Genomic DNA, 57,042 nt, shown 5'->3' on the forward strand with positions numbered 1-57,042 from the left:
CACCAGGAAGAGCGGCAGGTAAGCCTCGAAGGGAATGTTGCGCGCGGTGAGGTAATCCACCGCCACCGCGAAGGTCACCACGCTCACCGAGCCGTAGTGCCCGGCGATGGCCGCCGCGTTGGCGCGATCCAGGCGGCCGAGTTTGTACAGGATCGGGAAGGCCACCAGCGGAATCACCACGCCCAGCACGAGCACGGCGGCGGCTTGCGGGAGCACCTGCAGGGCATCCTGGCGGGCCAGTTCCATGCCGCCCTTGAGGCCGATGGCGAGCAGCAGATAGATGGACAGGGCCTCGTAGAGCTGCCCCGGCAGCTTGAGGTCGGAGCGCGCCAGACGGGCGGCGAAGCCGAGCAGGAAGAAGAGCGGGATGGCATCCATGGCGTGTGCCCGGTCAATCCTCGGCGACCGGCGTGCGCGCCGGGCGCAGCAGGAAGCGCGCGGGGTCGAGCGCTTCCCACAGATCCTGTTCCACGGGCAGGGGCTCGCCGGCCAGGTGGCTAGCCAGGGTTTCGCCCATCAGCGCGGCGAATACCAGGCCGCGCGAGCCGAAGCCGGAGATCGCCCACAGGTTCTCGTGGCGCGGGATGTCCTGCAGCCTGCGCGGCGCGTCGGCGCGGCCGATGGCGGGCGGGGCGCCGACCATGGGCAGGCGGTCGGGCGAGGCGGGGCGGAAGCCGGTGCGTCCGCCGAGTATCGCGGGGTCGAGATCGGCGGTGTAGCCGGGCAGGATGTTTTCCAGCTTGCGCAGGTTCTGCACGTGGTCGGCCAGGCGGACCGTGGGGTCGTCGTCGCCCACGCCGAAGCTGGCACCCGCGCAGCGCAGGCCATCCACCGCCGGGCTCACGTAGCCCTGGCGGCACACCATGACGCGCGGCGGCGAGGCGTCCTGCGCGGGCAGCAGGGAGACCTGGCCGCGCGCGCTGATCACCGGCAGTTCAGCCGCCTGCGCGAAGGCGCGGATGCCAGTGCCGTTGGCGAGGATGGCATGCGGCGCGCGCGCGACGGTGCGGCCCTCGGCATCCAGCGCCAGCCATTCGCCGTTCTGGCGTTCCAGGCGGGCGACGGTCTGCTCGAAGTGGCAGCGGATGCGTTCCGGATGGGCGGCGAGGTTGGCGCGGCACAGGCTGGGCGGCTGCACCCAGCCGCTGCTCGGGAACCACCAGCCGCCGGCGGGCAGCGGCCAGCCGGCGATGCGGCTGGCTTCCTCGCGGTCGACATGGCGCAGCAGATCGGTGGGCCACTGCAGGCGCTCGACCACCGTGCGCTGCTTGGCTTCCTGTTCGGTGTCGCGCCCCAGGTGGAGCACGCCGCAGGTGTCGGCGCGCACGGGCTGGCCGAGCGTGGCGAGGTGGGCGATGTGTTGCAGGGCGTACAGCGTGCCGGCGCGGGTGAGGCGGCTGAGGCGATTGTCGTCCAGGCTGGGCAGCGGGCGCAGCACGCCGGCGTGGTTGCCGGAGGCACCCGCGCCGGGGCGGTCGGCGGCGTCGAGGATGTCCACGTCCCAGCCGCGCGCGGCCAGGCGTTCGGCCACGCAGGTGCCGGCGGCGCCGGCGCCCAGCACCAGGGCGTGACGTTGCGCGGGGGCGGGGCTGGAGCGTCCGGGGCCGCGATAGCGCCCGCGCAGCATCTCGCGCTTGCCGCCGAAGCCGGGGGCCTTTTCGGTATCGAAGCCGGCGCGGCGCAGCCCTTCGCGCACGTCGCCGGCCACCGACCAGGTGGCCAGCGTGGCGCCGGGGGCGGCGAGGCGGGAGAGCAGATGGAATACGCGGGCCGACCAGAGGTCCGGGTTGCGCGCTGGGGAGAAGCCGTCCAGGTAGAACGCATCCGCGCTGGCGTGCAGGTTCGCCAGCCCTTCCGCCGCGTCGCCGAGGAAGAGCGTGAGCACGACCCGGCCGTGGTCCAGATGGATGCGATGCACGCCGGCGGCCAGGGTTGGCCACTTGGCCTGCAGTTCGGCGGCCAGCGCGGCGAATTCGGGGTGCCGGGCGACGAGCGGGGCGTGTAGCGCGGCGAGGCTTTCAGGCTTGAAGGGATGCAGTTCGCAGGACACGAAATGCAGCCGCGTGCAGCGTTGCGGGTCGGCGCGCCACGCGGCCCAGGTCGATAGCAGGTTGAGGCCGAGGCCGAAGCCGGTTTCGAGGATGACGAACTGCTCGCGGCCTTGCCAGCGTTCGGGCAGGCCGTTGCCGCTCAGGAAGACGTGGCGGGCTTGTCCGGGGCCGCCGTCGGTGGAGTAGTAGATGTCGTCGTAGGCGCTGCTGCGCGGGGTGCCGTCTGCGGCGAATTCGAGCGGTGCGGGAAGGATCGGCATGGTCGGGCGGCGGAGAAGAGGGGTGCCGGTGATCGGCGTCCGCTAGCGAGGCGTGCGCACGGCGCGGACGAGGCGGCCGGCCAGGCCGACCAGAACCAGCACGAGCGCGCCGGCCACGATGCCGGCCACGCCGTCCAGCAGGCTGGGCAGCAGCGCGCCGGCCAGGCCGGGAAGGCCGGCGGTGAGTGTTTCGATGAGATGGTGCAGGGGCGGAATGCCGTGCACGAGGATGCCGCCGCCGACCAGGAACATGGCGATCGTCCCGACCACCGACAGGCTGCGCATCAGCCAGGGGGCGAAGCCCAGGATGGCATGCCCCAGGCCGCGCACGCCACGGGCGAACAGGCTTTCGCCGGGCTGGCGGCTGAGCAGCAGCCCGGCGTCGTCCAGCTTGACGATGCCGGCGACCAGCCCGTAGACGCCGATGGTCATCAGTATCGCCACGGTGCACAGCGCCAGCAGGCGGGTGGTGAATTCCATGCCGCCGACCACGGCCAGGGCGATGACGATGATTTCGGCGGAGAGGATGAAATCGGTGCGGATCGCCCCGCGGATCTTGTCGCGTTCCAGCGCCGCCAGATCGGCGTGCGGATCGGCCAGCGCCTGCACGGTTTCCGCCCGGCGGGTCTGTGCGCTCTGCGCGTCGGCCTTGTGCAGGAAGCGGTGCGCGAGCTTCTCGAAACCCTCGTAGCACAGGAAGGCGCCGCCCAGCATCAGCAGCGGCGGGATGGCCCACGGCGCGACGGCGCTGATCAGCAGGGCGGCCGGCACCAGGATGGCCTTGTTGAGCAGCGAGCCCTTGGCCACCGCCCAGACCACCGGCAACTCGCGCTCGGCGCGCACGCCGCTGACCTGCTGAGCGTTCAGGGCGAGGTCGTCGCCCAGCACGCCGGCGGTCTTGCGCGCCGCCACCTTGGTCATCGTGGCCACGTCGTCCAGCACGCTGGCGATGTCGTCCAGCAGGGTCAGCAGGCTCGCTCCAGCCATGATGCCTTGCTCAGTGGCGGTTGCGTTGGCCGATCACTCGGGACGCATCTGCGGGAACAGGATGACGTCGCGGATCGACGGGCTGTCGGTGAGCAGCATGACCAGGCGGTCGATGCCGATGCCGCAGCCGCCGGTGGGCGGCAGGCCGTATTCCAGCGCGCGGATGTAGTCGGCGTCGAAGTACATGGCTTCCTCGTCGCCGGCATCCTTGGCCTTGGCCTGTTCGAGGAAGCGCGCGGCCTGGTCCTCGGGGTCGTTCAGCTCGGAGAAGCCGTTGGCGATCTCGCGGCCGACGATGAACAGTTCGAAGCGCTCGGTGATCTCCGGGTTGGTGTCGGAGGCGCGCGCCAGCGGGGAGACTTCCACCGGGTAGTCGATGATGAAGGTGGGCTCCCACAGCTCGGCCTCGGTGCAGGCCTCGAAGAGCTGCAGTTGCAGGCTGCCCAGGCCGCCCGGCTTCACCTTCTCGCCGAAATCGCGGATCTTCTGCGCCACCCAGGCGGCGTCGGCCAGTTGCTCCAGCGTGAAGCCGGGGTGGTACTTGCGGATGGCGTCGACGATGGTCAGGCGGTGGAAGGGCTTGGACAGATCCAGCTCGCGGCCCTGGTAGACGAAGGTTTCGGTGCCCAGCGCCTCGCGCGCGGAGTGGCGGATCAGCCCCTCGGTGAAGTCCATCAGCATCTGGTAGTTCGCGTACGCCTCGTAGAACTCCATCATGGTGAACTCGGGGTTGTGGCGCGGGCTGAGGCCTTCGTTGCGGAAGTTGCGGTTGACCTCGAAGACCTTCTCGAAGCCGCCCACCACCAGGCGCTTCAGGTAGAGCTCCGGCGCGATGCGCAGGTACAGATCCATGTCCAGCGCGTTGTGGTGGGTGACGAAGGGCTTGGCTGCCGCGCCGCCGGGGATGGGGTGCATCATCGGCGTTTCGACTTCGAGGAAGTTGTGGTTGACCATGTAGTTGCGGATGGACTGCACCATGCGGCTGCGCGCCACGAAGGCGAAGCGCGTTTCCTCGCTCATGATCAGGTCGACGTAGCGCTGGCGGTACTTCTGCTCGACGTCGGTGAGGCCGTGGAACTTGTCCGGCAGCGGGCGCAGGCTCTTGGTGAGCAGGCGGATCTCGCTGGCCTGCACGGTGAGTTCGCCGGTCTTGGTCTTGAACAACGTGCCCACGCAACCGACGATGTCGCCGATGTCCCAGTGCTTGAAGTCGGCGTACACTTCCTCGCCCACTTCATCGCGCTTCACGTAGGCCTGGATGCGCCCGGAAACGTCCTGCAGGGTGATGAAGCTGGCCTTGCCCATCACGCGCTTGAGCATGATGCGGCCGGCCACGCGTACCTGCACGGGCATCGCCTCAAGTTCCGCGCCATCCTTGTCGCCATACAGTTCGTCGAGCTTGCCGGCGGTGTTCTCGCGGGAGAAGTCGTTGGGGTAGGCTTTGCCGCTGGCGCGCCATTGGGCCAGTTTTTCGCGCCGTTCGGCGATGATGTGGTTTTCGTCCTGGGGAAGGGCGGTATTGTTCTGCTCGGGCATGATCGGGGGCTTGGGGAACTCGGGAAGCGGGTTGAATGGTGGCGGCAGCGGCAATCGGCGTGCGAACTTGGCCGTGGTCAAGGACAATATTGTCGCAGGCAGGCATGATCCGGGCAAATCGGTGTGGCGCGCGCACCGCGGGTTCCCCGTTCCGGGCGGAGGGGTGATTGGAAAACGGCGCGCATGCGCTAAAGTCCGCGGTCGCGGTTCCGTTACATCGGGAAATACAAGACAGAGAGGAGATCTTCGATGAGCACCTTCTGGCGGCTCTACGAAGCGATTGAAAAAGCCTTCTGGAATTCGTTGACGAAGAAGCTGTGCAGCTTTCTGCTGCTGTTCTTCATCGACCTGTTCTATCTGGCCATCTACCTGCGGCAGAAGAACGAGGTGACCGGCCTGCTGGCGGCCGGCCAGGTGGCGCCGGAAACGGTGGAGCGCATCACCGCGTCGCTGGATTTCGGCCTGTACGCCATTCTCACGCTGAATGGCGTGGCGCTGCTGGTGAACGTCTGCCAGATCCTCTATCTGCGCTATCTGATCGTGCGCCCGGTGAAGGTCATCACCCGCATCTTCAACGAGATCGCGCGTGGCGAGGGCGACTTCTCGCGCGACCTGCCCAAGACCACCCATGACGAACTGCGCGACCTGGCCGAGAGCTACAACCGCTTCGCCCAGAAGATGCGCCAGATCATCAGCGAGGTGCGCACGATGAGCGTGCGCATCGCCTGCGAGGCGGTGCAGGTGAAGAGCAAGGTGGAAAGCTCGGCGCGCGACGCGAGCGAGCAGGGCCGCATGACCGAGGTGGTGTTCACCGCCAGCAGCGAATCCACGCGCGCCATCGAAGAGGTTTCCACCAGCACGCAGAACATCTCGGCCTCCACCAACGCCAACCTCGACATCGCGCGCGAATCCCTGCACGAGATGAAGGACATCGCCGGCAAGATCAACGCGGTGAGCGACAAGGTGGTGCAGTTCAACCACACCGTGGATGAGCTTTCGCAGCGCTCCGAGAGCGTCAAGCAGATCGCCTCGCTGATCCGCGAGATCGCCGACCAGACCAACCTGCTGGCGCTCAACGCGGCCATCGAGGCGGCGCGCGCGGGCGAGGCCGGGCGCGGCTTCGCCGTGGTGGCCGACGAGGTACGCAAGCTGGCCGAGCGGGTCAACAAGGCCACCGAGGAAATCCACGGCAACATCGGCGGGATGATCTCGCTGGTGTCGAGCACGCGCACCGAGAACGAGGTGATCAACGCCGACGTGCTGCAGACCCGCGAGGTGGTCGCACGCTCGGCCGAGCAGTTCGAGCACATGGTCGGCGAGTTCGAGGAAACCGGCGAGCGCTTGCTGCAGATCGCCGCCGCCATGGAAGAACTCACCGCCACCAACGGGCAGGTGCATGAAAACGTCAACGTGATCCATGAGCTGTCGGTTTCGGTGTCGCGCGACATGGAGGAATCCGAGGCGCGCACGCGCGATCTGGCACAGGCCACCGAGGCCGTGCAGGAACTGGTGGCGCGCTTCAAGATCGGCCAGGGTGCCTTCGATCTGGTGGTCGATCAGGCGCGTGTCTTCCGCGACGCCGTGCAACACGAGCTGGAAGACATGGCCGCCAGCCACATCGACGTGTTCGACCGCCAGTACCGGCCGATTCCTGGCACCAACCCGCAGAAGTACGAGGTGTCCTGGGGCACCGAGTACGGCCGGCGCTGCCAGCGTCTGCTGGACGACACCGTGGGCGGCATCGCCAAGGCAGCCTACGCGGTGGCGCTCAACGTGGACGGCTACCTCTCCGCGCACAACACCCGCTACTCCAAGCCGCTCACCGGCGACTACGAAACCGACCTGGTCGGCAATCGCACCTGCCGCAAGTTCGAAGCGCCGGCCGAGCGCCGCGCCGCGCAGAACGCCGAACCGATGCTGCTGCAGACCTTCCTGCGCGACACCGGCGAAGTGCTGTGCGACATTGCCATGCCCATCCACATCGGCGGGCGCCATTGGGGCAACGTGCGTGTGGGCGTGCCGGTGGATGCGCTCATCGGCAGTTGACCGCAGCGGCCGGCAAGGCGGACCTTGCCGGGTCCGCTTGCCGTGGTGTTCAGCCGTCCAGCTGGCGGGCGGCGAGTTTTCCAAGGGTGACCAGCGCGTGGATGTGGCGGTCGCTGAACGGGTAGCAGCCCGACAGGCGGATGTGCCGCGTATAGCGCCCCGAGGGTGAGAACAGCGTGCCCGGCGTGATGCTGATGCCGTGCGCCAGCGCCTCGTCGAACAGACGGTCGGCATCGCAGCCCTGCGGCAGTTCCACCCATACCAGAAAGCCCCCGGTGGGTTCCGTAGCCAGCGTGCCGGCGGGGAACACCTCGTCGATCAGGCCGCGCAGGCGGTCGATCTGCCCCGCATAGGTGCGCCGCAGCCGGCGCATGTGCTGAGCGTAGCCGCCATCTTCCAGAAACACCCCGATGGTTTCGCACACCACCGCCGGCTGGGAAACCGAAGAGCAGAACTTGAGATCCTCGATCTCGCGCTTGAAGCGCCCCGCATCCATCCAGCCCACGCGGAAGCCCGGTGCCAGCGTCTTGGTATAGGACGCGCACAGCAGTACCCAGCCGTCGCGGTCGAAGGCCTTGGCCGCCGGTTGCAGTGGCGCGGCGTATTGCAGCTCGGCGTACAGCGCGTCCTCGATCACCGGCACGCGGTACTCGTTGGCCAGCGCCGCCAGCCGGCGCTTGGATTCCAGCGGCATGCTGGTGCCCAACGGGTTGTGCACGTTGGGCAGGGCCACCACGGCGGCCACGCGCTTTTCCGACAGCAACAGCTCCAGCGCATCCATCGACATGCCATTCACCGGATGCGTGGGCACCTCGATGATGCGCAGACCCAGGCGCTTGGCGAGCGGAATCAGGTTGAAATAGGTGGGCGATTCCAGCGCGATGGAGTCCCCCGGACGGGTCACCGTGCGCAGGGCGAACTGCAGCGCTTCCATGCAGCCGTTGGTGAGGATGACGTCCTCCGCCTCCATGCTCATGCCCAGCGCCAGCGCATGGCGGGCGATCTCGCGGCGCAGGCGGATGGAGCCCGGCGGCATGGCGTAATCGCCGATCAGGCGCGGCTGGCGGCGGGCGGTATCGGCGAGCAGGCGGGCCAGCCGTTCGGCCGGGTAGAAATCGCTGCCCTTGGGGCAGGCGAGTGACAGGTCGACGTAATCCGCGTCGGTCTGCGCGGCCACCACCGCGGCAATGCGGTCCAGCACGGCGGTTTCCACCGGGCGCGCCTTCACCGGCCGGGCGCCGAAGCGCGGCGCCGGCGGCGCGGCCAGCCGCGAACGCACGAAGTAGCCGGACTGCGGCCGCGCCTCCACCAGCCCGCGTGCCTCCAACTGGCGGTAGGCCGCCAGCACGGTATTGATGCTTAGCCCACGGCTGCGCGCGGCTTCGCGCACCGAGGGCAGGCGCGCGCCGGCAGGCAGCCGGCCATCATTCATGGCGCCGCGCAGTTCATCGGCGAGGGTTTGATACAGCGGAGTCTGGATGGCTTCCATGGTTGGATACAGAGCGTGTGTGGAGGTTTGGATACAGTGTGGGTAGCTGCAAATTGTGACCAGTATAGAGATTATTTTCTGGCTCTGTAACTATCTTGCCGGGGGCTCTAAAGTGCGTCCAACAAGCGGTTTTGCTGGAGTACCCCATGATCGATCTGTCCCTGATGACCTACGTGGCCACCATGTCCGTGACCCCTGGCCCGAACAACCTGATGCTGGCCGCCAGCGGGGTGAACTTTGGCTTTCGCCGCACGCTGCCGCACATGCTGGGTATCAGCGTGGGCTATGCCTCGCAGGTCGTGGTGGTAGCCGCCGCGCTGGCCTGGGTGATGGTCTGGATCGACGCCCTGCGCCCCGCGCTGGTCGCCGCCGGCTGCACCTATCTGCTGTGGCTGGCGTGGCGTCAGGCCCATGCGGGGCAGCCCGGCGCGGGCGGGCGCGGCGCGCCGCTCGGCCTCACCGGTGCGGCGCTGTTCCAGTGGGTCAATCCCAAGGGCTGGATGATGGTGCTCAACGTGGTCATCCTGTTCCTGCCGCGTGACGCGGGCTGGGAAGCCATCGGCGGGCTGGTGCTGTGGTGCGTGCTGGTCAATCTGCCCTGCGTGGCCATCTGGGCGGTGGCCGGCGACCGCCTGCGCGCCCATCTGCGCGAACCGCGCATGCTGGCGCGCTTCAACTACACCATGGCCGCGCTGCTGGCGGGCACGGCGCTGTGGATCGCGCTGAGCGAGACCGTGCTGGCCTGAGCGGGGGATCTATCCGGCTTCAGTGCGCCAGCCAGCCGCGCTCGACCAGCGCATCGGCGATGCGTTCGGCCATGAAGGCGTAGCCGGCAGCGTTGGCGTGTACGCGGTCGGCGCGCAGTTCCGCGCGCGAGAGCGTTTCCGACACCGCGTCGGGCAACAGCGCCACGCCCTGCGCCTCGGCGATCTCGCGGTACAGCGGATGATCGGACAGACGGCCGACCAGCGAACCGCCCAGCGACGGCTCCGGAATCGCCACCAGCGCCACATGCGTAGCCGCCACGCGGCTTTCCTCCAGCATCGCCTCAATGTTCGCGCGGGTGCCGTCCAGCCCCTGGCGGCGCAGGAAGTCGTTGCCGCCGATAGCGACGATCACCGCCTCCGGGTGGTGTGTGTCGAGCAGGGCGCGCAAACGGCCGCGCGCATCGGCCGACGTGTTGCCGGGAATTCCCGCGTTGATCACCTCCCACCCGCTGCGCCGGGCCAGCTCCGCCGGCCAGGAAGTCTCGCGACTGGCTCCCGTGCCGGCCACCAGACTGTCGCCGATCACCAGCACGGTCGTACCGGTTGGCAGGGCGGACTGGCGAGGCTCGGAAGAGCCCCCGCAGGCGGTTAGCAGCAGGGGCGCGCACAACAGAAGGAACAGACGGCGCAGCAGCATCGTGGGGCTCCAGGCGGGAACGGACGGCTTTATCACATTAGCAAAGTGGGTTTTGGCTTGTCATGCAGGCTTTGCCGTGCCTGGGTCGTTCGGTCGCCCGGAGATAAAGCTGTTTGTAATAGTCGTATGCCACTTCATAAGGTTGGTTGGGCACGATCGAGCCATCTTCTTTCTCGCCGGCCAATGCCATCAGCAGCTGGAGTTCCTGTCCGCTGGCTTCGACAACATCCGGCCGCAGTGTCCCGAGCATTCGCCGAAATTCCTTGAGTGCCTTTTCCAGTATGGACGGCGGTGTAGTCGCGAAGCGGAGCCGGTTTTCAGCGACAGTCAGGACTTCTTCTTCCGTAAGACTCAACCTGTTTATGTACTTGCGTGCCCGATTGATGAAGGTTGAATGCCTTTTGTGCCGAGTCATGTACAGAATGCTTCGAGCAGCATCTGCTTCAACGTTCCGGTAGTTCGTCATCGTGGGAGCTCGCTTGCCGAAGGCAGGTGATGGCGGCTTGATGTATCCGATCAGCCGGGAGTATCGGAAGTACCGAGCAAGAATGAACTGGTCCTTCAGTTCTTCATCTTCCCGCTTGGAACCAATGTTAAAGATTGCCGTTACGAATAGTTTTCAGAGTGATTGTGGAGACACATAACGTGCAAGGTAAGGGGCGGGCCGCTTGCGGCGCGTCCAGTGGAGGCCGCAGGCCGGAGCGACCTTGACTGATGGGATGGACTCCCCCTCCTTTTCGGCGCCCAATTGGCATCACCGGTGCTCATGGGGATGGGGATCGGTCTTCAGGAGGAGGAGTCCGTCATGCATGCTACTACCGTTGCCGTTGATCTGGCCAAGAGTGTCTTTCAATCGGCCGTGGCCGATTCGTCCTGGCGCGTGACCGAATGCCATCGACTCACCGCACTCAGTTCGAGCGCTGGTTTGCGAATCGCAAAGTCTCGCTCGTCATCATGGAAGCCTGCGGTTCTGCGCATTACTGGGCGCGCTGGCTCAACTCGCTCGGCATCGAGGTGCGGTTGCTGCCCGCGGCCTATGTTCGCGCCTACGTCCGTCGCAACAAGACCGACGCGGCCGATGCCCGTGCGCTGCTCGAAGCGGCCCGCACGGCCAACATCGACCCGGTGCGCGTGAAATCGGTCGAGCAGCAAGCGCTGCAGGGCCTGCATCGGATTCGGTCGCTGTGGATGAGTACCCGTACTTCGCGCATCAACGCACTGCGTGGCTTCTGCCGGGAGTTCGGCTTGAGCATCCCGCAAGGCGCACGCACCGGCGTCGAGGCAATCCGCCGCGTGCTGGCCGATCCGCGCTCGCCGGTGCCCGCGCTGATCCGCGAAACGATGCGGCTGCTCATCGAGGAGATCCGCCTGCTCGAACAGCGCATCGCGCAACTGGAGCGGGAATTCACCGAACTGGCGCGGCACAGTGCCGCATGCACACAACTGATGTCGGTGCCGGGCATCGGCCTGCTGACCGCGACGGCGATGGTGGCGGCCACCGGTGGCGACGCGACGCACTTCAAGGATGCCCGCCATTTCGCCAGTTGGTTCGGGCTCACGCCCAAGGAGTATTCGTCGGGCAGCATCCGAAAGCTCGGCCGAATCTCGAAACGGGGAGATCGTTACCTGAGGATGCTGCTCACCCATGGCGCCCGGGCTGTGCTGCGGGCAGCGGCGCTGGCCCGCAATGCGAGCCGCCCCCTGGACGGCCTGCGAGCCTGGGCGACCGAGGTGCAGCACCGCACCAACCACAACAAGGCTGCCTGCGCGCTGGCCAATAAACTTGCCCGTATCTGCTATGCGCTCCTGCGCGATCACGCCGCGTATGGCAATCCGCCGCCTCGCCCGAACAAGAAGCTCGAACGCACCGCTTTCGCCATCGCTGCCTGATCGATTCACCCTTTCTCCTCACCCTTGCGCCGAGACTGATCGCTCATCATGGCAAACCGGGTCACACCCACGCGAACTGACGCCGATAACACTTCCGGCTCTCCAGCAGCCGCTTGTAGCGATTGGCGCATCGCGGGCAGATTCCATGTCGGCACGGGACATTCAGAACCCAACACAGATGCCGGATATACGACTGCAGGTGATTCATCCCGGAAAGCCAAAAGCATGATCCGTCTTGATTTACGGGGGAGTCCATATACGTAGGGTTAGGCAAATTCCTCATTATTGCTCTCTATCTTGAGGGGGCTTAATCCGGTCGCGTGTGGCATATGAAACTCCAGCGGCAGCTACACCGGTACCTACAAGAAGGGCTCCTAATATTTCACCCACATTAAATTCCACATTAACAGTCATTGACGCATTGAGGCCAATAATCGTAAGCCCTCCAATAAGCACTACGGATAGGCACAAAATTATCATGTAGGGCAAATTGATCCGCGTGTTTAAGCGATCCCAGAAAGTGACTTGGGCGGCGGGTTTTCCAAACTCAATCTGAGCCTCAAGCTCAGCGATTCTTTCCTTTGATTGCCAAGCCTCACGAGCTGATGTTGTTGTTTCAAACTCTTTGCCTATTCTTTCGAGAAAGTCGCTAACAGCTTTCTCGAAAACAGACTTTTTTTGTCGATCTGCCCACTCGATCGAATTCTCGCTGTGATTTTTGATCAGGATTTCAAGTTTCTCCTCATATCCCAGACGCTCACGATGCGTTTGGTAACTTGAGGAATGGCGATTTTCATCCTGAGAAAATATCCCGGAAATATGTTTGGTTGAGATCATGCGAATAAGCTCGGCTGCTTGCTTCGTGTGGTCGAAGCGACCCCGACCACTGCGGAACTGTTTAATCAAGTAGTCTGATACCAATCGCGCAATATCGTCTTCTAGGTTGCTCATTATATTGATCCGTTGTTGTTTTCCTAACGCTTGACGTGAGGAGTCGCCGTAGCGGCGAAGCCGCGAAGGGAACCCACAAGCGCAGTTTGTGGGCGGTCCCTCTCGACGGAATTGTTAGCCTCATTCACTATTGTTTCTCGATTTCGCGCACCCGCATTGCAGCCAGCTTTCTATCTGTGACGCTTCGAACATACTGCTGCACTTTTTGCCAAGGAGCAGAGGACAGGCGATTGGCTTTGGGTATGTGCACAGTGAACGACTCTTGATCTTGAGGTGGATTGGGGATGTCTTTAAAAAGTAGCCAATAGGCCTCTTTCTCACTCTCAACAAATTTCACCAACATGTCTACTTGCAGCTTTTTCCAAAGCAAATTGTAGGTAGCCACCTTGAGTCGCACGACCTCCGACTCTCCCGCAGTTGACTTTTTAGAGGCTTTAAGTTGAACAAGCAACTCTAGCCCTGTTGCGTGGCGGCCTTCAAATAGGTCGACTCTAAGATCAACGCCATAGTCGTTCGCTGGCTTTTCCGCAGCCCAATTATTCGGCAGATGATCCAGGAAGAATCGTTCAGACAATTCCTCTAATTGATGCGATTCACTACGAATTGGAAATTTCATAGGTTGCATGACGGAAGGAGCTAGAGGCTAATATTTGAATTCAGCGGGTGGGAAAGCATAGATTTTTGACGATTCTCTGGAATTTGTTGGCATAGTGCTTACAAAACCACGAATTTGAAGTGGCTGGGGCGATCACTGCGAAGAGCATGGTTTGACACCTTGAGGCGACCACAATAGGTGAAGTCGGTGTGATGCCGCTCTCGGTGGAATAGGTGAATTTCTTCACCGTTTGCCTCTGCGTTGATCATTCTATCTTCAGCAAAATGATCTGTTGGGCCTTCCCATTCGAGCGTATTGCCAGATAATCGGTCGGCGTACTGTTCGGCCGATGATTGCTTTTCTTCTGTGACGAAGAGAACGATTTTGTTGTCGTTGCGCGGGGTGACAACGCCGCGCGCGATGGCGTGAAAGCTTGTGTAGCCCCACAACTCGGCTAACGTTTGACGGGAGTAGGTGGAGCCCTTTGTGATTTTAACGAAAGAGATAGGCATAGTTGTAGATGTGCGATGGCTAACGTAGAGCTAACCGGCGCTGCGCGGCTTTATCGCGCAGCGTCCAGCGACCAAAGGGAGCGAGGTTGAGCGCCATGTTAGGAATCTGCTTGAATAGTCGGTGCTGCAAAATGGCTTGCGACGATTCTTGAAAAAGATAGCAAGCCAGCCGAAACTAAGTAGGCAAACGACATTAAATAGAGTGTGATGGATTTTTCTATGCCGGGTTGGCCAGTGGCCATTACGAAAACAATCATTGTTCCACCAGCCGCTAGCAAGACAGCTAAGGTCCAGCGAGCCCAGTTTTTCCCTTTGAATAGAAACCAGCAAAGAAAACAGTTAACAAATAGCCTCCCAATATCCTTTGGCTCTGGTGACGGAAGCCAACTTAGCACTGAGAATACGATGATAACGGCAATTATCGAAACGACGATGCTCTTGGCAGAAAGGGTGTTCATTGTGATTCCTAACGTTTGAATTCACCGGCCTGCGCGGCTTTTCGCGCAGGTCCGGTGGAATGATGGGTTCGGCATCGCATGCAGCAAGACATGACTAGCTCGACCCTTCGAGAAGCATTTCAGATAGCTCTGTGGTCGGGAGCCAGATTCCTTCGACGCTTTCAAGATAGTTCTGACACAGAGAGACAATTTTGTTCTGACCCGCAATCTTGACGGTGTGCTGCTCCACTTCGGTTCGCCCACTCAGAACGTTCCCAGTAAACCCCGAGGAAGAGACAAGCAGTCCCTTGGTGCTTTCCCCTGCTTTGGCTACCACATCGACCAAGGCCGATAGCACTTTGCTTCCGGGCTTCTTCCCGCCCGCGAGCCAGTGTTTCACCTCAACCAAGAAGACTTTGGTTTCGCCGCATTCATCGCTTTCAAGTCGAAGATCAAAACCTCTGTCTTTCCCCGACCGAGTTAATTCAGTCCTGAATCCAAGACGTTCGAATACCTCGCGCATGACTCGCTCTAAGTCTCTCCACTCAACGTCACGGAGGCATTTGGGATTCTCGGCGATCTCCAACGCAATTGCCTTCATTGCTGTTCGAACGATTACTTCAAGCCGAGATGAAGCCTTTACGTCAGGTTCTTGGCTTTTCTTCGATGTCGCCTCGCTCAAGTAACGTTTGAGTCGAGGCATGCCACCTGCCGAGAAGACGATTCGCCCCTCGGCCTCTAAAGCGGCTGCACGCTCTCTTGTGAAGCGCCAAGATTGACCTTGCGGGGGCAAGTGACCATGCCATTCATATTGCAGTGTTGGCCGATCAAATGACGACGTGACATCTGAAAGGATATATGGCCCTCTTGGGTCATTGTCCGGGTTCTTGTAACGAGCATCAGGTACGGATTCTCTTGAATTCATGGGGCCGGTTACGGTGCTTATAGAGATGCCGAACGTGGAAGTAAGCCGACGGCAAAAGCGCAGCTTTTGACGGTCGGCTTGACTGCAGAGTTAGCACAAACGAAGGCCAAATTGGTTCTGGATGGCACTGCGTCTGTGGTGGCTTGAACGCGGTTGTGGCACGGCGCCGCAGCAGACGACAACGCCCAGCGTTTATTCGTGGCACCAGCCTTGAAGCCACAACGTGCGATTGCGTGCGGAGGTTCAGTGTGGAAACGCGATGGGCGACCTGCACGACGGACAGGCACCATGAAAAACGGCGGTTGAGTTTTCGATGCTGTCGCCATTGGATTCATCTGAACAGTGCTAACGCTTGAATTAAGCCGACGCCACTTGTGGCGTTCGGCTTGAATGAACTGTTAGCTGCGCCCATGCATGGCCTCTTCTGCGATGCTCTGTGCTTCTCGGACAGTCAGGCCATGATGGTAGTGGACGGCTAGCAGGTGATCACTTGGTTGTAGTTCTAAGTAGGGACGAGCACCGCCATTCCGAGGCCGGACATTTGTCTTGAGGTTGATTGTGTCAGGGTAGTAGGGAAGGCGGTTGCAGAACCAGCCAAAATAGCTGTCAGACTCATCATGCTCGCCCCAAGTTGATGTGTACTTGTCAAAGCTCTCTTTGCTAAGCGAAACCCAGACACCCCAAAGGAACGGCTCTTCAGTTCCCTGGATTGGAAGCTCCAAAACAACCCGAGCAAAGTAGTCTGTGCCTTCGGGGTGCTCGATCTTGCAAAAGTCATCATTGATCTGAGCAATGGATTGCTTGTCATGATCTGACAAGTGGTCAAAGGGCATTGGGGTCTTGTACCCGAAGCTGGGCGAACCCTCATGGAGTTTCCCGCAGCAAGAGCATGTGAATGCAAAGATCGCGGCCATGTCTGTTAGCAGCTAACGTTGGAGGTAAGGGGCGCGGAGCCGGCTTGCCGGCGGAGCGTCCCGCTTGACCGAAGTGTTAGGCCGATAGCGGAACTCAAACATCTTCAAATCCTTCAAGTTCTGGTTCTTCATAAACGAGCAGCTTGTACCTGGACTGGAGTATGTCAAGGACTTGCTGAACATGCGCGCCAGGCTTGTTCGATTTAACTTGATGCGTCATGGAAGAGAAGGTGTCAATTGCCACTTTCTCTTCGCCATCGAAGATCCATATCCAAGAATCGCCTTGAAGTCCGCTCTTTACCTCAGAAAAACGAGAGCTCACAAAACCCACTAACTCAGCATGAATATCTGAATATCTTTCGGAGTGCTGAAGGTCGGCAAAGATCATCGTTTCCTCGGTGGTTCGGTACGCAGCCTAACGTAGAGCTAACCGGCGCTGCGCGGCTTTATCGCGCAGCGTCCAGCGACCAAAGGGAGCGAGGTTGAGCGCCGGGTTAGAAGCTGGTGATTCAAAGCGCATAAGTTACCTTGTTTTCTTTGACGATGACCTTGCCTGTTGATTGCAATTGCTGGAGCAATGAAGCCAACTCAGCTTTGGATACACCTTTGGGGTAAAGCGAGGTGACAGTGCTCGTAAGCGTCTTGAGAGTGCGCGGCTTAGAATTGCCTCGCTGCTTCAGATTGGCGACAACGAAAGCCAGTTTGTCGTCTTTGGTTTTGGCGGCGGCTAGTGCTTTGGGTTGAGCTTTAGGTTTGGCTTGGGGCACGGCAGTGGGCGGAGCCTTCGATGGAGTAGCAGTCTTGGCAGAACCGGCACCGTTCGGGCACTTGAATTGCCCTTTTTGATTGAGAACAACCTGAAATTTCTCTTTGAGTGACATGCTACCGAGCAGTGCGTTGACTGACTTGCAGCATGCGACGCAGTTTTCGTCGTTGTTGCTCCCACCATTGGAGCTGGCTAACAAATGTTCAACGCTTTCCTCAGCCTTTGGCAGCGGTTGCTTGCAGAAGAAACACAGCCCTCCTTGGACAAACATCAAGCGGTCAAGTGGTTTCGTAGGCATAAGCTTCTAACGTGGAAGTAAGCCGACGGCAAAAGCGCAGCTTTTGACGGTCGGCTTGACTGCAGAGTTAGCACAAACGAAGGCCAAATTGGTTCTGGATGGCACTGCGTCTGTGGTGGCTTGAACGCGGTTGTGGCACGGCGCCGCAGCAGACGACAACGCCCAGCGTTTATTCGTGGCACCAGCCTTGAAGCCACAACGTGCGATTGCGTGCGGAGGTTCAGTATGGAAACGCGATGGGCGACCTGCACGACGGACAGGCACCATGAAAAACGGCGGTTGAGTTTTCGATGCTGTCGCCATTGGATTCATCTGAACAGTGCTAACGTGTTGTAGACAGCATATTTGCTGTGTAAGTGGAAGAAGTGACGGATAAGTCAGCTGTCGCTGCACGCACAACTTCCATAAGAAACAACGCTGTATTCTCTGTGCTGTGCTTGCGGACAGTACATACGCCGCAGACAAACCGATCATTTCGTCCTGCTTGGTTGCATGCAGTAGGTCGAGGTGTTAGGACGGCGCTGATGCATGCGTAATGCCGCCAAGCATAGCGTAAGTTTCATGTCATGGCGGCTTCGGTTGGTGCTCTACATCTGTTTAGCCTAAGAGCACCTTAACGCCTGGCGGGCGTGCGGGAGCCCTCCGGCAGCGGGCTTGCTGCCGGAGGGGTCGATGCCTTACACCGCCCGTGCCAGTATGCCGATAGTCGGTGCCCAGTCATCGCCCGGTTTCTTTTTGCGCGTCACCAGCGTGAGCTGCGCGGGGGCGAAGACGTTGGCGTTGTGGGTGACTGGCGTGGTGATGAGGTATTGCGCACGGGTGGCGCGCAGGAAGGTGCCGACGCGGTCGATGTTGGCGACGTCCAGGTGGGCGAAGGGTTCGTCGATGAACACGAAGCCGCCGGGGCGGGCATCGTCCATCAGCAGGGCGATGAGCAGGATCAGCGATTTCATCACCTGCTGGCCGCCGGAGGCTTCGCCGTCGTTGAGGCCCACGGCGCCCTTGCGGTCGAAGTCGAAGCGCACTTCCAGGCCGGCCTGGGCGAGCGACAGGTCGTCGGCGCCCAGCGCGGGCGGCGGGCAGTCCACGCCCACGCCGGCCAGTTCGCCCAGCGCCTTCAGGTTCTTGCCGTACTGGCGCACGGTGGCGCGCAGTTTGGCGATGTAGGCGTTGCGCGCTTCTTCGGTGAGGCGGCGGGTGGTGGCGCAGTAGCCCTGGCGTTCGCGGTAGTCCTGCTCGCGCTTGTTCACGTCCGCCTTGAGGCGTTCGGAGACGGTGAGCACGGCGGGGTCGGTGACCCAGTCGCCTTCGGCCAGCCGGGTGCGCAGGCGGTCGCGTTCGCGGCGGGCGCCGGCGGCGGATTCGTATTTTTCCGCGAGCAGGGCGATTTCCGCCGGATCGCGCCAGTGCGCGGGCATGCCGCGGCGCAGGCTGCGCAGGCGCTTCAGGCGCTGGGCCTGGGCGTGGCGGCGCGGTGCGGTGTCGCGGTCGAGTTCGGCCAGGCGCTGTTCGATGGCGTTGAGTTCGCGGCCCCGGCGTTCGATTTCGATCTGGATGCCGGCAAGCTGGCCGCCCACCTTTTCCTGCAGGGCTTCGATTTGGCTGCGTGCTTCGCTGGCGGTGGCCAGTTCGCCGCGCGCCTGCGGCAGTTCGGCTTCCGCCGCGGCGTAGGCTTCGGCCTTGGCGGCGAGCAGCTGGGCGGATTGCAGGCCGAGCAGGCGGGCACGCAGCGCGGTGAGGCGATCGGCGGCTGCCTGCACTTGCGGGCGCGCTTCGGCGAGCTGGCGGTCCAGCTCGCGGATGTCTTCTTCCAGTTGGGCGATGCGCGCCTGGCGGGCCAGTTCGCCGAAGTGGAAGTCCGCCGGGCGGCCCAGGTGGCGGGCGCCGCGCCGTTCGCGGTGGTAGGCGTCGCGGGTGATCCATTCCACGTCGCGCGGCAGGTTGCGCGCGGCTTCCACGCTATCGACGCGGCGGATGCGGTTGATCAGGTCTGTGAGCCAGCGCGGCACCGGGGCGCTGAAGTTGACCACTTCGGCGAGGCTTTGCGCGCGCGCAGGCGGGGCGCTTTCGCGCTCGGGCACGACGAAGTGGCGGAAGCGTTCGCGTTCGCCCAGCGCCCAGGCGGCGTGGCGGTCGGCTTCGCGTTCCAGCAGCACGACGTGGCGGTAGGGGCGCAGCACGGCTTCCAGCGCGGCCTGCCAGGCGGCGTCAGTGACTTCGACGACTTCCGCCAAGCCCTGGTGGGCGATGCCCTGTTCATCGAGGAGTGCCCGGAAGCGCGCGACTTCCGGATCGCTGGGCGCGCCACCGCGGTTCTTGGCGGTACGCAGCGCGTCGGAGCGTTCCTCGAAGCGGCCGACCAGTTCGCGCTCGCGCGCACGCAGGCGGGCGAGGGCGGCTTCGGCTTCTTCGTGTTCGCGTTCCAGCGCCACGGCGTCGGCGCCGTGTTCGGTTTCGAGCTGGGTACGCAGGGCCGCGCGTTCGGCCAGCAGTTTTTCCAGGTCGCGCACGCGGTCGCGGGCGGCGAGGTAGGCGGTTTCGATGCCCTGGCCGTCCTGCTTCAACCGGGTGCGCTCGGCCTCGGCCGCGCTTTTCTCGGCGCGCACTTCTTCCAGGCGGTGCAGGCCCTGGCGGCGTTCGGTGTGGCGGGCGGCGCGCTCGGTTTTCTCGGCGGCCAGTTGCTGGCGTTCAGCACCGGCGTCGCGGGCGAGCTCGGCGGCTTCCAGGCGGGGCACGATCTCGGCTTCCAGCGCGTGGGCTTCGTCGGCGAGTTGCTTCCACTGCAGGTAGTTGTCCGCTTCCAGGCGGCGGGCTTCGGCCTGGGCGCGCAGGCGGTCCAGGTCCAGGCCCAGGTCATCGAGTTCGTGCTCGGCGCTCTTCTGTTCCTCGCGCGCGGCTTCGTAGTTGTCCAGCACCTCCTTGTCGCCGAACACGTCGAACACCAGTTCCAGCAGGGCCTTGGGCGAGTATTCGCACAGCTTGTCGGTGTCGCCCTGTTCCAGTGCCAGCACCTTGGCGATGGCGGGGGTCAGGCCGCCCCAGGCCAGGCGGCTCTGGTAGTCGCGCAGGCCGATCCAGTCCTCGGTGCGTTCCAGTTCCTCGATGGGCACGTCGCCATCGACGATGGTGTAGTCGCGCGTCCATTCGCCGCTGGCGCGGCGGATGCGGCAGGACAGGGTGACTTCGTCGTGCAGGCAGGGGAAGAAGGGGCGCCGCCCGCTGCTGCCGGGCTGGTTGGCGACCACGGCGCGGATCCACGCGAAGCTGCGGTCGGCGCGGCGCACGTAGCGGCGGAAGTCGCGCTTGCCCGAGCAGCGCAGCGCGAACAGGGTGCGCAGGGCGTCGAGCAGGGTGGTCTTGCCCGAGCCGTTGGGGCCGACGATGGTGATGATCTGGGCATCCAGCGGCAGCGAGAAGCGGCGCCAGTAGTCCCAATGGACGAGTTCGAGTTGCTTGATGTGGAACATGTCGGGTTCGGAGCAAAACTGCGCGTGATGCGGCGAAAGGCCGCCATGTTATCCCATGCGGAGCCTGGAAAACTGCGTGCCATGGGCACCGCCGCTCCCGCGCTGCTTTTTTCTGCCATCCTGCTGTCGCTGCCGGCGTTTACCGACCGCTCCTACTCCCCGGCCCAGTTGATCCGGCAACGGCATGCCTCGCTTCCACCAATGCGCCGTCTGTACTGGCGGGCGGCATGTTTCATGCATGTACGGGTTTCCCGACGCTCTGGTGGTTTCATGAAATGTTGATGGAGCTATAAAGAAAGCATGGTGGCGAGCCGATTAGTCTTGCGGGATGCCCGGCGCATGCCCCTCCTGTTTTTCATATCGGAGCCGAACGGCCATGATTCTTCCCGTCCGTATATCGCACCGCCTGTCGCTTGCCTGCGTCTTGCTGCTGGTCGCCACGGCCCTGGCGGTTTTCCTGGTCATGGCGGTGCGCGGACAACCCCGGGTGGTGGCCGAGAGCGCTGCCCTGATCGAGCAGACCGGCAATGCCACCGTACGCCAGCTGGGCCTGCAGCTTGCCGCCATCGAAGGGGTCACTTCCAGTCTGGCCAGCGTGGTCGAGGCGCTGCCGAAGGACGAGGCGCTGTATCTCGCCACCCTGCCGAACATCATCGACCATCAGGGCGACGGCGGCATTGCCGGCGGTGGTGTCTGGCCCGAGCCCGGCGCCTTCGACGAGAGCCGGCAGCGGCGCAGTTTCTTCTGGGCGCGCGACGGCAATGGCCGGCTGGCATATTCCGATGAATACAACGATCCCGCGGGAGCCGGCTACCACGGCGAAACGTGGTACACCGCGGTGCGCGACGGCAAGCCCGGGCATTGCGTGTGGTCCGAAGCCTATCGGGACGTGGTGAGCGGCGTGCCGATGGTGACGTGCAGCGTGGCCTACCGGCAGGCGGGGCGTTTTGCCGGCGTGGTGACGCTGGATTTGCGCCTGGACGACGTGGCGCGTTTTCTCCGTGATCAGGGCAGCGTCACCGACGGTTATGCCTTCGCCCTCGATCGGGACGGCAACGTGCTGTACTTTCCCGATGCTGCGGACACGCACCAGAACGAAATGCTTGCCTTCCAGGCATTGACTGCCGCGCGTCCGTGGCTGGGGCCCGTCGCAGCCGCGCTGGACGCTGCGGGAAACGGGAAAAATGTGCGCAGCGTCGATCTGGCGCACGACGGCCATCTGGGCAGCGCCAGCCGTGTCAGCCTGTTCCGCATGCCGGGGAGCGACTGGACCGTGGGCATCGTGACCCCGCAGCAGCGGGTCACCGGGCTGGCCCGCACGCTGACCTGGGAGATCCTGCTGTTCCTGCTTCCGCTGCTGGCGTTTCTGCTGTTCTTCGCCTGGCTGGCGGGAAAGCGGCTGATCGCCCAGTTGGATGAGACGACCGCGCAGATCGATGCGCTCGGCAAGGGAGGCACGGGTGGCACAGGCGAAGGCCTCCGAATCGAGCGCGACGACGAGGTGGGGGCCTTGCGCCGCGCGGTGAACAATTATGCGGGGCAGTTGCGAGCCATGCTGGAGGCGATTTCCGTCGAAGCCCAGCGCTTGCAGCGGGAAGCGACGCAACTGGCCCGGCTCAGCGAAACCCTGGCCGGACGCGCCGACCAGCAGCGCCAGGAAAATACCGGCCTGGCCGAGGCGATCTCCGAAATGTCGTCGAGCGCGCAGGATGTCGCGAGCAATACCAGCGATTGCGCCACCACCGCGCAAAGCTCGCTCGGCGTGGTGCAGGAAGGCCAGCAACAGGTGGCCTCGAACAGCCGGATCATCCAGGCACTGTCCGAGGACATGGATACGGTGGCCCAGGTGATCGCGCGCCTGGATCAGGATAGCCGCCAGGTCGGGGCGGTGCTCGATGTGATCAAGGGCATTTCGGACCAGACCAATCTGCTCGCGCTCAATGCCGCGATCGAAGCGGCACGCGCCGGAGAACAGGGACGGGGTTTTGCCGTCGTGGCAGACGAAGTGCGCACGCTCGCCGGGCGTACCCAGACGTCGGCCAGCGAGATCAGCGGTGTCGTGCATGCATTGCAGCAGGCCGCCCAGGAGGCCGTTCACACCATGCAGACCAGCGAGGCGCATGCCAACGAAGCGGTGAATGCGGCCGAAGGGGCCGCACAGGCGCTATCCACCACCGTCCAGAGTTTCGACGACATTTCGCAGCGCGCCCAACAGATTGCCGTGGCGGCCGAACAGCAAAGCCGCGTCACCTTGCAGATCAACGAACTGGCCACGCGCATCAACGCGATCAGCGAGGAGAACGCCCGCGACGCGCATGCGCTGAGCAACGTCGGCAAGGAGATGGAAGCGCTGGCATCGCGCCTGGCCACGTTGAGCCGGGGATGAACGGCGTGCGGCGGCGGGATACACTGCGCGGCATGGACATCACGACCCCCGCGTTGCTTTTTCCCGCCATCTCGCTGTTGCTGCTGGCGTATACCAACCGCTTTCTCACGCTCGCCCAGGTGATCCGCCAGCTGCACGCCTCGCCCAACCATGCCAGCCCGCTGGTGATGCGGCAGATTCCGGGGCTCAAGCGGCGCATCCACCTCATCCAGTGGATGCAGACCTTCGGGGTGCTGAGCTTTCTGGTGTGCGCGCTGTCCATGCTGGCGCTCTACCTGCATGGGGAGGAAGCCGGCAAGGTGCTGTTCGGCGTCAGCATCGTCACCCTGGCGGTGTCGCTGGTGCTGTCGCTGATCGAGGTGCTGATTTCCACCAACGCGCTGTCGGTGGTGGTGGAGGACATGGAGCGCGGCGGCGGAGCTTAACCGGGCTGCCGCAAACAGCAAAAGGAAACGCGCCGCTGACACCCGCCCGAAAGGGCGGAGGCCAGCGGCGCGTTACTTTGCGCGCTGCTCAGGCCGCGCTGGCGGCGGTGTGGATCAGCGTGCCGACGTGTTCGCCGCGCAGGGCGGCGGTGAGCCGGCCCGGCACCAGCCCGTTGACCACCTGCACGCGTTCGATGTGGCGCGCGTTGGCCATCACTTCCGGCAAGGCGCGGTCCACCGGCAGGGTGCCGGGCTGCCGCAGCAGCGCCGCCGCGTCGACTTCCGCCAACAGTCGGGCCTGCCCGCCTTGCGGGCCGTTCGGGTCTTCACTGTAGATGCCATCCACGTCTTCCACGATGGTCAGCCCGGCCGCGCCCAGCGCGTCGGCGAGCAGGAAGGCGCCGGTATCCGCGCGGTGCGGCGGAATGCGCGAACCGGGGAATTCATGGTGGTGATAGGGCGGGAAGGCGCTGCCGACCACGGCGCGCGCGGCCTGCAGGTGGATGGCCAGTTGGCTGGCGATGGTGGGGTGCTCGATGTAGGACACGCCTTCCGGGGCCAGCAGCGAGGCCAGGATGTGGCCGTTCTGCCCGGCCTCGCTGGCCGCCAGCGGCGCGAGCGAGCCCACCGGCAGGCCCAGATCCAGGCCCACGCCATACACGTGGCGGGCGCGGATGCCGGCGCCGGTGAGGATCAGCAGGCGGTGTTCGGGCAGCAGTCGGCGGATTTCCTCGACCAGCGGAAGGATGGCCTCGGCGCCGCGGTCGATGATGCGCCCGCCGATCTTCACCACCTGCAGCCACGGCAGGATGCGGATCGGCCGCACGCCGGCGACGGGCTTGGTGAGGTTGCGGTCCTGCAGGGTCTGGCGCGCCAGCGCCGAGGCGACGTGCTTGATGGTATTGGTGTTGTCAGCCATGGCGGTTCCTTAGCGCGCGGTGATCAGGGTGCCGACGTGCTCGCCTGCGAGCGCGCGGGTCAGGTTGCCGGGGACCAGGCCGTTGATGACCTGCACCTCGCGCACGTGCTGCGCGTTCTGCAGCAGGTCGAGCACGGGGAATTCCAGGATGGAATCGTGCAGCCCCCTGGCCTTCATTTCCTCCACGGAAATCTTCGGAATGAAGGTGGGGTTCTTCGCCGTCTTGGGGTTCTCGGTATACAGGCCGTTTTCGTCCTTCACGTAGATCATCGCCTTGCAGCCGAACTGTTCGGCCATCAGGAAGCAGCCCGCGTCGGTGCGGTAGGGCGGAATCACCCCTTCGGCGGACGGGCGCATCCACAGCTTGTAGGGCGGCATGCCGCTGAAAATCACCGCATTCACCTCGGCCAGCGACAGCGGCACGGCGGACAGCCCCGCGCCGCCGACCACCGGAATGCCGTGCTTGGCGAGCAACTGGCCGAGCATGGCGGCATTCTGGTCGGCCACCGAGGAGCCGAGCTGGGCGAGCACGCCGGCCGGCAGGTTCAACCCGGCGGCGATGGAGTACAGGTGGCGGGCGCGGGTGCCGGCGCCGGTGCCGATGAGCAGCTTGTGCGTGTCGCGCGCGGCGACGATCTCATCGACCAGCGGGTACAGGCCGGCGCGGCCGCGGTCGATGATGCTCTGCCCGCCGATCTTGATCACCGTGGCGTCCGGCAGGATGCGGAAGTCGGCGGCCTGGGCCGTGGCGTCCAGAAGCTGCGCGTCGGTCAGCGAGCGCTGCATGAGGAGCGTTTCGAGCTCTGTTGTGGTGTCGCTCATGGGGAATCCTTGCGTGGGGGGGTGTGCTCTGCGGCATGTCACGCCGGGAGCGTAGGGCAGAGCGTTGTAAAGATTCAACCACACGAGGCCAACAGCGCCGCCGTGCTGGCGGGCCGGGGAGAACCCTGCGAGGATGCGGGGAGCGACAGGGGAAAGGCGATGAGAATTTCCATCAAGCGCGTCTATGCGGACGCCGACGGCGCGGACGGCATGCGGATTTTGGTGGATCGCATCTGGCCCAGGGGGTTGACCCGCGACGCGGCGAAGGTCGATCTGTGGCTCAAGGAGGTGGCGCCCTCCGGCGAACTGCGCAAGTGGTTCGGCCACGATCCGGACAGATGGGCGGCCTTCCAGGAGAGATACCGGGCCGAACTGGCCGGCAGCGCCGCGCTCGCCGAGTTGCGGGGCATCGTCGCCGGGCAGAAGGCGGTGACCCTGGTCTATGCGGCCCGCGACGAGGCGCGCAACAATGCCGTCGTGCTGCGGCAGGTACTGGCGGAAGAGGCCTGACTCGAAACGGCGGAAACCGCTGCTTTCTTGTGTGCTGCCGCCAAGGGGCAGGCGGCAAAGAGCGGCTGAATAATGCATGGTGGATTTTGTTGTATTGTTTTGGCATTATTCGTGTCCTCCGCGCATGTTTCATCTGCCATGTCCGGCCAGCCTGCCACCCCCTACGACGGCCTGTACAAGCAGCTGTTCTCCCACCCGCAGATGGTGGAGGCCCTGCTGCGCGGCTTCGTGCGTGAAGACTGGGTGGCACAGCTGGACTTCGGCACGCTGGAAAAGCCCAACGGCCAGTACGTCAGCGATGAGTTGCTGCAACGCGCCGACGACGTGATCTGGCGCGTGCGCCTGAACCTGCCCGACGGGCGCAGCGAATGGCTGTACCTTTACCTGCTGATCGAATTCCAGAGCCGGGCCGATCCGTGGATGGCGCTCCGTATGCTCACCTACGTGTGCCTGCTGTACCAGGATCTCATCAAGAGCGGCCAGATCGCCCGCGGCCGCAAGCTGCCTCCCGTGCTGCCGCTGGTGCTCTACAACGGCCAGCCGCGCTGGCGCCCCACGCGCGAACTCGCCCACCTCATCGCCGCCCCCGTCGGCCTGGCGCGCTGGCGGCCATCCTTCCGCTATCACCTGCTCGACGAAGGGCGGGTGGCGGACGAGGAACTGCGGCGCCTGTCGGGCAACCTGCTGGCGCTGCTGATCCGCCTGGGAAACACTCCCGAAGCCCCCGCCATCAGCGTAGCCACCCGCGAATTGGTCCAACACTTGAAAGGCCCGCAGTACGACAGCCTGCGCCGGGTGTTCGTGGTGTTCTACAATCGGATCATCCTTCGGAAACTGAACCCCGGCGAACCCATCGAAGAATTCACCGACTTGCAGGAGATCGATAGCATGCTGGCCGAACGTATCGAACAATGGACCCGGAGGTGGATGCAGGAAGGCCGTCAGGAAGGCGCTGCCAAGACCCTGGAGCATCTGCTGAGCCTGCGTTTCGGCGAACTGCCGGACTGGGCGGCGGCACGGCTGGGGCGGGCCACGGAGGCGGAGCTGGAGCAATGGACCGAGGCCGTACTCAGTGCCGACAGCCTGGAAGGGGTGCTGGGCAAGCCGGAATAGCGCAGGCCGCAGCCCAACGACGAACCGCCGGGCCTGCGCGAGCAGCCCGGCGGTTCGTTTTTGTGTGCCTTCACTGTACATGTCGTTTGAGACGGCGAAAAAGGCACTTTTCATACGAATTGTTGCATTTCGGCAAGTGGAATGCCCCGCTGCGTGCGTATGAACGGGGCGCTCCAGGTGGTCAGAAACGGTATTTCAGCGTGGCGTAGAGATTGCGCGGGGCGCCGTAGTAGTGCGAGGAAGGATATGTGTAGTAGATCTTGTCGAACACGTTGTTCAGCCGCAGCGCCAGGCTCAGGTGATCGTCGAAGGCGTAGTTCGCCATCAAGTTGACCAGCGCATAACTTTTCTGTGAGAACTGAGTGCCTGCCGAGGCGAGATAGGTTTCGCTTTGCCAGAGCACGCCGCCGCCCACGGTCAGGCGGTTCAGATTGGCCGGCGTCCAGGTGGTGAACAGCTTGACCTGGTGCTTGGGCATATGGGTGTTGAGTCGCTGGCCGCTGCTGTCCCTGAGCACCGTGCGCGTGTAGCCGCCCTGCATCTGCCAGCCTGGTGCCAACTCACCGGCAACTTCCACATCCAGGCCGCGGACCTTGGTGTCGTCCGCGGCGACGTAGGCTTGGCCGCCCTCGGAGGTCTGGTTGTTGCCGTCGGCCACCGCCAGATTGTCCTTGCCGGATCGGAAGACAGCGGCACTGGCATTCAGCCGGCCGCCGAACCATTCGCCCTTCAAGCCCAGCTCCAGATTCTTGCCCGTTTCGGGGGCCAACAAGCGGCCATTGACGTCTTTGGTGCTCTGCGGATTGAAGATCTCGGTATAGCTGACGTAGGCGGAAACCTGCCTGGTCAAGTCGTACACGATGCCGGCATAGGGTGTGAAGACGCTGCTTTCCTTGCGGTCATCGGTCACGGCGCCATCGCGGAGTGCTCGCGTTTTCCAATTGCTCCAGCGCGCGCCGACGATGAAGGACAGGTCATCGGTGGCGTGCAGGTGTGTGGCCAGGTAGGCACCCGACTGCTTGGTTCGGGTGGCCGATGAATAGAACGTATACGCGGACCAGTCCGGCTCAGGGTAACCGCTGCCATCCCAGCCCAGCACCTGTACGCTGTCGCCGGTATCCCAGACATTGAGGCCACGAGTCTTGAGGTCCGTATCAGAAGCATTGAACCCCGCCACCAACTCATGTTGCCGACCCCACAGCGTATAGCGCCCGTTCAGCCTGGTGTCGAGCGCATCGCCACGGCTTTCGGAGAGGTTGTTGCGCAGCGACATGATGCCCATGCCGTCCAGTGCCAGGGGAGGGGCAAGAAAGCCTCCTGCTATGCCGGTTTTGAATGCCCAGTCCCTGCTGCTGTGGCTGTAGGCCAGCTGGGCCTGCCAGTCTTCGTTGAAGCGGTGCTCCAACGCGGCTGAAAGCGTTGTGCGCTTGTTGTGCCAGTTGCTCCAGTCGGTCGTGGGATTGTTGTTGCGGGAGAAGGGCGTGGGGCTACCGTCGGTGAACACGCGGGTGAAGCCCATTTGCATGGCGGCGTCATGAGCCGTTTAGCGGGCATGCTCTAGGCTCAGGGTCAGCATGGTCCTGTCGCCCAGGTCGGCTTCCAGCACGCCGTAGGCCACGCTGTGGTAGCCCTGGTAGCGATCCGACCAGGAACCGCCTTCATCGTAGGCCGCCACCAGTCGGCTGCGCAGCGAGCCGGCGGCGTTCAGGGGGCCGCCCACGTCGGCCACACTGCGCCGCTGGCTCCAGCGGCCCATGCTTTGCTCCACGGAGGCCTGGAACTCATGAGTGGGGCGCTTGCGTATCAGGCTGATGCTGGCGCTGGGATCGCCCGCGCCGGAGAGCAGGCCGGTGGCGCCGCGCACGATGGCAATGGAGTCGTAGATCGCCGTATCCAAGGCTGCGCCTCCGCCCCAGCCATTCAAGGCCCAAGCATCGGAGGGCACGGTCACGCCATCGATCTGGTAGCTGTTGACACGGTAGCCCCGCGCGTAGGCCGACGAGTTGCTGCCACCCACTGCGGGACCCGTCCACAGGTGATAAATCCCAGGGGTCTGCTCGAACACTTTCTCGATCGAATCTAGCGCCTGATCGTCCAGCCGCTGCCGCGTCACCACCGTCACCGACTGCGGCGTCTCGCGCAGCGACAGGTTCAGGCCGCTGGCGGCAGAGGTGCTCCCCGTCGTATAGGAACCCGTGCCTTCGGTCCGCCCGCCGCGCTCGTGCGTGGCGCTGACGGTGACGGCGGGCAGCGTGGCCGTGCGGGGTGCTGTTTCGACGATCAGGGTGTCGCCTTCGATGCGGGCCTGCAGGCCCGTGCCGGCCAGCAGTTGGGCGAGGGCGGCCTGCAGGTCGGGGGCGTTGCTGATGCTGCGGGCTTGCTGGCCGGCGACGAGGGTGGGGTTCGTGACCAGTTGCAGGCCGGCGGCGCGGGCGAGTTGGCCCAGGGCCAGGTCGAGAGCCTGGGCGGGCTGGTCGAAGGGGGCGGCGGAGGCGTGGCTGCCGAGGGCGAGCAGGACGGTGGCCAGCAGAGGCTTGCATCGTTTCATGGCGGAACGGTTCCCATGGCGGTTGAAGGAAAAAGGGGCTTCAGCCGGTAGAACGTTCCGCGGGGATCAAGCCATCAAATTTTTTGCGTGTCTCCGGCAAGCGCCTCAGCGGCGGGTGATGAGCAGGGCGCCGTCGTCGGCGGTGGCGATGCGGATGGGCAGGCTGCGGGCGAGCCGATGCAGCCAGGCTTCGCCGTCGGCGATGCGCACGCGGCCGAGCACGGGCAGGCCGGCGGCGGCGGGGCTGACGTGGATGGGCTGCGGGCGGTAGCGGGCGAGGCGCTCGGCGACGAGGCCGAGGGGGACGTGGTGGAAGTCGAGCCAGCCGTCGCGCCAGGGGGCGACGGCGGGGGAGCCATGTGCGGCGTCGAGGGGGACGGTGGCGCCGATGAAGCCGGCCCCGGCCTGCACGCTGGCGTGCTGGTCGGCGCCCAGTTCGCGTGTTTCGCCATTGGGGGCCTGGATGCGTACGCGCCCGGATTCGACGTCCACGCGCACGCGCTGGTCTTCGATGTCCACGGCGAAGCGCGTGCCGAGCACGGTGAGGCGCATGCCGAGGGCGTCCACGGTGAAGGGGCGGCCGTCCGTGGCGATGCTGAAATAGGCGCCGCCCTGGTGCAGCGTGGCGCTGCGGCGGGTGGAGTAGTAGGCAACGTCGAGGCGGCTGGCGGCGTCGAGCAGCAGGGTGCTGCCGTCCGGCAGGGCCTGGCCGTGGAACTGGCCGGCGGCGGTGGCAAGGCGGTACTGGTCGATGGGCACCCAGTGGCGCCAGGCCTGCCACAGCGCGGGCAGGGCGAGGGCGCCGGCGGCGGCGCCGAGCAGGCGGCTGAGGTTCTGGCGGCGGCCTTTGCGCGGCGGGGCTTCTTCGCCGCGCCAGGCGTGCAGGGCGCGTTCGATGCGGTCCATGGCGTGCCGGATTTCGCGTTCCACGGTGGGGATGGAGATGCCGTGGCGTTCGGCCAGCTCCTTCTGGCTGAGCGCTTCCATGCGATGGGCGAGGAAGATCTCGCGGGTGCGCCGGGGCAGGGCGTCGAGGCAGCGGCCGACTACGTCGAGGGCTTCGGCATGCAGGTGGCGGCGGTCGACGTCCAGGGCGGGGTCGCTGGCCTGGGTGGCGGCTTCGTCGTTGCTGACGAAGCGCTCATGGGTGCGCTGCTGGTGGCGCTGGTGGTTCACCGCGAGGTTGGCCGCGGTGGCGAAGATGTAGGCGCGGTAGTTGTCCGAGTTCCGCTGCGCATCGTTGCCCAGGGGGTCGCCGGCCTTGCTGGCGAGGGCGAGCCAGGCGTCGTGCGCCAGGTCGCGCGCGGTGTTCTTGCAGCCGGCGCGCCGGGCAAGAAAGCGGATCAGGGCGTGGTAATGGGCCTGATAGTGCGGCAGCAGCGGATGGTCCGGCGACGAGGACATGGGGAGTCGATATGGAAAAATCGATAGTATATATAGTATTGATTCTTATTTCTTATTCGGGCCGGGCGATGGGGCCGTGCGGCTTTGCGCGTGCCGTCAGGCGGGGTCTTCCGCGTCGTCCTCGCCGGTGTCGGCCAGGATTTCGGCGTTTTCGAAGGCGTTGGCTTGCGGCATGGGGTGGCCGGCGCGGGCGATGACCTCGGCCAGCGTGCCGTGGATGATGCGGTCGGCCAGGATGCGGTAGTCCAGCGCCACGTCGAGCAGCGGGCCTTCGGCGACGATGCCGTTGCGGCGCTCGATGAAGCCCAGGCGGGCGAGTTTGCCGAGCATGAAGTTCTTTACCCGGCTGCGCCCGCCGAGCAGCGGGCCGAAGTCGGCGATCAGCGAGGCTTCGGAGATGCCGGCGGAAACGCTGTCGCCGTGTTCGACGGGTTTTTCCGTGCCGAACATGTCGCCCTGGCCGTCGTCGGCGACCTCGCGCCGCGTGACCTGGCGCTCGCGCTTGGGCAGGATGATGAGCGACCACACCACCACCAGCAGGGCGATCTCGTCGCGCGTGAGGCCCACGTTGCTGGCGGCGTATTCGCGCTTGGCGCCGAACACCGGTTCAAGCATTTCCGGCGCCAGCGCGGTGGCCACGAAGCCGGCGTAGGGGTTGTCCTGCAGTTGCAGGCCGACGGCGGCCAGGCGCTGGTCGAGTTCCACGCGGAAGGTTTCGTCCACCAGCGCGCGGCGCACCAGGCGGTCGTTGCGCGGCAGCCAGCGGTTGGCGAGCAGGCGGGCGGTGAGGGTCTGGATGTCCTGGTTCATCGGCGGGCGTCTTGCGGCGTCGGAGTGGTCGGGGCGGATGGGCTTGGGGTGCCGCGCGGCTGTACGCGGCCGGCGGAGATCAGCGCGATTTCCTCGTCGTCGGCGGCTTCCAGCGTGTCGCCGAACAGCACGTCGAGCGGCAGGCGCATGAATTCGCCCACCGGGCCGTCGGCCGGGCCGGCCGATCCGCCGTCCGCGAGGAGTGCCAGCAGCGACAGGCGGTAGGAGGCCGGGGCGAAGCCGCCGCCGGCCACCACTTCGCCCAGCGTGGCGGGTGCCGCGACGTGGCCGAGGCGGCGGGTGAAGTGTTCCAGCAGGGCGAGGTCTTCGCTTTCCGGCGCGGCATCCACGTCGGCGGCGCTGGGCGGGGGCAGGGTGGCGTCGCTTTCCTGCGCGCGCACGTCGTCGCACAGCACGGCCTCGGCGCGGTCGAGCAGTTCGTGTCCGCCGGCGAGCAGGGGCAGTTCCGGTACGAAGGCGACCGCTTCGCCGGCGAAGGCGGCGAGTTTTTCGGCATTGAGGGTGCGCAGCCAGGCGGCGACGTCGGACGAGGATATGCCCGAGGCGCCCAGGGTGACGCGCTGCGCTTCGATCTTGTTGAGCGCGCGCTGGAAGCTCGCATCCACGCGCGCCAGGCGCGACTGCGCGAGGCCGATGCGCTGGGCGACGCGCGCCACGTCGAATTCCACGTCCGGGTCGGCGAGCAGTTCACGCAGGATCTCGGTGCCGCGCGCCAGCCATTTCCCGTTGGCGGACAGGCGCTTGCGCGCGCTGACGATGTTGAATTCCGAGCCGGAGGCGATGGCTTCCTCGAAGTGCCAGGTGAGGTCGTTGAGCTTGGAGAGCAGGTGGCCGAGTGCTTCCGGGGTGATGCTGCCGACAGCCTGCAGGCCGGCGAGCTGGGCGGTGAGGAAGCCCAGTTCCGCGTCTTCCTCGTCGGCGAAGCGCAGCAGCATGGCGATGGCCGCCACGGCGTTGCGCCCCAGGTCGGAGAGGTGGTACAGGCCGTCCTCGCCGAAGGTGAGCAGGCCGTTGTCGCGCAGGCGCTTGAGCACGGTTTCCAGCTTCACCGCGTCGAGGTAGGTGAAGCGCGCGCGCAGGGCCTCGGGCGACCAGCGCGGGGCGTCGGCTTCGCGGCCGATCTCGCGCAGCACCAGGAGGCGCATCAGCACCTCGGCCTCGGCGCCGCGGAACAGCGTGATGAAGGCGTCCAGCAGCGGCCGCGCGGCGGCCAGCGCGGACAGTTCGGGCACGTCGTCGGCGGCGACGCCGGGGGCGAGGAATTCGGAGAGGTCGAGGGAAGGCGGGTTCAAGGTCGTGGTGCGATAAACCGTGCGGATTCCATGGGCTTGCCCGCGATGATCAAACCCCTTGCTTCAGGCTCGCAGCGATGAAGTCGTCCAGGTCGCCGTCCAGCACGGCCTGGGTGTTGCCGACTTCGTAGTTGGTGCGCAGATCCTTGATGCGCGACTGGTCCAGCACGTAGCTGCGGATCTGGTGGCCCCAGCCGATGTCGCTCTTGCTGTCTTCCAGCTTCTGCTGCTCGGACTGGCGCTTGCGCAGTTCGGCTTCGTACAGGCGCGCCTTCAGCATGGACATGGCCTCGGCCTTGTTCTTGTGCTGCGAGCGGTCGTTCTGGCACTGCACGACGATGCCGGTAGGCTCGTGAGTGATGCGCACCGCGGAGTCGGTCTTGTTGATGTGCTGGCCGCCGGCGCCGGAGGCGCGGTAGGTGTCGATGCGCAGGTCGGCCGGGTTGATCTCGACCTCGATCGATTCATCCACTTCCGGGTACACGAACACCGAGGTGAAGCTGGTGTGGCGGCGCGCGTTGGAGTCGAACGGGCTCTTGCGCACCAGGCGGTGGATGCCGGTTTCGGTGCGCAGATAGCCGTAGGCGTAGTCGCCGCTGACCTTGATGGTGGCGCCCTTGATGCCGGCCACTTCGCCTTCGGATTCTTCCAGCAGTTCGGTGCTGAAACCCTTGCGCTCGCAGTAGCGCAGGTACATGCGCAGCAGCATGCCGCCCCAGTCCTGCGCCTCGGTGCCGCCGGCGCCGGCCTGGATTTCGATGAAGCAGTTGTTGGGGTCCATCGGGTTGGCGAACATGCGGCGGAATTCGAGCTTGTGCACGCTCGCTTCCAGTTCGCCCAGGTCGGCCTCGACGGCTTCCAGCGTGTCTTCGTCGTCCTCCACCTCGGCCAGTTCGAACAGATCCTTCAGGTCGGTGGATTGCTGGTCGATCTGGCGCAGGGTGAGCACCACGTCTTCCAGTTGGCGCTTTTCCTTGCCGAGTTCCTGCGCGCGCTCGGCGTTGTTCCACACGGCCGGGTCTTCCAGCGCGCGGTTTACTTCTTCGAGCTTCGATGCCTTGGCATCGTAGTCAAAGATACCTCCGAAGTTCGCGGCCGCGCTCGGCGAGGTCGGCCAGTTTTTCGGCGATGGCATTCTTGCGTTCGGCTTCCATGCTGCGGCTCCGGGGAAATGCGGAAAACCCGCGAGTATACCCGGAATGCGCGGATGGACTCAGGCCGCTTCGAAGTGCTCCAGCATCAGTTGCACGCTGGACACGCCGTTGTACTCGTTGATGCCCAGGCGGAAGGCGGCGCGCAGGTCGGGCGGCGCGCCGTCGGCGTGGTTGAAGCGGATGGCGTCGTAACGCGTGGAACCCTTGGCCAGTTGCAGCTTCAGATGGCGTTCTTTCAGCAGGCGCTGGTTCTCCACGCGGAACACGTCGTCGAACAGCGGCGCGGGAAAGCCCTGGCCCCAGATGCCGTGCTCGATCAGGCGGGCGCCTTCCAGGCTCATCCAGCCGCTTTCCAGCGCGCCGTCGGTGTCCATGCGGCGGGTGCGCTCGGCGGGGTCGAGCAGGCCGTCGACCACTTCTTCGAAGATCTCGCTGAAGCGCTGGAAATCCTGCTCGCGGATGGCCAGTCCGGCGGCCATGGCATGGCCGCCGAAGCGCAGGATGAGGTCGGGCGCGCGCTTGCTCACCAGGTCCAGCGCATCGCGCAGGTGCAGGCCGGCGATGGAGCGTCCGGAGCCCTTGATCTCGCCGTCGGTGGCGGGCGCGAAGGCGATGGTGGGGCGGTGCAGGCGCTCCTTGATGCGCCCGGCGACGATGCCGATGACGCCTTGGTGCCAGTCCGGCTGGTAGAGGCTGATGCTGGCCGATTCGGCGGCGTCGAAGCCTTCCAGGCGGGCCAGCGCGTCTTCCTGCATGCCGGCTTCGATGCTGCGCCGTTCGCGGTTGAGGCGGTCGAGTTCCTGGGCGATGTTGAACGCGCGGCCAGGGTCGTCGGTGGCCAGGCACTCGATGCCCAGGCTCATGTCGGCCAGCCGCCCGGCGGCGTTCAGGCGCGGGCCGATGAGGAAGCCCAGGTCGGTGCTGGCGGCGCGTTCCGGCTCGCGCCCGGCGGCGGCGAACAGGGCGCGCACGCCGGGCTGCATGCGCCCGGCGCGCATGCGCGCGAGACCCTGGGAGACCAGGATGCGGTTGTTGTGGTCGAGCTGCACCACGTCGGCCACGGTGCCCAGCGCCACCAGATCGAGCAGGTCGGCCAGGTTGGGGCCCTTGCCGTCGGCGAAGGCGCCGCGTTCGCGCAGTTCGGCGCGCAGGGCGAGCATGACGTAGAACATCACCCCCACGCCGGCCAGCGCCTTGCTGGGAAAGTCGCAGCCGGGCTGGTTGGGGTTGACGATGACGTCGGCGTCGGGGAGCGCGTCGCCGGGCAGGTGGTGGTCGGTGATCAGCGTGGCCATGCCGTGGGCGCGCGCGGCGGCGATGCCTTCGATGCTGGCGATGCCGTTGTCCACGGTGATCAGCAGATCGGGTTCGATGCGCGCGGCCAGCTCCACCATGGCCGGCGTCAGGCCGTAGCCCATGGCGACGCGGTCGGGCACCAGGTAATGCACGTCGGCGCCGAAGGCGCGCAAGGCGCGCATGCCCAGCGCGCAGGCGGTGGCGCCGTCGCAGTCGTAGTCGGCGACGATGACCATGCGCGCGCCGGCCTCGATGGCGTCTGCGAGCAATTCGGCGGCCTCGCGTGTGCCGCGCAGCGCGGCGGGCGGCAGCAGGGCGCCGAGCGAGTAGTCGAGGTCCGACGGCGCGCCGATGCCGCGCGCGGCGTACAGGCGGGCGAGCAGCGGGTGGATGCCCGCCTGGGTCAGCGTGGCCAGCGCGCGCTGGGGCACCGGGCGGGGACGGAGTTGCGGGGCATGCATCATGCTTCGGGGGTCGGCAGGGATTTGTGCAGGGCGTCGAGGGAGAGCGGGCGGCGCCAGAATTTCCACGGATCGCGCGCGTTCAGGGTGAATTCCAGCGTGGCGCGTTCGTCGGGGACGACCAGGGTCAGTTGCCGCAGGCGGCCGTGGCGCAGGGCGTCGAGCAGCGGGGCGAACCAGCCGCGTTCCAGTTCGGCCAGCGCCGCGCGCCAGCCTTCCAGGTCCAGGTGCATGGCGGGTTGGGCGAGGCGTTCGAGCACCGCCAGGGTCGGCTGGGCCAGCGCGGTGGCCAGGTCCGGCGTCGTGGCGGTGTAGCCCGCGGCGCTGGCCAGTCCGCGTGCAAAGGGGCCGTCGGCGTGCAGGGCGCGGGGTTGGCCGGCGGGTGGGCGGGCATGCTCCGGCGCCCGGCCCGCGCCCCACAGCCACAGGCTGTTGATGAGCGGCTGGCCGGCTTCTTCGCGGGCACGGTTGACCGGATGGTTGTGCAGCACGATCTGTATTTCGCTGGCCGCGCGTTGCCAGTGCGCGGCATCCTCGCCCTGTGGCAGGCTGCGCGCGAGCGGGCGGCCGACCGCGTCGTGCAGGGCGACGAAGCGTGCCGCCGGCGGGGTGGCCGGACGCAGATACCAGCGCTGCGCGGTGGCGGCCTCGAAACGGCCGAGGTCGGCGAAGGATTCGTTGAGCGTGCCGACCAGCGCCGCCGCTTCCTCGACGGTGATGTCCAGCGTGGCGGCGTCGGCGAGGATCAGATGCTCGCGCGCGAAGCGCAGATTGACCGGGTCGGCGCACAGCCAGGTGTCGTCCGCCGCCGGGCCGGGCAGGGTGGTTTCGCCCAGGCGGCGCAGCGCGGCGGCGGAGGTCCGCGCGGCATCCAGCCCGTGGGCTTCCAGCAGCCAGGTCTGCGCGTCGGCGGGGGTGCCGCGCCGCGCGCGGGCGAGGCCGAGCAGGCGCTCCAGTGCGGGGAGCGCAAGGCCCGCGGCCGGGGCAAGGGTCTGCGCGCCGGGCCACAGCAGGCCGGGCAGGACGAGGTGCAGGGTCATTGAGGGGGAGGGGAAGCTCGGCAAGCGCGCAGTCTAGCAGCCCGCCGCGCGTCCGGCGCGCGGCCGCATGCAGCATGGCGAAACAATCGGCCGTCCGCGCCGGCGCACCCATCGGAGTCCGCTTGCGGCACAATGGCGCCCTTTGGGCTGCAGGCGCCGCGCGCGATGCGATACGAATTCCTCGTCGGTTTGCGCTACACCCGCTCGCGCCGCAGGGCGCAGGGGCGCAATCGCTTCATCTCCTTCATTTCGGCCGTCTCCATGCTGGGCACCGGGCTGGGCGTGGCGGCGCTGATCGTCGTGCTGTCGGTGATGAACGGTTTCCAGGAAGAGCTGCGCACGCGCATCCTGGGCGTGGCCTCGCATGTGCTGGTGAGCGGCCCGCTGGGCGAGCTGGAATCCTGGCAGCGCGTGGCCGACCAGGCCGCGCGCCATCCGGAGGTGCTGGCCGCCGCGCCCTATGTGCAGGAGCAGGGCATGCTGTCCTTCGATCAGACGGTGCGCGGCACGATGGTGCGCGGCGTGCTGCCGGCGGACGAGGACCGCGTGGCGGACTTCGCGCGCTACATGAAGGGCGGCGCGCTGGACGAATTGCAGCCCGGACGCTTCGGCATCGTGCTGGGGCGCGATCTGGCGCTGGCGCTGCGCGTGCATCTGGGCGACCGGGTGACGCTGATCGCCCCGCAGGGGCTGGTGACGCCGGCGGCGGTGCTGCCGCGCGTGCGCCAGTTCGAGGTGGTGGGCATCTTCGAGGCCGGTATGTACGAGTACGACTCCGGCCTGGCGCTGATCCATCTGCGCGACGCGCAGGTGCTGTACCGCCTGGACGACGCGGTGAGCGGGGTGCGCGTGAAGCTGGCCGACCTGTTCGCCGCGCCGCGCGTGGCGCGCGAACTGGGGCGCTACATCGAGGAGCCGGTGGTGATCACCGACTGGACGCGCAGCCATGCGAACTTCTTCCGCGCCGTGGCGCTGGAGAAGACCATGATGACCATCATCCTGTTCCTGATCGTCGCGGTGGCGGCCTTCAACATCGTGTCCACGCTGGTCATGGCGGTGCAGGAGAAGCAGGCGGACATCGCCATCCTGCGCACGCTGGGGGCGAGTCCGGGTTCCATCATGACCATCTTCGTGCTGCAGGGCGCGGTGATCGGCCTGGTCGGCCTGGTCGGCGGGGTGGTGGCCGGGCTGCTGCTGGCGACCAATCTGGACGTGGTGATTCCTTTCCTGGAAACGGTCACCGGCGCGACGCTGTGGAACAAGGAAATCTACTACATCAGCGAACTGCCCTCGAAGGTGCTGGCCTCGGACGTCACCACCATCGTGTCGCTGTCCTTCGTGCTGACCCTGGTGGCCACCCTGTATCCGAGCTGGCGCGCGGCGCGGGTGAATCCGGCGGAGGCGCTGCGCTATGAGTGAGCAAGGGACGATGGCCATGGATGTGCCGGTGCTGGCCTGCGCGGGGCTGGGCAAGACCTTCCGCGAGGGCGCGGACGCGGTGGAGGTGCTGCGTGGCGTGGATCTGGCGGTGTCGCGCGGCGAGCGCATCGCCATCGTCGGCGCATCGGGCTCGGGCAAGAGCACGCTGCTGCATCTGCTCGGCGGGCTGGACGTGCCCAGCGCGGGCGCGGTGCGTCTGCAGGGACGCGACTTCTCCAGCATGTCGGATGCCGAGCGCGGCCGCGCGCGCAACCAGGCACTGGGTTTCGTGTATCAGTTCCATCACCTGCTGCCGGAGTTCTCCGCGCTGGAAAACGTCGCCATGCCGCTCTACGTGCGCCGCATGGCGCGCGTAGAGGCGGACGAGCGCGCGGCGGCCATGCTCAAGGAAGTCGGCCTGGGCCACCGCCTGGACCACGCGCCGGGCGAGCTGTCCGGCGGCGAGCGCCAGCGCGCCGCGATCGCCCGCGCGCTGGTCACCCAGCCGGCCTGCGTGCTGGCCGACGAGCCCACCGGCAACCTCGACCGGCGCACCGCCGAGACGGTGTTCGACCTGATGCTCTCGCTCAACGAACGCCTGTCCACCAGCTTCGTCATCGTCACCCACGACGAGGCGCTGGCGGCGCGCGCGCAGCGCACCCTGCGACTGCAGGACGGCCGTTTCGCCTGATCCCTCCCAGAGCCTCTCACGCGGTGTTGCGGTTATCCGCAGCATCGTGCGCTAAAGAAATTCGGTTACAGTCCGTTCAGAAAGGGCAACGCCCGCATACCAACAGGAGCCGGCCCGCCCACATGCAGCCTCGTGGGCGCAACCGGCGGTTCGAGGAGAACGCCATGTCCTTTCTGTTCGCGCCAGCCGTTGCTTTGCTCGACCGCCTGCGCTTCCGCTGGAAATTCGTCCTGTTCGGGGTGATTTCCGCTGGCACCGTCGCCTATCTGCTGACCGCGCTGGTCCTTGCGCTGCGCACCGACATTCATTTCATCGACGATGAGCTGAACGGGCTGCGCGTCGTCGCGCCCCTGCTGAAAGTGATCGAGACTTTGCAGACGCGCCGGGATCTGGCCACCAGCGCGGCCAACGACGCCGATCCGGTGGACTCACTGGTGATCCAGCGCCTGCCGGCCGCCACCCAGGCGATGGAGCAGGCCTGGGCCGACGCCGAACGCGCGCTGCGCCACCTTGCAGACACCAGCGACGACGACATCCGCTGGGAAGAGCACTGGGGCGAAGCGGCGAGGATGCTCGAAATGCTGGGCGGACCGAGCTCCGGCTCCGCGCCGCAATGGGTGTTCGACGGCCATACCGGCGTGATCGACAACGTCGTGCGGGTGATGCACGACGTGGCGGAGGATTCCCGCCTGGCGCTCGATCCGCAGGCCGCGTCGTATTACCTGATCGCCCTCGTCACCCAGACCGTGCCGGACATCACCGAGCGCATCGGCCGCCTGCGCGGGCAGGGTGCTTCCATTCTGGCGAGCCACTATCTCAGCTACGACCAGCGCCTGCGGGTTTCGCTGCAATTGGGAGAACTGGACCATGCCATGCTGGGCGCCGAGGACATGCTCGACCGCGCGGCGCAGGCCAACGCGGTGCGCGGGAGCGAACTGAACGGTCTGCGCACGGAGCTGGCGGCGGTGGTGGTGGCGATGCGCGGCCTGGTCATCGACATTCTCGACGAACGTTTCGAGCTGACGCCCACCGAGTTCTCCGACGCCAGCGCGCATGCGCTGGAAGTGGCCTTCCAGCAGTCCACGCAGACCATCGTGCCGGCCATCGAGGCCCTGCTGCTGGAACGCCGCGCCGGCTATGTGGCCACCTTCAATCTCGTGGTGGCGTTTTCCGCGCTGGCCACCGCGCTGCTGGCCTATTTCCTGATCGCCCTGTACATCGCCGTCGCGCGTTCGGTGAATGAACTGGGCGCGGGGGCCGAGCGCCTGGGGCAGGGGGACCTGTCCTCGCGCATCCGCCTCGCCAGCCAGGATGAACTGAGCCACGTGGCGGAGCGCTTCAACGGCATGGCGCAGTCCATCGCCGAAGTGCTCCACCGCGTGCAGCGCAGCGCCGACGAGGTGAGTCGGGCGGCGGTGGCCATGTCCGCCTCGGCCGGCCAGGTCAGCCGCAGTTCCGCGCATCAGAGCGAGGCCGCTTCCAGCATGGCGGCGGCGGTGGAAGAGATGACCGTGGGCATCGACGAGATCGGCCGCCATGCCGGCGAGGCGGAGAGCATTTCCACGCGTTCCGGCGAAATCTCCGAGAACGGCGCCCAGGTGGTGCAGCAGACCGCCGCCGAGATGGAGCTGATCGCCCGCGAGGTGGATGCCACCGCCTCGACCATCGAGGCGCTCGGCCAGAAATCCGAGGAAATCTCCAGCATCGTCAATGTGATCCGCGAGATCGCCGACCAGACCAACCTGCTGGCGCTCAACGCGGCCATCGAGGCGGCGCGCGCGGGCGAGACCGGGCGCGGCTTCGCCGTGGTCGCCGACGAGGTGCGCAAGCTGGCCGAACGCACCAGCAATGCCACCCAGGAGATCTCCGGCATGGTGCAGGCCATCCAGCACGGCACCGACGAGGCGGTGCAGTCGATGAACCGCGGGGTGACGCGCGTGCGCGAGGGCGTGGAACTGACCCAGCGTGCCGGTTCGGCGATGGACGAGATCCGCAGCGGCGCGCAGAGCGTGGTCGGCTCGGTGAGCGACATCTCCATGGCGCTGCGCGAACAGAGCGCGGCGAGCAACGACATCGCCCGCAACGTCGAGCAGATCGCCCAGATGGCCGAGGAAAACAACGCCGCCGTGGGCGAGACCGCCAGCACCGCCACGCGCCTGGAGCAGCTCGCCGACGGGCTGCGCAAGGAAGTCGGCCATTTCCGTCTGTGACCCGGCCTGCATGCCGCTTGCCAACGCCGTCCAGTTGATCGCCTACCCCAACCGTATCGGTCGGGGGCTGGCCGACCTGGGGGATTTCGTTGATCTGCTGGGCAATGCGGTGGGTGGCATTCACCTGCTGCCGCCGTTTCCCTCCAATGCCGACGGCGGCTTCTCGCCGCTGACCCATCGCGAGATCGATCCCGCGTACGGCACCTGGGCCGACGTGGAGCGTCTCGCCGCCGGGCGCGATCTGTGCCTGGACCTGGTGCTCAACCATCTCGCCGACGATTCCCCCGAGTTCCAGGATTACCTGCGCCACGGGCGGGCCTCGCCGCATGCCGCGCTGTTCGTCGATGTGGATGCGCTGGGCCCCATTGGTCCGGAGGAGCTGGCGCGCATCCATATCCGCAAGGAGAAGGAGCCCTTTCGCGAGATCGTTTTCGCCGACGGTACGCACGGACGGGTGTGGTGCACCTTCACCGAGCGCCAGATCGATCTGGATTACCGCAGCGAGGCGGTGTATCGCCTGATGGCGGACAACATCGCCGCGCTCGCCGGGCACGGCGTCAAGCTGCTGCGCCTGGACGCCTTCGGCTACACCACCAAGCAGATCGGCACCAGTTGCTTCCTGGTGGAACCCGAGGTGTGGCGCATCCTGGAGTGGTTTCGCGCCACCGCCGCCGGCCACGGCGTGGACATCCTCCCCGAGGTGCATGACCATCCGAGCTGGCAGCACGCCATTGCCCGGCGCGGCATGTGGGCCTACGGCTTCGCGCTGCCGCCGCTCGTGCTGCACGCCCTGTCGTGCGGCGACGCACGCCAGCTCAAGGCCTGGCTGCGCATGTGTCCGCACAACCAGATCACCGTGCTCGACACGCATGACGGCATCTGCATTCCCGACGCCGAGGGGCTGCTGCCGCCTGCCGATCTGGAGGCGCTGATACAGGACGTTTCCGCGCGCAGCGCCAGCCCCGTGCTGCGCCGGCAGGGCGATGCCGTGCACAGCGTGGGCGCCATCTACCAGCTCACCTGTACCTTCTTCGACGCGCTGCGGCGCGATGCGGATGCCTATCTGTGCGCGCGCGCCATCCAGTTCTTCACGCCGGGCATTCCGCAGGTCTATTACGTCGGCCTGCTGGCCGGCTCCAACGACGACGCGCTGCTGCGCCGCACCGGCGAGGCGCGCGAGATCAACCGGCATTACTACACTGCCGAAGAGGCCGCCGGGGCCTTGCACACGCCCACCGTACGCCGCCTGCTGCGGCTGATGGCGTTGCGCTCCACCCATCCGGCCTTTGGTGGCACTTTCGAGTTGGCGTACAGCGCCGACGATGCCTTGTCGATGGGCTGGCGGGCAGGGCGGCACAGCTGTTGGCTGGAGGTCGATCTGCGCCGCCGGGCCGCCGTCCTGCGGCATACCGATGAGCAGGGGCGGATCGTCGAGACGCGCTGCTGAAGCTGCCCGGCTTGCACTCCGGATTATTCCGAAGTCATGATACGCGTCCATGCGTGTCGCCATCCTGTCGTTCGCTCTGGGGGTCTGGCTGTTCCAGCAACTGCCCGCGTTGCCGCCGCCGCGCTGGCTGGCGGGCGGGGCGCTGGTTGCCGTGGGCGGCTTTCTGCTTGCCTGGCGGCTGGCGTGCCGGCCGGGCGGGCGCCTCGTGCTGTGCCTCGCGGCGGCGCTGGCCGGGGTGCTGTGGGCCGGCTGGCGGGCGGAATGGCGGCTGGCGGATGTTTTGCCGATGCAGTACGAAGGCGTGGATGTGCGGCTCAGCGGCGTGGTGGACGGGTTGCCACGGCGTTTCGAGCGCGGCGTGCGCTTCGTCCTGGAAGTGGAGAAGGCCGACGCGCCGGTGCCGCGCCGGGTCCAGCTGGCCTGGTATGCCGGGCGCGGTGAGGACGCCGCGCCGCCGCTTCCGCGTGCCGGCGAGCGCTGGCGGTTCACCGTCCGCCTGAAACGGCCGCACGGTTCGGTGAATCCCCATGGCTTCGACTACGAGGCCTGGCTGCTGGCGCGTGGCCTGCGCGCCACCGGCTACGTGCGCGCGGCGGGCGACAACCGACTGCTTGGCGCCGATGCCGGCGGCGTGTCCGCCGCGATCCACCGCAGCCGCGCGGCCATCGGCGAGCGTTTCGCACGGGTGCTCGGCGACGCGCCGCAAACCGGCATCGTCACCGCCCTGGTGACCGGCGAGCAGCACGCGATTCCGTCCGGACAATGGGAAGTGTTCCGCCGTACCGGCGTGACGCACCTGATGGTCATCTCGGGTGGACACGTCTCGCTGGTGGCGCTGCTGGTCGGCGGGCTGGCCGCCTTGCTGTGGCGCCATCTGCCCGGGTTGCCGCTGCGCGTGCCGACGCGGCGGGTGGCGGCCCTCGCCGGCCTGCTGGCGGCCACGGGATATGCCTTGCTGGCGGGCATGGAGGTGCCGGTGCAGCGCGCACTGATCATGCTCGCCGTGGTGGTGCTGGCCCTGCTGCGCGGCCGCGAGGCGGCCGCCGGCCGGGTGTTGGCGCTGGCCTTGCTGGCGGTGCTGCTGGTCGATCCCTGGGCGGTGCTGGCGCCCGGATTCTGGCTGTCCTTCCTGGCCGTGGGCATCATCCTGCTGGTGCTGGGCGGACGCTTGTCCACGGGGCCGGCGTGGTGGGCGGCCACGCGTGTGCAACTGGCCATCACGCTCGGGCTGATTCCCGCCCTGTTGCTGCTTTTCCAGTCCTTCTCGCTGCTCTCGCCACTGGCCAACGCGCTGGCGATTCCGCTGGTCAGCTTCGTCATCACCCCGCTGGCGCTGGCCGCCGCGCTGGTGCCGGTGGATGCTTTGCTGCATGCGGCGGGGTGGCTGGCCGGCATGCTGTTGCGCGGCCTGGAATGGCTGGCCGTTTCGCCGCTCGGCGTCTGGCAGCAGGCTGCGCCGCCGGGCTGGCTGGTGGCGCTGGGCGCGGGGGCGGCGGGCTGGCTGCTGCTGCCGCGCGGCACGCCGGGCCGCTTCGCCGCCTCGCTGGCCCTGGTGCCGCTGCTGGCCTGGAGTCCGCCGCGCCCGCCGCCGGGCGGTTTCGTCGCCACAGTGCTGGACGTCGGCCAGGGACAGGCCATCCATGTGCAGACCGCCACGCACGACCTGCTGGCGGATGCGGGGCCGTCGTATGGCGCCACCGATGCCGGCGAGCGGGTGGTGGTGCCGTATCTGCAGGCGCGCGGGGTGCGCCGCCTGGACATGCTGCTGGTCAGCCATGGCGACGCCGACCATGCCGGCGGCGCGGGCAGCGTGCTGGACGGGCCGGGCGCCGACCTGCTGCTCGCCAGCCTGGCGCCGGGACATGCGCTGGAAGCCCGTGGCCATCCTGCCCTGCGTGCCTGCGCGCTGGGCGAGCGCTGGATGTGGGACGGGGTGCGTTTCGAGGTGCTGCATCCGCGCCCCGGGCAGCGCGCGCGGCGCGAGAACGACAATGCCTGCGTGCTGCGCATCGAGGCGGAGGGCGGTACGCTGCTGATCCCCGGCGACATCGAACGCGGCGCCGAGTCCGAGTTGCTGGCGCGCGCGGACGGACACTTGGCCGGCGACGTGGTGGTGGCGCCGCACCATGGCAGCAGGACCTCATCGACCCCCGCGCTGGTGGCCGCCGTGGGCGCGCGCGAGGTGATCTATTCGGTGGGCTACCGCAACCCCTATCGGCATCCGCATGCGGAGGTCTGGGCGCGCTGGGCGGCGGCTGGAACGCGCGGCTGGCGTACCGATGCGCAGGGCGCCATCGAGGTGCGCGTGGATGCCGCGGGCGTGCGCCTGGAGGCGGAACGCGAGCGCCGGGCGCGCTACTGGCACGGACGCTGATAGACTGGGGAGGTCGTTCTTCGGTTGATTGCCCCATGAGCCTGCTGTCCCGCATCCGCCGGTTCTTCGCACCGGCTCCGACGCCCGTGCCCACCACGGCGCCCACCCCCGTTCCCGACCCGACCGTCGTTCCCGCGCCAGCGCCCGTGCCCGAAAGCGTTCCGCAGCCGGCGCCCGTTGCCGAACCCGTTCCGGCGCCGTCTCCGCCGCCCGCCCCGGCAGCGGCTCCCGCGCGCCATGAACGCCGCGAGAGATCGGTGCTGTGCATGGGGCCGAATGGCCTGCACCGCATGGTCTATGGCGAGTGGGGCGACCCGCACAACCCGCGCGTGCTGATGTGCGTGCATGGGCTGACGCGCAACGGGCGGGATTTCGATGAACTGGCCCGCTCGCTCGCCGGCGAGTACCGCGTGGTATGCCCGGACGTGGTCGGGCGCGGCCGCAGCGACTGGCTGGAGAACAAGGACGACTACGGTTTTCCAGTCTACGTGGCAGACATGATCACGCTGATCGCGCGGCTGGACGTGGAGAGCGTGGATTGGGTGGGCACTTCGATGGGCGGGCTGATCGGCATGCTGATCGCCAGCCGTCCGTACAGCCCGATCGCCCGGCTGGTGCTCAACGACGTGGGGCCGGTGATCACCGCGTCCTCGCTGCGGCGCATCGGCCAGTACGTGGGCAACGCGCCGCGCTTTCCCTCGATGGACGAGGCGGAAGCCTACATCCGCAAGGTCAGCGCGCCCTTCGGCCCGCTCACCGACGCGCAGTGGCGCCATCTCACCGAGCATACCGTGCGCGCAGGGGAGGACGGTGCGTACGCCATGGTCTACGACCCGGGAATCGGTGACCTCTTCCGCCTGGCGCCGGTGCTGCTGGATGTGGATCTGTGGAAGGTGTACGACGCCATCCGCTGTCCCACCCTGGCCATCCGCGGCGCGCAGTCCGATCTGCTGGAGGCTTCCACGCTACAGGCGATGAGCGAGCGCGGACCGCGTGCGCGCATCGTGGAAATCGAGGGCGTGGGCCATGCTCCGGTATTGATGGACGATGCGCAGATCGCCCTGGTGAGGGATTTCCTGCTCGGCGAGGGTACGCCTTGAGCAAGGCGGAAACGCCGGGGGGCCGCTTCGTCGAGGCCGGCGGCCATCTGCTGGAGACGCGCTGGATCGGCGAGGCGCGTGCGGGCGCGCCGGTGCTGGTGTTCCTCCACGAAGGGCTGGGCTGCGTGGACATGTGGCGGGATTTTCCCGCGCGGGTGGCGGCGGCCACCGGCTGCGCGGCGCTGGTGTATTCGCGCCAGGGCTACGGGCGTTCCACCGGCGGCGAGGCGCCGCGCACGGCGGACTATCTGCACGTCGAGGCCCTGCGCGTGCTGCCCGAACTGCTCGATGCGCTGGAGATCGACGCGCCGGTGCTGGTGGGGCATTCCGACGGCGGCTCGATCGCGCTGCTGCATGCCGCCGACGCGGGCCGCACGGTACGCGGGCTGGTGGTCATGGCGCCGCACGAATTCGTCGAGGAGGAAACCCTGGCCGGCATCCGCGCGGCGCGCGCAGCCTGGGCGACGACCGATCTGCGCACGCGCCTGGGACGCTACCACGCCGACCCGGAGCGGGTGTTCCTGAGTTGGAACGATACCTGGCTGTCGGCGGAATTCCGCGCTTGGAACATCGAGGACTGCCTGCCGCGCATCGCCTGTCCGGTGCTGGCGATCCAGGGGCGCGACGACGAATACGCCACGCTGCGCCAGATCGAGGTGATCGCCGAGCGGGTGGGCGATGCAGCGTTGCTGGCGCTGGAGGATTGCGGCCATTCGCCGCAGCGCGATCAGCCGGCGGCGGTCATCGAGGCCATCGCGCGCTTCGTCGCGCGGCTGTAGTGCCGGGCGGGGCGCGGTTTCAGTCCTTGGCGGGGGCGTCGTCCGCCCGCAGGTTCAACGCGGCCGAGTTGATGCAGTAGCGCAGGCCGGTGGGCTGCGGGCCATCCTCGAACACGTGGCCGAGGTGGGCGCCGCATTGCCGGCACAGCACTTCGGTGCGTTCCATGAAGTGGCTGTGGTCCTCGGCGGTGCGCAGGTTGTCCGCCTCGGCCGCCGTCCAGAAGCTCGGCCAGCCACAGCCGGCATCGAACTTGTGTTCGGAGCGGAACAGCGGCGCGCCGCAGCACACGCAGGCATAGGTGCCTGCGTCCCAGCGGTCCCAGTATTCACCGGTGAACGGGCGCTCGGTGCCCTTCTCGCGGGTCACGCGGTATTGCTCGGGGCTGAGCCGGGCACGCCATTCGGCGTCCGGCCGGTCGGTCTCGCGGGTCATGCGCATCTCCTCGTGACGCCGGCCGCCCGCCTCAATGCAGGTGCCGGGGGATGTGCTCGGTGCCTTCCTCGGGCAGTTCGGCGTGCACCGCCTCGCCGTCGGGGGACGGGTACATCGGCGCGCCGCAGTCGTCGCAGTATTCGACCGGGAAGCCGTGTTCCAGGTTCACGATGTCGGTGACGCCGCACTCGCGCAGCACCGCGTCGATCTGCGCCACGCAGTCGGTGGTCTCGTCCTCGGCGCCGAGCAGCGGCCACACCACGCCATGCACCACCTGCTCGCTGCCCTGCACGGTGAAGCCGATGCGGTATTCCTCCAGCTCGCGCTCGTGGAAGGGCGCGATGACCGCGCGCAGGCGGGCCGCCGGGGCGTCCAGCGCGGTGCCCAGGAAGGCCACCGAGGCGCGTACCGAATAGGGGCGGCTGGCGGTGTCGGCCTGCCGGCAGGCGGCGAAGTAGGCGTCGGGCAGCACGATTTCCTGCGCGCAGCCGGGCAGCAGCGGATTCAGGCAGGCGCCGCCCTGGGCGCGCCATTGGGCCAGTGCCTGCTCGCGGTTGCCGTCGCCTTCCTGCCAGCGGAACAGGGGCTGGCCGCGCGGTACGGCCACGGCGCCCAGCAGGTAACGGGTGTCGGAGAGGAAGTACGCGGTTTCCGGTATGTCGTCGGTGGCGATGCGCAGATCGTGCCCGTCCAGCGCGGCGGCGCCCAGTTCGGCGGTGACCCGGGCGGTGGCGCAATAGCCCTGCGGCAACTGGTCGGGACTGAACAGGAAGTCGGCCAGCGCGAGGCGCACGCCGTCGGCCAGCACGTGGGCCTGCAGATGCACGCGCAGGTTGGCGAGCGCGGCGGCGGGAACGGGGCCGGCCGGGATGCGGTAGCGCGACCAGGCCAGCACCGGCGCGGCGATCAGCAGCACGTCGTGCTCGGCGGACAGCCCCGGGGCGGCCTCGGCGCGCGATTCGACGAAATCGGCGAGTTCGTCGTAGGCGCTTGGGTCGGCGCCGTACAAGTGGTCGAGCGCGTCGTTGAGCAGGTCTTCCTCGTCGTCGGCGAGCAGGGCGTCGATGCGCTCGGACAGGCGGGCGGCCCAGTAGCGGTCCTCGGTACGGCTGCCGGACTGGGCGAGGCCGGTGGCTTGCCAGATGAGCTGCTCGGCGGCGCGCGGCAGGCCGCCGCGGCGCTTCAGGCGTGTTCTTTTCATTGTGGTCGTCTCGTGTGCGGTGGTGGTGGCTCAGTAGCCCGGGCGGTTCAGGCGCACGGCCTGCAGGATCGTGGCGGAGATTTCCTCGATCGACTTGGTGGTCGAGTCCAGCCAGCGGATGTTCTCGCGGCGCATCAGCTTCTGCGCGGCATCGATTTCGTAACGGCAGTTTTCCAGCGAGGCGTAGCGGCTGTTGGGGCGGCGTTCCTGGCGGATCTGCGAGAGGCGTTCCGGGGAGATGGTCAGGCCGAACAGCTTGGCGCGGTAGTGGTGCAGTTCGCCGGGCAGCTTGTTGCGCTCGAAGTCTTCCGGAATCAGTGGATAGTTGGCCGCCTTGACGCCGAACTGCATGGCCAGATAGAGGCTGGTGGGCGTCTTGCCGGAGCGCGACACGCCGACCAGGATCACGTCGGCCTCGGCCAGTTCGCCGTCCGACGACACGCCGTCGTCGTGGGCCATGGCGAAGTTGATGGCCTCGATGCGGTTCTTGTAGTCGCTGCTGTCGGCGATGCCATGGAAACGTCCCACGGCGTGGGTGGAGCGCTGGCCCAGCTCGGTCTCCAGCGGGCCGACGAACTGCTCGAATAGGTCGATGAACAACGCGTCGGCCTGGCGCAGGCCGTCCACGGTGAGCGGATTGACCAGGGTGCTGAAGACGATCGGGCGCACGCCGTCGCGCTGCGCGGCCTCGCGGATCTGCTGGGCGCAGTCGATGGCCTTGTCCAGATCGTCGACGAAGGGGATGCGCACCTGGCGGAAGCGGACCTCGGGAAACTGCGCGAGCAGGCTGTGGCCCAGGGTTTCGGAGGTGATGCCGGTACCGTCGGAGATGAAGAAGGCGGTGCGGACGGGAAGGTTGGTCATGGTTTCCGGGCGGGGCTGCCGGGCGCCAGCGTTGCATTGGGGCAAACCCGTGCGTGCGGCACAGCAGCAAAATTCGCTAAAATTCTATTTTGCTTTCTCCCCAACAATTTCGGAAGGCCATTCCATGACTCGCTACGTCATCCCTTTCACCGAGCTGCGCATGACCGACGTGGAACAGGTCGGCGGCAAGAACGCCAGCCTGGGTGAAATGATCAGCCAGCTCCCGTCCAGCGTGCGCGTGCCGGGCGGTTTCGCCACCACCGCCGACGCGTACCGCGAGTTCCTCGCGCACGGCGGCCTGGCCGAGCGCATCAAGGCGGCGCTCGACACGCTGAACGTGGATGACGTGGATGCCCTGGCGCGCGCCGGCGCGCAGATCCGCCAGTGGATCGTCGACACACCCTTCCCGGCGCAGCTGGAAAACGAGATCCGCGCCGCCTACGAGGCCATCACCGCCGAGGGCGAGGGCAGCTTCGCGGTGCGTTCCTCGGCCACCGCCGAGGATCTGCCGGACGCCTCCTTCGCCGGCCAGCAGGAAACCTTCCTGAACATCCACGGCTTCGAGAACATCCTGCACGCGATGAAGGAAGTGTTCGCCTCGCTGTACAACGACCGCGCCATTTCCTACCGCGTGCACAAGGGCTTCGCCCATGCCGACGTGGCCCTGTCGGCCGGCGTGCAGCGCATGGTGCGCTCCGACAGCGGCGCCTCCGGGGTGATGTTCACCATCGACACCGAATCCGGCTTTTCCGACGTGGTGTTCATCACCGCCTCCTACGGCCTGGGCGAGACCGTGGTGCAGGGCGCGGTGAACCCGGACGAGTTCTACGTGCACAAGCCCACCCTGGCGCTGGGCAAGCCCGCCGTGGTGCGCCGCAACATCGGCTCCAAGCTGATCAAGATGGTGTTCGCCGACAAGGCCGTGGCCGGCAAGTCGGTGCGTACCGTGGATGTGCCGGAAACGGACCGCAACCGCTTCTCGCTGACCGACGAGGACGTGCTGGAACTCGCCCGCTACGCGGTGATCATCGAGCAGCACTACGGCCGCCCGATGGACATCGAGTGGGGCAAGGACGGCGTGGATGGCAAGCTGTACATCCTGCAGGCGCGCCCGGAAACCGTGAAGAGCCAGGACAGCGGCCTGGTGATGGAAAAGTACCGCCTCAAGCAGTACGGCAAGGCGCTCGCCCACGGCCGCGCCATCGGCCAGAAGATCGGCGCCGGCACGGTGCGCGTGGTGGCCGATGCCTCCGAGATGAACCGCGTGCAGCCGGGCGACATCCTGGTCACCGACATGACCGATCCGAACTGGGAGCCGGTGATGAAGCGCGCCGCCGCCATCGTCACCAACCGCGGCGGGCGCACCTGCCACGCGGCGATCATCGCCCGCGAGCTGGGCATTCCCGCCATCGTCGGCTGCGGCAACGCCACCGAGGTGCTGGAGGAGGGCGAATCCGTCACCGCCTCCTGCGCGGAAGGCGATACCGGCTACGTGTATCGCGGCAAGCTGGACTTCGAGGTCATCACCACCGACATGGGCAACCTGCCCGACATCCCGGTGAAGATCATGATGAACGTGGGCAATCCGGAACTCGCCTTCGAGTTCGCGCAGATCCCCAACGGCGGCGTCGGCCTGGCGCGCCTGGAGTTCGTCATCAACAACATGATCGGCATCCACCCCAAGGCCATCCTGGAACTCTCCCAGGTGCCCGCCAGCCTGCGCGATGAGATCAACCGCCGCTCGCGTGGCTACGCCACGCCCAAGCAGTTCTTCATCGAGAAACTGGTCGAGGGCGTGGCCACTATCGCCGCCGCCTTCTATCCGAAGCCGGTGATCGTGCGCATGTCGGACTTCAAGTCCAACGAATACCGCAAGCTGCTCGGCGGCGAGATCTACGAACCCGAGGAAGAGAACCCCATGCTGGGCTTCCGCGGCGCCTCGCGCTACATCGCCCACAGCTTCCGCGACTGCTTCGAGCTCGAAGTGGCGGCGATGAAGAAGGTGCGCAACGAACTGGGCCTGACCAACGTGCAGATCATGATCCCCTTCGTGCGCAACTTGGAAGAGGCTGCCGGCGTGGTGGACCTGCTCGCCGAGCACGGCCTGAAGCGCGGCGAGAACGACCTCAAGCTGGTGATGATGTGCGAGATCCCGTCCAACGCGCTGCTGGCGGATCGCTTCCTGGAGTATTTCGACGGCTTCTCCATCGGTTCCAACGACCTGACCCAGCTCACCCTGGGCCTGGACCGCGATTCCGGCCTGGTCGCGCACGCCTTCGACGAGCGCGATCCGGCGGTCAAGCAGCTGCTCTCGCTGGCCATCCAGAGCGCCAACCGCCTGGGCAAGTACGTGGGGATCTGCGGGCAGGGTCCGTCCGACCATGCCGACTTCGCCGAATGGCTGATGGACGAGGGCATCCAGACCATCTCGCTGAATCCCGACACGGTGGTCGATACCTGGCTCAGGCTGGCCGCGCACACCAAGCAGTAAGCGGCCTCCGGGCAGATGGGCGGCGACTTCGGTCGCCGCTTTTTCGTCTGTGCATTTGTTGACGCGAATCATTATTCAAGTGTCGAAAAGTGTTACACTCGGCGCGGTTTTTCTGTTTGAACAAATGAAATGCGTTGGAACCAAAGGCGAATCGCCGCGCAGTGGCAGGTTCGCAATGGTTCGTGACGTGTTTGCAGGAGTGAGCGGAAAGTGGGCGCCAGGCATGCCGACCGGCCGGCGGCAGTGGCGCCCGCGTGGTATTCAGGAGGTTAGCGAGTGGCGTTCGTCATTCTTTCTGCAGGAGGCCTGACGCAGGCCCGATTGCTCACTGTCAGCACCCGCAGTGTGCTGGTGTTCGGTTGCCTGCTGGCTACCGTCGCCGTCGCGGCGGGCATCGCGCTGGGCTACCGGATGGCACAGGCCCCGGTGCCGGAGGCCGAGATCGCCGTTGCGGAAACCGCCGTACCCCTGACGCTCGATCAGCCCGAGGGCCGCGCGCTGGTCGACCGGGTCGGGGAATTGTCCGGCCGCCTGATCCGCCTGGAAAGCGAGGCGGTGATGCTGGCCAAGCGCGTCGGCGTGCTGAAGGAATTCGAAGAACGCGTCGATGCCGCGGCCGGCGACAAGAAAGTGCCCGCGGCCGACACGACGGGCAAGGCCGCCGTGGCGCCTTCCGGCGGTCCGCTGGTGCCGCCGCTGGGCCAGACGATCGGCGATGCGGCCGAACAATCCGTCGAGGCCGCGCTGCGCGATGACTTCGGCACCGGCCTGAGCGAACTCGAGCGCCACCTGGATCGCATCGACGCCGCCTTCGCCCTGGTCGAGCGCGTCACCACCGAGCGCAACCTGGAGAACATGGCCTTCCCGAGCCGCATCCCGGTCGAAGGGCGGCCGATCACCTCCGGCTTCGGCAACCGCCTGGATCCATTCACCCGCCGGCTGGCGCGCCACACCGGCGTCGACTTTCCCGCGCCGCCGGGCACGCCCATCCTCGCCAGCGCGGGGGGCAAGGTGAAGTACGCGGGCTACAACCGCGATTACGGCTACATGATCGAGATCGATCACGGCAACGGCCTGATCACCCGCTACGCCCATGCCTCCCGCCTGCTGGTGAAGACCGGCGAACTGATCATGCCGCAGCAGCGCATCGCGCTGGTCGGCTCCACCGGGCGGTCCACCGGGCCGCACCTGCATTTTGAAGTGATCCGCGCGGGCAGCTACGTGGATCCTCGCCTGTACCTCGCGCGCAGCGGCTCCTGAACGAACGCGCAAGATGGGTCTGTTCAGTCGTTTTTCCACCCGGCAGCTCACCGCCACCCGCTTCCATCTGACCTCCGACCGCCGGGTGCGCAATGCCATCGTGGTGCTCCTCGTGATCGGCGTGCTGGGGGCGATCGGCGCCGCAACCGTGCATTATTTCGAAGCCCGGCTCGCGCCGGCTATCCGCGTCGCCGAACTGGAGGAAGAAAACCGCCAGTTGCGCGCCGAGGCGGACAGCGTGCGCATGGAGCTGGAGATGGAACGCGCCACCCGCGCGGAGCTGAAGCGCCAGGTGACCCAGCTCAACGAGCAGGTCAGCCAGCTCAACCATCAGCTCGGATTCTTCAATTCGCAGGCCAACGGGGCGCGCAAGCCCAACTGAGCCGGCTCACTCATCCGGAGGCACACGATGTTTCGCAGCAAGAAGCCCAGCAAGTCCATCGAGGTGACCAAGCTCTCCAGCCTGATCGCCGACAACGTCGAAATCGTCGGTGACGTGGTGTTCTCCGGCGGGCTGCGCGTGGATGGGCGCATCGAAGGCAACGTCATCAACAAGGACGGCGCGCACGGCCTGCTGGTGCTCAGCGACAAGGGCGGCATCTCCGGGCGGGTCAAGGTCTACGACGCGGTGGTCAATGGCGCCATCTCCGGTGATCTGGAAGTCGAGCATTTCCTCGAACTGCAGGCCAAGGCCAGGGTGTCCGGCAACATCCGCTACCGCCAGTTGCAGATGGAGTGCGGGGCCACCATCGAAGGCAAGCTGGAGCGCAGCGGCGAAGAGCGCGCGCGCGCCGAGGTCGACGACGCCAAGGTGGTCGAACTGGGCGCCACGCAGCAGGCCGCCGGCTCGCGCTGAGTCCGCCGCGCGGCGGCGGGGGAGCGGGCCGGGTCGGGTATAATCCCGCCTTTCGGCCCCGGCGGGCCGCCACGGCCCGCGTTCCCACCTCTCCCCGTCGCCCAAATGACCGAAATCCTCAAGCTGCGCGGTGCTCCCGCGCTGTCCGAATCCCGTCTCCAACGCCTTGCCCGTCCGCTCGCCGATGCCCTGCCTAAGTGCAAGGGGGTACGTGCCGAGCATTGGTACTTCATCGAGCTTTGCGCGCCGCTGGATGCTGCCGGGCGTGAACGCCTGATCGATCTGCTCGGCGCCCGGCCGGACAGCGCCACGCCGCCGGAAGGCCAGTTGCTGCTGGTGGTGCCGCGTCTGGGCACCATTTCGCCGTGGTCTTCCAAGGCCACCGACATCGCCCGCCAGTGCGGCTTCGAGCAGGTCGTGCGCATCGAGCGCGGGACCGCGTTCACCCTGGCGCATAAGGAGCTCGACGCCGCCCAGGGCGCCGCCGTGCTGCCGCTGCTGCACGACCGCATGACCGAATCGGTGCTGCCGGACACCGATGCCGCCGAGGCGCTGTTCTACCACTACGAACCGCAGCCGCTCACCAGCGTCGACATCCTGGCCGGCGGGCGCGCCGCGTTGGAGGCGGCCAACGGCGAACTCGGCCTGGCGCTGTCCGAGGACGAGATCGACTACCTGGTCGACAACTTCGGCCGCATGGGGCGCAACCCCACCGACGTCGAACTGATGATGTTCGCGCAGGCCAATTCCGAGCACTGCCGCCACAAGATCTTCAACGCGGACTGGGTGATCGACGGCCGGACCATGGGCAAGAGCCTGTTCGGCATGATCAAGGACACCCACAAGGCGCATCCGCAGGGCACCGTAGTAGCCTATTCGGACAACGCCTCGGTGATCGAGGGCGCGCGCATCGAGCGCTTCTACCCGGATGCCGACGGCCAGTGGCGCTACCGCGAGGAAACCACGCACATCCTCGCCAAGGTGGAAACCCACAACCACCCCACGGCGATCTCGCCCTTTCCGGGCGCGGCCACCGGCGCGGGCGGCGAAATCCGCGACGAGGGCGCCACCGGGCGTGGCTCCAAGCCCAAGGCCGGGCTGGCCGGCTTCTCGGTGTCCAACCTGGAGATCCCCGATTTCGCGCAGCCCTGGGAACGCCCCTACGGCAAGCCGGAGCGCATCGCCTCGGCGCTCGACATCATGATCGAGGGACCGATCGGCGCGGCGGCGTTCAACAACGAATTCGGCCGCCCCAACCTGGCCGGCTACTTCCGCAGCTTCGAGCAGGCCGTGCAGGGCGAGGTGCGCGGCTACCACAAGCCGATCATGATCGCCGGCGGCGTGGGCAACATCCAGGCCGAACAGGCCGAGAAGCCCACCTTCCCGCCGGGCACGCTGCTGATCCAGCTCGGCGGCCCCGGCATGCTGATCGGCCTGGGCGGCGGCGCGGCATCGAGCATGGCCACCGGCACCAACACCGCCGACCTCGATTTCGCCTCGGTGCAGCGCGGCAACCCGGAAATCCAGCGGCGCTGCCAGGAAGTCATCGACGCCTGCTGGCAGCAGGGTGCCGGCAACCCCATCATCGCCATTCACGACGTGGGCGCCGGCGGCCTGTCCAACGCCATGCCGGAACTGGCCGACCACGCCGGGCTGGGCGCCACCTTCGAACTGCGCGAGGTGCACATCGAAGAGCCGGGCATGAGCCCGCGCGAGATCTGGTCCAACGAATCCCAGGAACGCTACGTGCTGGCCGTGGCGCCGGAGAACCTGGCGCTGTTCCGCTCCTTCTGCGAGCGCGAACGCTGCCCGTTCGCCGTGCTCGGCACCGCCAGCGCCGACGGCCGCCTGGTGGTCAATGACCGCCATTTCTCTAACCGCCCGGTCGACATGGACATGCAGGTGCTGCTCGGCAAGCCGCCGAAGATGACCCGCGACGTGTCGCGCCGCGCCACCCACCTGCCGCCCTTCGACCTCACCGACATCGACGTGGGCGAGGCCTGCCGCCGCGTGCTGCGCATGCCGGCGGTGGCCAGCAAGAACTTCCTGATCACCATCGGCGACCGCTCGGTGGGCGGGCTGACCGCGCGCGACCAGATGGTCGGCCCATGGCAGGTGCCGGTGGCCGATGTCGCGGTCACCGCGATGAGCTTCCACGGCTTTGCCGGCGAGGCCTTCGCCCTGGGCGAGCGCACGCCGCTGGCCTGCGTGGACGCGCCGGCCTCCGGGCGCATGGCGGTCGGCGAGGCGATCACCAACATCGCCGCCGCCGACATCGCTGATCTGGGTCTGGTGAAACTATCCGCCAACTGGATGGCCGCCGCCGGCTTCCGCGGCGAGGACGCCAAGCTGTTCGACACCGTGCAGGCGGTCTCCGAATTCTGCGTGGCCGCCGGGCTGTCGATTCCGGTGGGCAAGGATTCCCTGTCGATGCGCACAGCCTGGCAGGAAGAGGGCGAGGACAAGCAGGTGGTGGCCCCGCTGTCGCTGATCGCCACCGCCTTCGCGCCGGTCGCCGACCTGCGCCGCACGCTCACGCCGCAGCTGCAGTTGCCCGAAGGGCAGGAAACCGAACTGCTGCTCATCGACCTGGGCAACGGGTGCAACCGCCTGGGCGGTTCGGTGCTCGCGCAGGCGTGGAATTCGGTGGGCGAACACGCCCCGGACGTCGATCCCGCACAACTGCGCGCCTTCTTCGCCGCCGTGCAGCAGCTGCGCCGCGACGATCTGCTGCTGGCCTACCACGACCGTTCCGACGGCGGCCTGTTCGCCACCGTGGCGGAAATGGCCTTCGCCGCGCACTGCGGGGTGTCGCTGATCCTGGACACGGCGAGCTACGACGAGCACATGAACGACGTGGACGGCCTGGAAAAGAAGCCGGACACCCTCAAGGGCCGCTTCATCGACAGCGCGCTGGCCGCGCTGTTCGCCGAGGAGCTCGGCGCCGTCGTGCAGATCCGCCGCACCGACCGCGAGCGCGTCACCGCCGCATTGCGCGCCGCCGGGTTGAGCTACCACTTCGTCGGCGAGCCCAACGAGCGCGACGAAATCCGCCTGTGGCGCAACGGCAAGCTGCTGTTTTCCGCGCCGCGCGCCGAACTGCTGCAGACCTGGGCGGAAACCGGCTACCGCATCGCCCGCCTGCGCGACGACGCCGACAGCGTGCAGCAGGAATTCGACGCGCTGGC

General features: G+C 66.5%; 47 protein-coding genes and 1 pseudogene (2 of these 48 only partly in view). 20 read left to right on the top strand and 28 right to left on the bottom strand.

Annotation, left to right across the window (positions count from 1 at the left end):
• The 4 genes in view from E6C76_RS01370 to lysS are tightly spaced (at most 42 nt apart) and all read right to left on the bottom strand, a layout consistent with a single transcriptional unit that may run on beyond the window.
• On the bottom strand, window positions 1–378 hold the beginning of the coding sequence (locus tag E6C76_RS01370) for a sodium-dependent bicarbonate transport family permease (protein ID WP_136346475.1). 561 nt of this gene lie to the left of the window's left edge; the window shows 378 of its 939 coding nt (coding positions 1–378); it begins with the start codon at window positions 376–378; the stop codon falls past the left edge of the window.
• Window positions 379–391: 13 nt separating this feature from the next.
• Window positions 392–2,311: a bifunctional tRNA (5-methylaminomethyl-2-thiouridine)(34)-methyltransferase MnmD/FAD-dependent 5-carboxymethylaminomethyl-2-thiouridine(34) oxidoreductase MnmC gene (mnmC, locus tag E6C76_RS01375; RefSeq protein WP_136346476.1), complete on the bottom strand. Its 1,920-nt coding sequence runs from the start codon at window positions 2,309–2,311 to the stop codon at window positions 392–394.
• Between the two features lie 42 nt (window positions 2,312–2,353).
• On the bottom strand, window positions 2,354–3,298 hold the full coding sequence (locus E6C76_RS01380) for a DUF808 domain-containing protein (RefSeq protein WP_136346477.1): 945 nt from the start codon (window positions 3,296–3,298) through the stop codon (window positions 2,354–2,356).
• 33 nt (window positions 3,299–3,331) lie between these two features.
• Window positions 3,332–4,834, bottom strand: a complete 1,503-nt coding sequence (gene lysS / locus E6C76_RS01385; protein ID WP_136346478.1) for a lysine--tRNA ligase — start codon at window positions 4,832–4,834, stop codon at window positions 3,332–3,334.
• Between the two features lie 249 nt (window positions 4,835–5,083).
• Here lysS and E6C76_RS01390 point away from each other — a divergent pair, with 249 nt between their 5' ends.
• Window positions 5,084–6,880, top strand: coding sequence for a methyl-accepting chemotaxis protein (locus E6C76_RS01390; protein WP_136346479.1), 1,797 nt, complete (start codon window positions 5,084–5,086; stop codon window positions 6,878–6,880).
• 49 nt (window positions 6,881–6,929) lie between these two features.
• Here the strand turns inward: E6C76_RS01390 and E6C76_RS01395 are convergent, their stop codons facing one another.
• On the bottom strand, window positions 6,930–8,369 hold the full coding sequence (locus E6C76_RS01395) for an aminotransferase-like domain-containing protein (RefSeq protein ID WP_136346480.1): 1,440 nt from the start codon (window positions 8,367–8,369) through the stop codon (window positions 6,930–6,932).
• A 146-nt stretch (window positions 8,370–8,515) separates the two neighbouring features.
• Between E6C76_RS01395 and E6C76_RS01400 the strand changes: the two genes are divergently transcribed.
• Complete coding sequence (locus tag E6C76_RS01400) at window positions 8,516–9,115, top strand: LysE family translocator (protein WP_136346481.1); 600 nt, start codon at window positions 8,516–8,518, stop codon at window positions 9,113–9,115.
• A 19-nt stretch (window positions 9,116–9,134) separates the two neighbouring features.
• Here E6C76_RS01400 and E6C76_RS01405 read toward each other — a convergent pair whose 3' ends face one another.
• The gene (locus E6C76_RS01405) at window positions 9,135–9,773 is read right to left on the bottom strand and encodes a GDSL-type esterase/lipase family protein (RefSeq protein WP_136346482.1); all 639 of its coding nucleotides are present in this window, start codon (window positions 9,771–9,773) and stop codon (window positions 9,135–9,137) included.
• Between the two features lie 37 nt (window positions 9,774–9,810).
• Window positions 9,811–10,239 (bottom strand): hypothetical protein, encoded by a 429-nt coding sequence (locus E6C76_RS01410; protein WP_136346483.1) that lies wholly within the window; start codon window positions 10,237–10,239, stop codon window positions 9,811–9,813.
• 422 nt (window positions 10,240–10,661) lie between these two features.
• Between E6C76_RS01410 and E6C76_RS01415 the strand changes: the two genes are divergently transcribed.
• On the top strand, window positions 10,662–11,663 hold the full coding sequence (locus tag E6C76_RS01415) for an IS110 family RNA-guided transposase (RefSeq protein ID WP_230976121.1): 1,002 nt from the start codon (window positions 10,662–10,664) through the stop codon (window positions 11,661–11,663).
• Between the two features lie 282 nt (window positions 11,664–11,945).
• Here E6C76_RS01415 and E6C76_RS01420 read toward each other — a convergent pair whose 3' ends face one another.
• The 9 genes from E6C76_RS01420 to E6C76_RS01460 all read right to left on the bottom strand — a co-directional run bounded on the left by E6C76_RS01420 (window position 11,946) and on the right by E6C76_RS01460 (window position 20,528).
• Window positions 11,946–12,614, bottom strand: coding sequence for a hypothetical protein (locus tag E6C76_RS01420; RefSeq protein ID WP_136346484.1), 669 nt, complete (start codon window positions 12,612–12,614; stop codon window positions 11,946–11,948).
• A gap of 127 nt (window positions 12,615–12,741) precedes the next feature.
• A complete protein-coding gene (locus E6C76_RS01425; RefSeq protein WP_168734202.1) occupies window positions 12,742–13,230 on the bottom strand; it encodes a DUF4365 domain-containing protein in 489 nt (162 codons plus the stop codon).
• A 98-nt stretch (window positions 13,231–13,328) separates the two neighbouring features.
• Window positions 13,329–13,721: a DUF3427 domain-containing protein gene (locus E6C76_RS01430; protein ID WP_136346486.1), complete on the bottom strand. Its 393-nt coding sequence runs from the start codon at window positions 13,719–13,721 to the stop codon at window positions 13,329–13,331.
• Between the two features lie 98 nt (window positions 13,722–13,819).
• Window positions 13,820–14,179 (bottom strand): hypothetical protein, encoded by a 360-nt coding sequence (locus E6C76_RS01435; RefSeq protein ID WP_136346487.1) that lies wholly within the window; start codon window positions 14,177–14,179, stop codon window positions 13,820–13,822.
• A 94-nt stretch (window positions 14,180–14,273) separates the two neighbouring features.
• Window positions 14,274–15,083 (bottom strand): restriction endonuclease, encoded by an 810-nt coding sequence (locus E6C76_RS01440; RefSeq protein ID WP_136346488.1) that lies wholly within the window; start codon window positions 15,081–15,083, stop codon window positions 14,274–14,276.
• A 398-nt stretch (window positions 15,084–15,481) separates the two neighbouring features.
• A complete protein-coding gene (locus tag E6C76_RS01445) occupies window positions 15,482–15,997 on the bottom strand; it encodes a DUF2199 domain-containing protein (protein ID WP_136346489.1) in 516 nt (171 codons plus the stop codon).
• 94 nt (window positions 15,998–16,091) lie between these two features.
• Complete coding sequence (locus E6C76_RS01450; protein ID WP_136346490.1) at window positions 16,092–16,385, bottom strand: hypothetical protein; 294 nt, start codon at window positions 16,383–16,385, stop codon at window positions 16,092–16,094.
• Between the two features lie 121 nt (window positions 16,386–16,506).
• Entirely contained in the window at window positions 16,507–17,034 is a 528-nt protein-coding gene (locus tag E6C76_RS01455) for an HNH endonuclease (protein WP_230976156.1), read from the bottom strand.
• Window positions 17,035–17,738: 704 nt separating this feature from the next.
• Window positions 17,739–20,528 (bottom strand): AAA family ATPase, encoded by a 2,790-nt coding sequence (locus tag E6C76_RS01460; protein WP_136346492.1) that lies wholly within the window; start codon window positions 20,526–20,528, stop codon window positions 17,739–17,741.
• Here E6C76_RS01460 and E6C76_RS01465 point away from each other — a divergent pair.
• The 3 genes from E6C76_RS01465 to E6C76_RS01475 all read left to right on the top strand — a co-directional run bounded on the left by E6C76_RS01465 (window position 20,496) and on the right by E6C76_RS01475 (window position 23,339).
• Entirely contained in the window at window positions 20,496–20,810 is a 315-nt protein-coding gene (locus E6C76_RS01465) for a hypothetical protein (RefSeq protein ID WP_136346493.1), read from the top strand. The genes E6C76_RS01460 and E6C76_RS01465 overlap by 33 nt on opposite strands.
• A 94-nt stretch (window positions 20,811–20,904) precedes the next feature.
• Window positions 20,905–22,914 carry a methyl-accepting chemotaxis protein gene (locus E6C76_RS01470; protein WP_136346494.1) on the top strand — a complete coding sequence of 670 codons (2,010 nt, stop codon included), beginning with the start codon at window positions 20,905–20,907 and terminating at the stop codon, window positions 22,912–22,914.
• Between the two features lie 32 nt (window positions 22,915–22,946).
• The gene (locus E6C76_RS01475) at window positions 22,947–23,339 is read left to right on the top strand and encodes a DUF2721 domain-containing protein (RefSeq protein WP_136346495.1); all 393 of its coding nucleotides are present in this window, start codon (window positions 22,947–22,949) and stop codon (window positions 23,337–23,339) included.
• 88 nt (window positions 23,340–23,427) lie between these two features.
• On the opposite strand, the gene E6C76_RS01480 is transcribed toward E6C76_RS01475, so the two are convergent.
• Window positions 23,428–24,258 (bottom strand): amino acid kinase family protein, encoded by an 831-nt coding sequence (locus E6C76_RS01480; RefSeq protein ID WP_136346496.1) that lies wholly within the window; start codon window positions 24,256–24,258, stop codon window positions 23,428–23,430.
• A gap of 9 nt (window positions 24,259–24,267) precedes the next feature.
• Window positions 24,268–25,080 (bottom strand): amino acid kinase family protein, encoded by an 813-nt coding sequence (locus tag E6C76_RS01485; RefSeq protein ID WP_136346497.1) that lies wholly within the window; start codon window positions 25,078–25,080, stop codon window positions 24,268–24,270.
• Between the two features lie 159 nt (window positions 25,081–25,239).
• Here E6C76_RS01485 and E6C76_RS01490 point away from each other — a divergent pair, with 159 nt between their 5' ends.
• Together E6C76_RS01490 and E6C76_RS01495 are read left to right on the top strand one after the other, a co-directional pair.
• Entirely contained in the window at window positions 25,240–25,590 is a 351-nt protein-coding gene (locus tag E6C76_RS01490; protein WP_211090075.1) for a DUF488 domain-containing protein, read from the top strand.
• A 138-nt stretch (window positions 25,591–25,728) separates the two neighbouring features.
• A complete protein-coding gene (locus E6C76_RS01495; protein ID WP_136346498.1) occupies window positions 25,729–26,703 on the top strand; it encodes an Rpn family recombination-promoting nuclease/putative transposase in 975 nt (324 codons plus the stop codon).
• A gap of 181 nt (window positions 26,704–26,884) precedes the next feature.
• Here E6C76_RS01495 and E6C76_RS01500 read toward each other — a convergent pair whose 3' ends face one another.
• The 7 genes and pseudogenes from E6C76_RS01500 to E6C76_RS22660 all read right to left on the bottom strand — a co-directional run.
• Window positions 26,885–28,228 (bottom strand): TonB-dependent siderophore receptor, encoded by a 1,344-nt coding sequence (locus tag E6C76_RS01500; protein ID WP_136346499.1) that lies wholly within the window; start codon window positions 28,226–28,228, stop codon window positions 26,885–26,887.
• An 18-nt stretch (window positions 28,229–28,246) separates the two neighbouring features.
• Complete coding sequence (locus tag E6C76_RS01505) at window positions 28,247–29,251, bottom strand: TonB-dependent siderophore receptor (RefSeq protein ID WP_136346500.1); 1,005 nt, start codon at window positions 29,249–29,251, stop codon at window positions 28,247–28,249.
• A 105-nt stretch (window positions 29,252–29,356) separates the two neighbouring features.
• Window positions 29,357–30,655, bottom strand: a complete 1,299-nt coding sequence (locus tag E6C76_RS01510; protein WP_136346501.1) for a sigma-70 family RNA polymerase sigma factor — start codon at window positions 30,653–30,655, stop codon at window positions 29,357–29,359.
• A 96-nt stretch (window positions 30,656–30,751) separates the two neighbouring features.
• Window positions 30,752–31,465 carry a hypothetical protein gene (locus E6C76_RS01515; protein WP_136346502.1) on the bottom strand — a complete coding sequence of 238 codons (714 nt, stop codon included), beginning with the start codon at window positions 31,463–31,465 and terminating at the stop codon, window positions 30,752–30,754.
• The gene (locus E6C76_RS01520; protein ID WP_136346503.1) at window positions 31,462–32,778 is read right to left on the bottom strand and encodes a hypothetical protein; all 1,317 of its coding nucleotides are present in this window, start codon (window positions 32,776–32,778) and stop codon (window positions 31,462–31,464) included. The genes E6C76_RS01515 and E6C76_RS01520 overlap by 4 nt, the downstream gene beginning before the upstream one ends.
• A 1,213-nt stretch (window positions 32,779–33,991) precedes the next feature.
• Window positions 33,992–35,692, bottom strand: coding sequence for a single-stranded-DNA-specific exonuclease RecJ (gene recJ, locus E6C76_RS01525; protein WP_230976123.1), 1,701 nt, complete (start codon window positions 35,690–35,692; stop codon window positions 33,992–33,994).
• 524 nt (window positions 35,693–36,216) lie between these two features.
• Window positions 36,217–36,729, bottom strand: a pseudogene (locus tag E6C76_RS22660) (hypothetical protein); the annotation flags it as partial.
• Window positions 36,730–36,894: 165 nt separating this feature from the next.
• On the opposite strand from E6C76_RS22660, the gene E6C76_RS01535 reads away from it, so the two are divergent.
• The 7 genes from E6C76_RS01535 to E6C76_RS01565 all read left to right on the top strand — a co-directional run bounded on the left by E6C76_RS01535 (window position 36,895) and on the right by E6C76_RS01565 (window position 46,749).
• Window positions 36,895–38,148 (top strand): lipoprotein-releasing ABC transporter permease subunit, encoded by a 1,254-nt coding sequence (locus E6C76_RS01535; protein WP_136346505.1) that lies wholly within the window; start codon window positions 36,895–36,897, stop codon window positions 38,146–38,148.
• Entirely contained in the window at window positions 38,141–38,839 is a 699-nt protein-coding gene (gene lolD / locus E6C76_RS01540; RefSeq protein WP_136346506.1) for a lipoprotein-releasing ABC transporter ATP-binding protein LolD, read from the top strand. The genes E6C76_RS01535 and lolD overlap by 8 nt, the downstream gene beginning before the upstream one ends.
• Before the next feature lie 164 nt (window positions 38,840–39,003).
• Window positions 39,004–41,049: a methyl-accepting chemotaxis protein gene (locus E6C76_RS01545; RefSeq protein ID WP_136346507.1), complete on the top strand. Its 2,046-nt coding sequence runs from the start codon at window positions 39,004–39,006 to the stop codon at window positions 41,047–41,049.
• Between the two features lie 10 nt (window positions 41,050–41,059).
• Window positions 41,060–42,496, top strand: coding sequence for a sucrose phosphorylase (gene gtfA, locus E6C76_RS01550; RefSeq protein WP_136346508.1), 1,437 nt, complete (start codon window positions 41,060–41,062; stop codon window positions 42,494–42,496).
• A 49-nt stretch (window positions 42,497–42,545) separates the two neighbouring features.
• Window positions 42,546–44,870, top strand: coding sequence for a DNA internalization-related competence protein ComEC/Rec2 (locus E6C76_RS01555; protein ID WP_136346509.1), 2,325 nt, complete (start codon window positions 42,546–42,548; stop codon window positions 44,868–44,870).
• Between the two features lie 35 nt (window positions 44,871–44,905).
• Window positions 44,906–45,970 carry an alpha/beta fold hydrolase gene (locus E6C76_RS01560; protein WP_136346510.1) on the top strand — a complete coding sequence of 355 codons (1,065 nt, stop codon included), beginning with the start codon at window positions 44,906–44,908 and terminating at the stop codon, window positions 45,968–45,970.
• Window positions 45,967–46,749, top strand: coding sequence for an alpha/beta fold hydrolase (locus E6C76_RS01565; protein WP_230976124.1), 783 nt, complete (start codon window positions 45,967–45,969; stop codon window positions 46,747–46,749). Before E6C76_RS01560 ends, E6C76_RS01565 begins: the two co-directional genes overlap by 4 nt.
• A 19-nt stretch (window positions 46,750–46,768) precedes the next feature.
• Here E6C76_RS01565 and msrB read toward each other — a convergent pair whose 3' ends face one another.
• From msrB to ppsR, 3 genes are read right to left on the bottom strand one after another with little or no spacing between them, the layout of a single operon-like run.
• Window positions 46,769–47,182 (bottom strand): peptide-methionine (R)-S-oxide reductase MsrB, encoded by a 414-nt coding sequence (msrB, locus tag E6C76_RS01570; protein WP_136346511.1) that lies wholly within the window; start codon window positions 47,180–47,182, stop codon window positions 46,769–46,771.
• A 31-nt stretch (window positions 47,183–47,213) separates the two neighbouring features.
• Window positions 47,214–48,383, bottom strand: a complete 1,170-nt coding sequence (locus tag E6C76_RS01575) for a DUF2863 family protein (protein ID WP_136346512.1) — start codon at window positions 48,381–48,383, stop codon at window positions 47,214–47,216.
• Between the two features lie 30 nt (window positions 48,384–48,413).
• Window positions 48,414–49,247, bottom strand: a complete 834-nt coding sequence (gene ppsR, locus E6C76_RS01580) for a posphoenolpyruvate synthetase regulatory kinase/phosphorylase PpsR (protein WP_136346513.1) — start codon at window positions 49,245–49,247, stop codon at window positions 48,414–48,416.
• A gap of 124 nt (window positions 49,248–49,371) precedes the next feature.
• Here ppsR and ppsA point away from each other — a divergent pair, with 124 nt between their 5' ends.
• From ppsA to purL, 5 genes are all read left to right on the top strand, one after another.
• Complete coding sequence (gene ppsA / locus E6C76_RS01585) at window positions 49,372–51,738, top strand: phosphoenolpyruvate synthase (protein ID WP_136346514.1); 2,367 nt, start codon at window positions 49,372–49,374, stop codon at window positions 51,736–51,738.
• Between the two features lie 321 nt (window positions 51,739–52,059).
• Window positions 52,060–52,998: a M23 family metallopeptidase gene (locus E6C76_RS01590; protein ID WP_230976125.1), complete on the top strand. Its 939-nt coding sequence runs from the start codon at window positions 52,060–52,062 to the stop codon at window positions 52,996–52,998.
• A 13-nt stretch (window positions 52,999–53,011) separates the two neighbouring features.
• Window positions 53,012–53,380, top strand: a complete 369-nt coding sequence (locus tag E6C76_RS01595; RefSeq protein WP_136346516.1) for a guided entry of tail-anchored proteins factor 1 — start codon at window positions 53,012–53,014, stop codon at window positions 53,378–53,380.
• 27 nt (window positions 53,381–53,407) lie between these two features.
• On the top strand, window positions 53,408–53,854 hold the full coding sequence (locus E6C76_RS01600) for a bactofilin family protein (RefSeq protein WP_136346517.1): 447 nt from the start codon (window positions 53,408–53,410) through the stop codon (window positions 53,852–53,854).
• A 105-nt stretch (window positions 53,855–53,959) separates the two neighbouring features.
• A protein-coding gene (gene purL, locus E6C76_RS01605) for a phosphoribosylformylglycinamidine synthase (protein ID WP_136346518.1) crosses the window boundary here: on the top strand, window positions 53,960–57,042 show its 5' portion. 859 nt of this gene lie beyond the right edge of the window; only the first 3,083 of its 3,942 coding nucleotides appear in the window; the start codon lies at window positions 53,960–53,962; the stop codon falls past the right edge of the window.

Source organism: Pseudothauera nasutitermitis, from assembly GCF_004801295.1.
In the GTDB taxonomy this organism is placed as follows: Bacteria; Pseudomonadota; Gammaproteobacteria; order Burkholderiales; family Rhodocyclaceae; genus Pseudothauera; species Pseudothauera nasutitermitis.

Bases quoted from the DNA above. Each gene is read 5' to 3' on its own strand.
- E6C76_RS01560 (WP_136346510.1), top strand. From the start codon at position 44,906: ATGAGCCTGCTGTCCCGCATCCGCCGGTTCTTCGCACCGGCTCCGACG.
- ppsA (WP_136346514.1), top strand. From the start codon at position 49,372: ATGACTCGCTACGTCATCCCTTTCACCGAGCTGCGCATGACCGACGTG.
- E6C76_RS01470 (WP_136346494.1), top strand. From the start codon at position 20,905: ATGATTCTTCCCGTCCGTATATCGCACCGCCTGTCGCTTGCCTGCGTC.
- E6C76_RS01395 (WP_136346480.1), bottom strand. From the start codon at position 8,369: ATGGAAGCCATCCAGACTCCGCTGTATCAAACCCTCGCCGATGAACTG.
- lysS (WP_136346478.1), bottom strand. From the start codon at position 4,834: ATGCCCGAGCAGAACAATACCGCCCTTCCCCAGGACGAAAACCACATC.
- E6C76_RS01410 (WP_136346483.1), bottom strand. From the start codon at position 10,239: ATGACGAACTACCGGAACGTTGAAGCAGATGCTGCTCGAAGCATTCTG.
- E6C76_RS01475 (WP_136346495.1), top strand. From the start codon at position 22,947: ATGGACATCACGACCCCCGCGTTGCTTTTTCCCGCCATCTCGCTGTTG.
- E6C76_RS01515 (WP_136346502.1), bottom strand. From the start codon at position 31,465: ATGAACCAGGACATCCAGACCCTCACCGCCCGCCTGCTCGCCAACCGC.
- E6C76_RS01545 (WP_136346507.1), top strand. From the start codon at position 39,004: ATGTCCTTTCTGTTCGCGCCAGCCGTTGCTTTGCTCGACCGCCTGCGC.
- E6C76_RS01575 (WP_136346512.1), bottom strand. From the start codon at position 48,383: ATGAAAAGAACACGCCTGAAGCGCCGCGGCGGCCTGCCGCGCGCCGCC.
- gtfA (WP_136346508.1), top strand. From the start codon at position 41,060: ATGCCGCTTGCCAACGCCGTCCAGTTGATCGCCTACCCCAACCGTATC.
- E6C76_RS01460 (WP_136346492.1), bottom strand. From the start codon at position 20,528: ATGTTCCACATCAAGCAACTCGAACTCGTCCATTGGGACTACTGGCGC.
- msrB (WP_136346511.1), bottom strand. From the start codon at position 47,182: ATGACCCGCGAGACCGACCGGCCGGACGCCGAATGGCGTGCCCGGCTC.
- E6C76_RS01445 (WP_136346489.1), bottom strand. From the start codon at position 15,997: ATGGCCGCGATCTTTGCATTCACATGCTCTTGCTGCGGGAAACTCCAT.
- E6C76_RS01380 (WP_136346477.1), bottom strand. From the start codon at position 3,298: ATGGCTGGAGCGAGCCTGCTGACCCTGCTGGACGACATCGCCAGCGTG.
- E6C76_RS01495 (WP_136346498.1), top strand. From the start codon at position 25,729: ATGTCCGGCCAGCCTGCCACCCCCTACGACGGCCTGTACAAGCAGCTG.
- E6C76_RS01455 (WP_230976156.1), bottom strand. From the start codon at position 17,034: ATGTTTGTCCAAGGAGGGCTGTGTTTCTTCTGCAAGCAACCGCTGCCA.
- lolD (WP_136346506.1), top strand. From the start codon at position 38,141: ATGAGTGAGCAAGGGACGATGGCCATGGATGTGCCGGTGCTGGCCTGC.
- E6C76_RS01430 (WP_136346486.1), bottom strand. From the start codon at position 13,721: ATGCCTATCTCTTTCGTTAAAATCACAAAGGGCTCCACCTACTCCCGT.
- E6C76_RS01555 (WP_136346509.1), top strand. From the start codon at position 42,546: ATGCGTGTCGCCATCCTGTCGTTCGCTCTGGGGGTCTGGCTGTTCCAG.
- E6C76_RS01505 (WP_136346500.1), bottom strand. From the start codon at position 29,251: ATGAAACGATGCAAGCCTCTGCTGGCCACCGTCCTGCTCGCCCTCGGC.
- E6C76_RS01480 (WP_136346496.1), bottom strand. From the start codon at position 24,258: ATGGCTGACAACACCAATACCATCAAGCACGTCGCCTCGGCGCTGGCG.
- E6C76_RS01420 (WP_136346484.1), bottom strand. From the start codon at position 12,614: ATGAGCAACCTAGAAGACGATATTGCGCGATTGGTATCAGACTACTTG.
- E6C76_RS01510 (WP_136346501.1), bottom strand. From the start codon at position 30,655: ATGTCCTCGTCGCCGGACCATCCGCTGCTGCCGCACTATCAGGCCCAT.
- E6C76_RS01450 (WP_136346490.1), bottom strand. From the start codon at position 16,385: ATGATCTTTGCCGACCTTCAGCACTCCGAAAGATATTCAGATATTCAT.
- E6C76_RS01435 (WP_136346487.1), bottom strand. From the start codon at position 14,179: ATGAACACCCTTTCTGCCAAGAGCATCGTCGTTTCGATAATTGCCGTT.
- E6C76_RS01390 (WP_136346479.1), top strand. From the start codon at position 5,084: ATGAGCACCTTCTGGCGGCTCTACGAAGCGATTGAAAAAGCCTTCTGG.
- E6C76_RS01595 (WP_136346516.1), top strand. From the start codon at position 53,012: ATGGGTCTGTTCAGTCGTTTTTCCACCCGGCAGCTCACCGCCACCCGC.
- E6C76_RS01415 (WP_230976121.1), top strand. From the start codon at position 10,662: ATGCCATCGACTCACCGCACTCAGTTCGAGCGCTGGTTTGCGAATCGC.
- ppsR (WP_136346513.1), bottom strand. From the start codon at position 49,247: ATGACCAACCTTCCCGTCCGCACCGCCTTCTTCATCTCCGACGGTACC.
- E6C76_RS01500 (WP_136346499.1), bottom strand. From the start codon at position 28,228: ATGCAAATGGGCTTCACCCGCGTGTTCACCGACGGTAGCCCCACGCCC.
- E6C76_RS01600 (WP_136346517.1), top strand. From the start codon at position 53,408: ATGTTTCGCAGCAAGAAGCCCAGCAAGTCCATCGAGGTGACCAAGCTC.
- recJ (WP_230976123.1), bottom strand. From the start codon at position 35,692: ATGATGCATGCCCCGCAACTCCGTCCCCGCCCGGTGCCCCAGCGCGCG.
- E6C76_RS01405 (WP_136346482.1), bottom strand. From the start codon at position 9,773: ATGCTGCTGCGCCGTCTGTTCCTTCTGTTGTGCGCGCCCCTGCTGCTA.
- mnmC (WP_136346476.1), bottom strand. From the start codon at position 2,311: ATGCCGATCCTTCCCGCACCGCTCGAATTCGCCGCAGACGGCACCCCG.
- E6C76_RS01425 (WP_168734202.1), bottom strand. From the start codon at position 13,230: ATGAAATTTCCAATTCGTAGTGAATCGCATCAATTAGAGGAATTGTCT.
- E6C76_RS01440 (WP_136346488.1), bottom strand. From the start codon at position 15,083: ATGAATTCAAGAGAATCCGTACCTGATGCTCGTTACAAGAACCCGGAC.
- E6C76_RS01485 (WP_136346497.1), bottom strand. From the start codon at position 25,080: ATGAGCGACACCACAACAGAGCTCGAAACGCTCCTCATGCAGCGCTCG.
- E6C76_RS01400 (WP_136346481.1), top strand. From the start codon at position 8,516: ATGATCGATCTGTCCCTGATGACCTACGTGGCCACCATGTCCGTGACC.
- E6C76_RS01490 (WP_211090075.1), top strand. From the start codon at position 25,240: ATGAGAATTTCCATCAAGCGCGTCTATGCGGACGCCGACGGCGCGGAC.
- E6C76_RS01465 (WP_136346493.1), top strand. From the start codon at position 20,496: ATGGACGAGTTCGAGTTGCTTGATGTGGAACATGTCGGGTTCGGAGCA.
- E6C76_RS01535 (WP_136346505.1), top strand. From the start codon at position 36,895: ATGCGATACGAATTCCTCGTCGGTTTGCGCTACACCCGCTCGCGCCGC.